Annotated in this window: 51 protein-coding genes, 1 tRNA gene and 1 riboswitch (1 of these 53 running past the window's edge); of the genes, 10 read left to right on the forward strand and 42 right to left on the reverse strand. The window is 35.2% G+C overall.

Translation table 11 applies throughout. The annotated features are described in order from the left end of the window. Positions 1 to 327: 327 nt before the first annotated feature. The 7 genes from J2S19_RS10285 to J2S19_RS10315 form a co-directional block, all read right to left on the reverse strand. Entirely contained in the window at positions 328 to 609 is a 282-nt protein-coding gene (locus tag J2S19_RS10285; RefSeq protein WP_307341082.1) for a hypothetical protein, read from the reverse strand. A 109-nt stretch (positions 610 to 718) separates the two neighbouring features. Next, positions 719 to 3079 carry an AAA family ATPase gene (locus J2S19_RS10290; protein ID WP_307341084.1) on the reverse strand — a complete coding sequence of 787 codons (2361 nt, stop codon included), beginning with the start codon at positions 3077 to 3079 and terminating at the stop codon, positions 719 to 721. Then, positions 3072 to 3782, reverse strand: coding sequence for an ABC-three component system middle component 1 (locus J2S19_RS10295; protein WP_307341086.1), 711 nt, complete (start codon positions 3780 to 3782; stop codon positions 3072 to 3074). Before J2S19_RS10295 ends, J2S19_RS10290 begins: the two co-directional genes overlap by 8 nt. Next, a complete protein-coding gene (locus J2S19_RS10300) occupies positions 3751 to 5172 on the reverse strand; it encodes an ABC-three component system protein (protein WP_307341089.1) in 1422 nt (473 codons plus the stop codon). Before J2S19_RS10300 ends, J2S19_RS10295 begins: the two co-directional genes overlap by 32 nt. 221 nt (positions 5173 to 5393) lie before the next feature. Further along, positions 5394 to 8798: a DEAD/DEAH box helicase family protein gene (locus J2S19_RS10305; RefSeq protein WP_307341091.1), complete on the reverse strand. Its 3405-nt coding sequence runs from the start codon at positions 8796 to 8798 to the stop codon at positions 5394 to 5396. Between the two features lie 17 nt (positions 8799 to 8815). After that, complete coding sequence (locus J2S19_RS10310; RefSeq protein WP_307341093.1) at positions 8816 to 9988, reverse strand: restriction endonuclease subunit S; 1173 nt, start codon at positions 9986 to 9988, stop codon at positions 8816 to 8818. A gap of 4 nt (positions 9989 to 9992) precedes the next feature. Continuing rightward, entirely contained in the window at positions 9993 to 11471 is a 1479-nt protein-coding gene (locus tag J2S19_RS10315) for a type I restriction-modification system subunit M (protein ID WP_307341095.1), read from the reverse strand. Positions 11472 to 11673: 202 nt separating this feature from the next. Between J2S19_RS10315 and J2S19_RS10320 the strand changes: the two genes are divergently transcribed. Together J2S19_RS10320 and mcrC are read left to right on the forward strand one after the other, a co-directional pair. Further along, positions 11674 to 14154, forward strand: coding sequence for a DUF8426 domain-containing protein (locus J2S19_RS10320; RefSeq protein ID WP_307341097.1), 2481 nt, complete (start codon positions 11674 to 11676; stop codon positions 14152 to 14154). Then, positions 14147 to 15181 (forward strand): 5-methylcytosine-specific restriction endonuclease system specificity protein McrC, encoded by a 1035-nt coding sequence (gene mcrC, locus J2S19_RS10325; protein ID WP_307341099.1) that lies wholly within the window; start codon positions 14147 to 14149, stop codon positions 15179 to 15181. The genes J2S19_RS10320 and mcrC overlap by 8 nt, the downstream gene beginning before the upstream one ends. A gap of 500 nt (positions 15182 to 15681) precedes the next feature. Here the strand turns inward: mcrC and J2S19_RS10330 are convergent, their stop codons facing one another. From J2S19_RS10330 to J2S19_RS10345, 4 genes are all read right to left on the reverse strand, one after another. After that, positions 15682 to 16011, reverse strand: a complete 330-nt coding sequence (locus J2S19_RS10330; RefSeq protein WP_307341101.1) for a YolD-like family protein — start codon at positions 16009 to 16011, stop codon at positions 15682 to 15684. A 524-nt stretch (positions 16012 to 16535) separates the two neighbouring features. Further along, the gene (locus J2S19_RS10335; RefSeq protein WP_307341104.1) at positions 16536 to 17483 is read right to left on the reverse strand and encodes a CBASS cGAMP-activated phospholipase; all 948 of its coding nucleotides are present in this window, start codon (positions 17481 to 17483) and stop codon (positions 16536 to 16538) included. A gap of 17 nt (positions 17484 to 17500) precedes the next feature. Then, positions 17501 to 17917 (reverse strand): type II CBASS E2 protein, encoded by a 417-nt coding sequence (locus J2S19_RS10340; protein ID WP_307341106.1) that lies wholly within the window; start codon positions 17915 to 17917, stop codon positions 17501 to 17503. After that, positions 17910 to 18941 (reverse strand): SMODS domain-containing nucleotidyltransferase, encoded by a 1032-nt coding sequence (locus J2S19_RS10345; RefSeq protein WP_307341107.1) that lies wholly within the window; start codon positions 18939 to 18941, stop codon positions 17910 to 17912. The genes J2S19_RS10340 and J2S19_RS10345 overlap by 8 nt, the downstream gene beginning before the upstream one ends. Before the next feature lie 248 nt (positions 18942 to 19189). Here J2S19_RS10345 and J2S19_RS10350 point away from each other — a divergent pair, with 248 nt between their 5' ends. Beyond that, positions 19190 to 19738, forward strand: a complete 549-nt coding sequence (locus J2S19_RS10350; protein ID WP_307341108.1) for a cyclin family protein — start codon at positions 19190 to 19192, stop codon at positions 19736 to 19738. Further along, positions 19732 to 20304: an LAGLIDADG family homing endonuclease gene (locus J2S19_RS10355; RefSeq protein ID WP_307341110.1), complete on the forward strand. Its 573-nt coding sequence runs from the start codon at positions 19732 to 19734 to the stop codon at positions 20302 to 20304. The genes J2S19_RS10350 and J2S19_RS10355 overlap by 7 nt, the downstream gene beginning before the upstream one ends. Positions 20305 to 20951: 647 nt before the next feature. Here the strand turns inward: J2S19_RS10355 and J2S19_RS10360 are convergent. Then, positions 20952 to 22061: a hypothetical protein gene (locus tag J2S19_RS10360; protein ID WP_307341112.1), complete on the reverse strand. Its 1110-nt coding sequence runs from the start codon at positions 22059 to 22061 to the stop codon at positions 20952 to 20954. A gap of 110 nt (positions 22062 to 22171) precedes the next feature. Next, positions 22172 to 23164 carry a replication-relaxation family protein gene (locus J2S19_RS10365; RefSeq protein ID WP_307341113.1) on the reverse strand — a complete coding sequence of 331 codons (993 nt, stop codon included), beginning with the start codon at positions 23162 to 23164 and terminating at the stop codon, positions 22172 to 22174. 1296 nt (positions 23165 to 24460) lie between these two features. On the opposite strand from J2S19_RS10365, the gene J2S19_RS10370 reads away from it, so the two are divergent. Continuing rightward, complete coding sequence (locus J2S19_RS10370) at positions 24461 to 24853, forward strand: DUF771 domain-containing protein (protein WP_307341115.1); 393 nt, start codon at positions 24461 to 24463, stop codon at positions 24851 to 24853. 327 nt (positions 24854 to 25180) lie between these two features. Here J2S19_RS10370 and J2S19_RS10375 read toward each other — a convergent pair whose 3' ends face one another. From J2S19_RS10375 to J2S19_RS10395, 5 genes are all read right to left on the reverse strand, one after another. After that, entirely contained in the window at positions 25181 to 25909 is a 729-nt protein-coding gene (locus tag J2S19_RS10375; RefSeq protein WP_307341117.1) for a DUF4405 domain-containing protein, read from the reverse strand. Between the two features lie 82 nt (positions 25910 to 25991). Further along, on the reverse strand, positions 25992 to 26771 hold the full coding sequence (locus J2S19_RS10380; protein WP_307341119.1) for a cytochrome P460 family protein: 780 nt from the start codon (positions 26769 to 26771) through the stop codon (positions 25992 to 25994). Positions 26772 to 27020: 249 nt separating this feature from the next. Then, on the reverse strand, positions 27021 to 27545 hold the full coding sequence (locus tag J2S19_RS10385) for a cyclophilin-like fold protein (RefSeq protein ID WP_307341121.1): 525 nt from the start codon (positions 27543 to 27545) through the stop codon (positions 27021 to 27023). A 138-nt stretch (positions 27546 to 27683) separates the two neighbouring features. After that, the gene (locus tag J2S19_RS10390; protein WP_307341123.1) at positions 27684 to 28262 is read right to left on the reverse strand and encodes a sugar O-acetyltransferase; all 579 of its coding nucleotides are present in this window, start codon (positions 28260 to 28262) and stop codon (positions 27684 to 27686) included. A 135-nt stretch (positions 28263 to 28397) separates the two neighbouring features. Next, complete coding sequence (locus tag J2S19_RS10395) at positions 28398 to 29246, reverse strand: aldo/keto reductase (RefSeq protein ID WP_307341124.1); 849 nt, start codon at positions 29244 to 29246, stop codon at positions 28398 to 28400. Positions 29247 to 29535: 289 nt separating this feature from the next. On the opposite strand from J2S19_RS10395, the gene J2S19_RS10400 reads away from it, so the two are divergent. The 3 genes from J2S19_RS10400 to J2S19_RS10410 all read left to right on the forward strand — a co-directional run bounded on the left by J2S19_RS10400 (position 29536) and on the right by J2S19_RS10410 (position 31886). Further along, complete coding sequence (locus J2S19_RS10400) at positions 29536 to 29952, forward strand: MerR family transcriptional regulator (RefSeq protein WP_307341127.1); 417 nt, start codon at positions 29536 to 29538, stop codon at positions 29950 to 29952. A gap of 347 nt (positions 29953 to 30299) precedes the next feature. Beyond that, positions 30300 to 31271, forward strand: coding sequence for an alpha/beta hydrolase (locus J2S19_RS10405; RefSeq protein ID WP_307341130.1), 972 nt, complete (start codon positions 30300 to 30302; stop codon positions 31269 to 31271). Positions 31272 to 31475: 204 nt separating this feature from the next. Further along, positions 31476 to 31886 (forward strand): cupin domain-containing protein, encoded by a 411-nt coding sequence (locus tag J2S19_RS10410; RefSeq protein ID WP_307341133.1) that lies wholly within the window; start codon positions 31476 to 31478, stop codon positions 31884 to 31886. Positions 31887 to 32499: 613 nt separating this feature from the next. On the opposite strand, the gene J2S19_RS10415 is transcribed toward J2S19_RS10410, so the two are convergent. From J2S19_RS10415 to J2S19_RS10425, 3 genes are all read right to left on the reverse strand, one after another. After that, on the reverse strand, positions 32500 to 32718 hold the full coding sequence (locus tag J2S19_RS10415; protein WP_307341136.1) for a hypothetical protein: 219 nt from the start codon (positions 32716 to 32718) through the stop codon (positions 32500 to 32502). A gap of 79 nt (positions 32719 to 32797) precedes the next feature. Beyond that, on the reverse strand, positions 32798 to 32938 hold the full coding sequence (locus tag J2S19_RS10420) for a hypothetical protein (protein ID WP_307341140.1): 141 nt from the start codon (positions 32936 to 32938) through the stop codon (positions 32798 to 32800). Positions 32939 to 33054: 116 nt separating this feature from the next. Continuing rightward, the gene (locus J2S19_RS10425; protein ID WP_307341143.1) at positions 33055 to 33666 is read right to left on the reverse strand and encodes a hypothetical protein; all 612 of its coding nucleotides are present in this window, start codon (positions 33664 to 33666) and stop codon (positions 33055 to 33057) included. A gap of 680 nt (positions 33667 to 34346) precedes the next feature. Between J2S19_RS10425 and J2S19_RS10430 the strand changes: the two genes are divergently transcribed. Continuing rightward, entirely contained in the window at positions 34347 to 35477 is a 1131-nt protein-coding gene (locus tag J2S19_RS10430) for a site-specific integrase (protein WP_307341146.1), read from the forward strand. A 205-nt stretch (positions 35478 to 35682) separates the two neighbouring features. Here J2S19_RS10430 and J2S19_RS10435 read toward each other — a convergent pair. From J2S19_RS10435 to J2S19_RS10485, 11 genes are all read right to left on the reverse strand, one after another. Next, positions 35683 to 35756: transfer RNA gene (locus J2S19_RS10435), tRNA-Arg, on the reverse strand. Positions 35757 to 36060: 304 nt separating this feature from the next. Further along, the gene (locus J2S19_RS10440; RefSeq protein ID WP_307341442.1) at positions 36061 to 36570 is read right to left on the reverse strand and encodes a metallophosphoesterase family protein; all 510 of its coding nucleotides are present in this window, start codon (positions 36568 to 36570) and stop codon (positions 36061 to 36063) included. Between the two features lie 26 nt (positions 36571 to 36596). Then, positions 36597 to 37184, reverse strand: coding sequence for an XTP/dITP diphosphatase (locus J2S19_RS10445; protein ID WP_307341149.1), 588 nt, complete (start codon positions 37182 to 37184; stop codon positions 36597 to 36599). A gap of 6 nt (positions 37185 to 37190) precedes the next feature. Then, a complete protein-coding gene (gene rph / locus J2S19_RS10450; protein WP_307341152.1) occupies positions 37191 to 37946 on the reverse strand; it encodes a ribonuclease PH in 756 nt (251 codons plus the stop codon). Between the two features lie 111 nt (positions 37947 to 38057). Beyond that, a complete protein-coding gene (locus J2S19_RS10455; RefSeq protein WP_307341154.1) occupies positions 38058 to 39128 on the reverse strand; it encodes a GerMN domain-containing protein in 1071 nt (356 codons plus the stop codon). A 290-nt stretch (positions 39129 to 39418) separates the two neighbouring features. After that, positions 39419 to 40234: a glutamate racemase gene (gene racE, locus J2S19_RS10460; RefSeq protein WP_307341157.1), complete on the reverse strand. Its 816-nt coding sequence runs from the start codon at positions 40232 to 40234 to the stop codon at positions 39419 to 39421. Positions 40235 to 40243: 9 nt separating this feature from the next. Next, positions 40244 to 40696, reverse strand: a complete 453-nt coding sequence (locus tag J2S19_RS10465; RefSeq protein ID WP_307341159.1) for a MarR family winged helix-turn-helix transcriptional regulator — start codon at positions 40694 to 40696, stop codon at positions 40244 to 40246. 182 nt (positions 40697 to 40878) lie between these two features. Further along, the gene (gerE, locus tag J2S19_RS10470; RefSeq protein ID WP_003184172.1) at positions 40879 to 41103 is read right to left on the reverse strand and encodes a spore germination transcription factor GerE; all 225 of its coding nucleotides are present in this window, start codon (positions 41101 to 41103) and stop codon (positions 40879 to 40881) included. 329 nt (positions 41104 to 41432) lie between these two features. Further along, complete coding sequence (gene sdhB, locus J2S19_RS10475) at positions 41433 to 42194, reverse strand: succinate dehydrogenase iron-sulfur subunit (protein ID WP_307341162.1); 762 nt, start codon at positions 42192 to 42194, stop codon at positions 41433 to 41435. Beyond that, positions 42194 to 43957: a succinate dehydrogenase flavoprotein subunit gene (gene sdhA, locus J2S19_RS10480; RefSeq protein WP_307341165.1), complete on the reverse strand. Its 1764-nt coding sequence runs from the start codon at positions 43955 to 43957 to the stop codon at positions 42194 to 42196. The genes sdhB and sdhA overlap by 1 nt, the downstream gene beginning before the upstream one ends. 38 nt (positions 43958 to 43995) lie before the next feature. Then, complete coding sequence (locus J2S19_RS10485) at positions 43996 to 44604, reverse strand: succinate dehydrogenase cytochrome b558 subunit (RefSeq protein ID WP_307341168.1); 609 nt, start codon at positions 44602 to 44604, stop codon at positions 43996 to 43998. Between the two features lie 344 nt (positions 44605 to 44948). On the opposite strand from J2S19_RS10485, the gene J2S19_RS10490 reads away from it, so the two are divergent. Then, positions 44949 to 45443, forward strand: a complete 495-nt coding sequence (locus J2S19_RS10490; protein WP_307341171.1) for a YslB family protein — start codon at positions 44949 to 44951, stop codon at positions 45441 to 45443. Between the two features lie 135 nt (positions 45444 to 45578). On the opposite strand, the gene J2S19_RS10495 is transcribed toward J2S19_RS10490, so the two are convergent. The 10 genes from J2S19_RS10495 to polX all read right to left on the reverse strand — a co-directional run. Further along, a complete protein-coding gene (locus tag J2S19_RS10495) occupies positions 45579 to 46808 on the reverse strand; it encodes an aspartate kinase (RefSeq protein WP_307341174.1) in 1230 nt (409 codons plus the stop codon). Positions 46809 to 46956: 148 nt separating this feature from the next. Next, positions 46957 to 47138, reverse strand: a riboswitch (Lysine riboswitch). Between the two features lie 66 nt (positions 47139 to 47204). Further along, on the reverse strand, positions 47205 to 48980 hold the full coding sequence (gene uvrC / locus J2S19_RS10500; protein ID WP_307341177.1) for an excinuclease ABC subunit UvrC: 1776 nt from the start codon (positions 48978 to 48980) through the stop codon (positions 47205 to 47207). Positions 48981 to 49314: 334 nt separating this feature from the next. Continuing rightward, positions 49315 to 49629: a thioredoxin gene (gene trxA, locus J2S19_RS10505; protein WP_307341180.1), complete on the reverse strand. Its 315-nt coding sequence runs from the start codon at positions 49627 to 49629 to the stop codon at positions 49315 to 49317. Positions 49630 to 49750: 121 nt separating this feature from the next. Beyond that, entirely contained in the window at positions 49751 to 50731 is a 981-nt protein-coding gene (locus J2S19_RS10510; protein ID WP_307341183.1) for an electron transfer flavoprotein subunit alpha/FixB family protein, read from the reverse strand. 42 nt (positions 50732 to 50773) lie between these two features. Next, on the reverse strand, positions 50774 to 51547 hold the full coding sequence (locus J2S19_RS10515) for an electron transfer flavoprotein subunit beta/FixA family protein (RefSeq protein WP_307341186.1): 774 nt from the start codon (positions 51545 to 51547) through the stop codon (positions 50774 to 50776). Between the two features lie 285 nt (positions 51548 to 51832). Further along, entirely contained in the window at positions 51833 to 52423 is a 591-nt protein-coding gene (fadR, locus tag J2S19_RS10520; RefSeq protein WP_307341189.1) for a fatty acid metabolism transcriptional regulator FadR, read from the reverse strand. Between the two features lie 226 nt (positions 52424 to 52649). Continuing rightward, positions 52650 to 54338, reverse strand: coding sequence for an AMP-binding protein (locus J2S19_RS10525; protein WP_307341191.1), 1689 nt, complete (start codon positions 54336 to 54338; stop codon positions 52650 to 52652). Between the two features lie 474 nt (positions 54339 to 54812). Further along, a complete protein-coding gene (locus tag J2S19_RS10530; RefSeq protein WP_307341194.1) occupies positions 54813 to 55217 on the reverse strand; it encodes a DUF350 domain-containing protein in 405 nt (134 codons plus the stop codon). 17 nt (positions 55218 to 55234) lie between these two features. Next, positions 55235 to 57598, reverse strand: coding sequence for an endonuclease MutS2 (locus tag J2S19_RS10535; RefSeq protein ID WP_307341196.1), 2364 nt, complete (start codon positions 57596 to 57598; stop codon positions 55235 to 55237). A gap of 63 nt (positions 57599 to 57661) precedes the next feature. Then, positions 57662 to 57671 carry the final stretch of a DNA polymerase/3'-5' exonuclease PolX gene (polX, locus tag J2S19_RS10540; protein ID WP_307341200.1) on the reverse strand. Its footprint extends 1718 nt past the window's final position, so only the last 10 of its 1728 coding nucleotides appear in the window; its start codon lies off the right edge, out of view; it ends in the stop codon at positions 57662 to 57664.

Below are 57671 nucleotides of genomic sequence, written 5' to 3' on the forward strand. Positions count from 1 at the left end.
ATGAACACCCTTGCTTTCAGCTATGTACTTACCGCTACCAGGTTGTACTCGGGACTTTCACCCGTTAGAGTTCGCCCATGCTGGGCGAACAAAAAACCTACCATAAAATTTATGATAGGTTTGAGTATGTATTGTATGGCGTCCCAGGAGGACGTGTATATATAGGTAGAAACTCTTGAGAATACATGGTTTTAGGATGAGCTTGTGTAAAATATGTGTAAAAATATTTTATGTATAAAGTTTGTTAATGTTAATACCATTATTAATTATGGCATATTTTTGGAGAAAATCAAAATAATAAGGAGTACAATCTTTAGTAATTTTTTATTATCTAGTATAACTCTTTATAAGAGCATTTAATTTATCATTAGCATGAATATTCACGTCAACTCTCAGCCACTCATGTACTTTAAATTCAACTGCTTGTTTTTTATTTAAAATAGTTAAGATTGCAACGAACGAATCGTCATTTTTATTAATATATGACTGCCATTCATTATCAATAATACCCTTCCCCACAACATCCGATTTATCCGATTCATTAATTAGACGAATACATGTGTTGATTGCACCTACCAACCGGTCTATAAATACTTTTTCTTTAATCATTGGCATCCCCCAGATTTCGCTTATTGATTCAATATATATTTAGATAGCAAAAGAAAAATACATAAAAAAAGAACCTACTAACAGATTTTAGTAGATCCCTTTTTAAAAATTATGAATATAATGCTTGTTTTACATTAATATTCCCAACAATTAATTCATACTTTAGGAATTTATAACGAAGGTAGAGAGATATATCATCTTCGTGTGTGGAAATAATTAATTGCCTATCCTTAAAATCATTCCGTAGCAGTTCGACAAAAGAAACCATGTTCATTTCATCCATTGTTTGTACAGAGTCGTCAATCAAAAGTGTCTTAATTCCAGAATTCCCATATACCTTGTTCAGAGCCAGCGTAAGGGCTATTACTGTTGACGAAAGCTGCCCGGAACTGAATGAATGGACAATGTCATGGTCTGTTTCAACCGGTGGTACAAAATTTAATGTTTTTAATTTTAATTCCCCTGTTGCTTCTGTCTCTTTTTCTTCCTTAATAAAAACACCAATTCCTCTTTGATGATTTTGTATGATTTTACCGCTATAAATATAAAATGGTATTTCAATATCACTAATCATCTTAGCTCGATGCTTGTTTATTTTATCATTATAATTATCAATAAGTCTGTTAATAGAAGAAAGTACTTCATCGATTTTTCTGAGTTTTTCCCTTATGGCTTTTGCACGTCTAAAATTTAAGCTTGCTTGGAGAAAATACTGATACTCTAGATATTCCTTTTTCTCTTCTATTGATTCAAGGTTAATCTGTTCCAGCAACTCATGCTCATTATTTAGTCGTTCATTAAAAACCCTCTTTAGATGCTCCATGTTCTCCCTACAAAATTCATTTACCATTAATTTTTTATTTATTATTTCCTGTTGCAAGGCTTGAACTCTTTCTTCTAAATCTGTAACAATATTCATTTCATGGTTGATATAAATGTCGATGTTAATCTGTAATTCTCTAAACCAATTTTTTGCTTTTTCCATATCAGGGATAGTATTTTTGTACTCAATCAATTGGAAAATAAAATCCTTTTCCAATTTACTTTCTAGCAACCATTTTTCAATTCGTTCTATTATAATACTAATATGATTACTATAAAGAGTTTCTAACTCATTATGAAAGGTCTTAGCACTTACGTCTAAGGAAGCTCTTAAATTATCCGTTTTTTCATTAATCTGAGAAATGAGGACTGCTAAACTTTCTTTGGAATGTCCACACAGAGGACATTCTTTATCAAATTCAGGCTTAACTTCGATGTATGTATTAAAATCCTTTTCTAATTTACTACGCGTTTGTATCATCTGGCTAACGATCGAGGACATGTTATTAGAATTAGCCTTATACGATTTAATCAGTTCAAGTCTTTGCTCTACAATTTCTTTTTCGAAAGGTATGTCTATGTTTTCAAAAATAAAATTCCAATCCACTTTTCTTTGTAGAATTTCCCTATTCTTTAATGTTGTTAGTATAACATTAAAATTTTCCTGATTATTATACTGTTTTTCCAGTTTTTCAAGATTTGTATAAAAGTGGCCAAGAATAATGATTCCCTTTAACTTGTTTTCTGCTTTTATTACATTATCTAGCTTTTCATTACTTAAACCTTTTTGAAAATCTTCTTTGTTTAAGAGAAGATTTTTTAGTAAATCAAGTTCTTTAATGTATTCCTGTTTTAGTTCTTGGTCTAGCGGTCGAATGTTTTCTTTATCCCAAGGAACATTTAAAATTTTCTCTTCGCTTATAAGAGGTTTATAAGGAAACTCTTCAATTTCCGATTTACTATCTTTACCAAGTACATCCTCTAGATTACTCAAATCCTTTACAGACTGGCTTTTATATTGGATTAATTTATTTCTTGTTCTTTCAAGGAATAGTTTTTGATTAGTTTCTTCTTCAATATTAAATAGTTTCGAAATTATGTCCATTCTATCCTTGTCGGTCTTTTTAAATAGATGTGCGCTTTCTTCTTGTTCAATATAATGATACAAATTAAACCTAACATTTAAGTCCTTCATGCCAAACAATTCATTGAGCTGATTATCGGTTATAGCCTCTTTATTTTCCTCATCCTCAAAACTAGTTAATTTATATAGCTTATATCGAGAAAAATCCTGGGGTTTTTTTTGACTAGCTAGTAAATTGGAAGGAGGCGTAAGTACCCTTTGTAAAACTAATTTATTTTCTGAGGAATGTTTATCAGTAAATTCAATTGTTATTATAGTTGGGAGACTTTGATCCTTACTAAACAAATGATCTTGAAACCCCTTATTCCCCGCAACAATCTTGTTGGATTCTATTCGCCTAACAGAACCAGTTATCAACAATTGAATGGCATCAAAGATGGTTGTCTTCCCAAAACCATTTGGACCATCAAGGACATTCAAATTAACTCCTTCAAGTTCAATTGTTGCTTCATCAATTGATTTGAAGTTTTTTAAAGATATTCTGGTGATTATATAATTATTCATCATCAGTAACCCCCACTAACTTCAATACTTCCTGAATAGAGGGATCACTATCATTAGTTTCTCTCAACCCCATCAGTGCCTCCCAGATACTTCTATCACTATCGTCAATTGCCCCAATGATATCATTCAATATCAAATCCATTTCTTTATGTTGGTTTTTTATGCTAAGATACGGAAGCTTAATAAACAGTTTTGAAATAAGATCGTACACCAAGGAGTCTTCATTTATTTCTCGATGTTTAAAAACTGAAAATTTCTCTGTATCATAAAGAATATTATTTAAAAATGATGTCACATCTTGGTGTGATTCTTTGAATAAAGAAGTGAGCATTGCTTCCTGTTCACTCGTGTATGTAAGTATATATTTCTTAAAAGTATATGGATCCTCTTCAATATCAAAAATTAAAGATTGAATAGCGGAAGTATATTCTAAAGAATCAACTTTTAACATAATAAGTAAGGAAAGATTTTTGTCCATCCCTACAATTGCGCCTCTTTCCACAGACAAATCTGAATGGAATTGTTCTATAATTTCTGTTAATAAATCTATTGAAATTTCTTCTTGGCTAATAAAAAAAACTGTGAGGAAATCGAATCCGTTTCCATCCATACGATCAGCTTGGAAAGCCCTGGTATCCGTTAAACAATTCTCATCAATACTAAACCCATTCTCAAGTAAGATTCTTTTCATTAATTCTCTCACGCTTAAACAACTCCATTGCAGATTCTACATTCACAAATTGCATTTTTTTATGTTTTGTTATAGTGTCTTTTTCTTTAAATCCAGGAATAACATTTACATAATCATTTCCTGTATCAACAATTTTACCTTCAAAGGGACCCTCTAGTTCATTTGTAATAACTTTATGTACATCAAATAGCAAATAAGCCAATTGATTATCGTTTTTTAATGCCTTAAATATCTTCTTCCCTTGATTTTCAGCCTCATTCTTCCCCCAGGTTTCTGCTATAGTGGTAATCAAGTGATGGACCCCTTCCGCATTCAATACAAACATTTCTTTTACACCCTCGATTTTAAGTGCGAAATGTCCCGCATTCATTACCATTGGGAAAAGGGTTTTATGAACTCCTGCCTTTACAATTAGTTCTCTTAAATTAATAGGTTCTAGTTTCCTTGTGTCCACATTGACAGTGGGTGTTAACTTTTTGCATAATAACAAAAAGTCATGGTCGCTTAGTCTACATATCCATTCCCAATTTTCCTTCCATGCTGAACATTTCTCAGGATCTAGGTCAAATTTTTCACAAAATTCTATGAAGTAGGTAGATAGGATGTTCTTGAGCATACTCGCAGCGGTTTTTTCTGTAAAACCAAACACATACTCATTGGTAAGAATATCTACAAATATTGAATAGGAGATTCTAATATCTTTTTCCTTATTTGCATGACCTTTAGCTACAGACTGATTGATTTCATTAATAAAATTTAAATAAAGAAAGTTAATATTTTCATTCCATTCAACCAGCTCGTATTTGCATAATTCCTTATTCTTTTCTAAAAACCTTTTAATTTCTCTTTTTATTTCATCTTCAATTTCTAACCTACCAATGACACACCTAAATTCATTGTCTTCTTCTTGGTTCAATACTAATTTTCTAATTGTTTCGTCAAACTTTCCTTCATTAAACAGTAAATTACTATACTCTAAAAGTGTCTGCTTATTCTTTTCGGATTCTATACCTTCAAGTTCCGATTTAAACTTTTCTCCTTCTGGAATTTTAAATTGATGACATGTGTGTAGAAAACATTGAGTAATCGCTGGATATTTAGCACACTTCCCCAATAAATCATGTATTGCTCTTTTATATTTTCCAAATGTTGTTTTATCTTGGTACGCTTTAACTTGATGGATTGTCAAAGGAAATCCTTTATAATTAACACTAAAATCCTCTATTGATTCTATCTGCAATTCATATTCTTCTAATTGAACTCTAGATAAATCCATCTGATTCAATTGTTTCATCACCCAATAAATAGAAACCTGTCCTTGATAATCAAAACCACTCCATGTAGATGCTGCACTGTGAGTATCAGACTCTTCTATAGTTAATTCTTCTACTTTAGTATCCATTTTTTCACCCCCAATATTAAATGTTATCTTATGACTACTATATTGATGATATCAAAATACGACAAAATATCCCAGAAAAGTCAAAATAATTTTATATTTCATGTTTATTTAACGAATTTTATTGATAATGGTAATCAGCAATTACTAAACACTTATAACAATACAAAATATAAAAAAGTCCTAGATCCTTAAAAAACTGAATCTAGGACTACATAATTAAATTAACTTATCGTTTTAGTTGCATTCTCTTTAACCTGATTGATTATATGAACAAGTTTCTTCTGTTTGCCTGCATCAAATAATTTGATAAAGCTCTGAGGTTTATCGAATGGTGGTTTGGTAAGTTCAGCAGCATTTTCAAAATAACCGTTATGCTCTATATAATCAATGACTTTGTTTACGAAAGCAATTTGATTAGCATTAAGATTCTCCTCGTTTATGAATGCGGAGAAAGCTTTTAATGCTGCTTCTCTTTCCATCTTTGCAATTCTCCGGACAAGTAGACCAAACGGGGTGTCTTTAAAATTTTGTTCATAGTCTTCTTTCGTCCCAAGTTCTCCGGTAAAGATTTTTTCTAGCGTCTTATAATCAGACTCATTGAGAGGGATATTATTTCGTAATTTATGAATAGCTATATTGTTCTTGTTTTCTTCTATATACTTATTAACCTTTAGCTTATAGTCCTCAAAATCATAGGATAATTCAAATTCTTTTCCTATTGTTCGCTCTAATTCAACATCATCAAGATTTGTATAAACAAACTTAGGCGCATCTTCTACTGCAAATTTCATCAAATCACGAAGCTCTTGCCTAATTCTTTCGAAATTTAGGATATCTGCTCCATCCCAAAACTCATCTTCTGTAACTTCTTTTAAGATAGGAATCTTCTCTTTAACCGCTGGAATCGTTGCTTTCTTTAAAAGGATGGAGGCTTTTGCAATTGTAGCATTTTTGAATCTTGTTAACATCTTCGTTCCCTCTATTTGAGACAACATCAACCCATAGATTAAGTTATCAAATTCAACTGCCTTTTCATCATTGTCATTCAATGAAACTAGGTCAGCGATATTTCCGATTAGATCAGATTTATCTTGTTCAGTAAGACAGATAAAAGCTTCTTTTGAATTAAATTTATCGACATATTTTCTTTTCATTTTTACATCAATTCTATCAACAGAAAGCATAGCAATTTGCTGAAAAACTTCTTTTATCATTGAATTCCTTAGCTTTTGAAAATCTTCCTCCACAAAAGCTGAGTCCTGCATATGGAATATGAGCTTTATTTTCTTAGCAAAAATCCCAGCTTGTGTTGACACACTAGCTCCTGCGTCAATCCCATTCTTTTTCTCTCTAAAGAACTCAAAATTCCCTAGATAATCAAATATATAAAAATATTCCTTATCCTTTCCCTTTCCAAAAAGGTCAGGTCGAATTCTCGTTCCCCTACCAATCATTTGCCAAAATTTAATTTTCGAACGAACACGTTTAAAGAAAACTAGGTTTACGATCTCTCTAACATCAATTCCAGTATCAAGCATATCAACTGAAACTGCTATATGTGGTTCTTTGACTGGGTTTTTAAACTGTAAAATTAAATCCTGGGCATAGTCATCCGAGCTTACAATACGCTTGCAAAATCCGCCTTTGTATTCTGGGTATAGCTCATTAAAACGGTCCACAATAAACTGGGCGTGTCTCTTATTAGTAGCAAAAATGATTGTTTTCCCTAATCGAGTGCCACTCGCATCTTTAAAGCCATTCGTCATAAGATCATTGATTACATGATCAACCGTATTCTGGTTAAATATAAATTTATTGATTTCAGGAGCAGGAATTTCATCTGGCATCTCACCGTTTTCATCCGTAAAGTCTTCTTCATATCTTTCTCTTTCTTCCTTTGAAAGATCCTGATAGGTAATTCCTTCAGATAAAAACTTTGTAGTAACCTCAATATTATGGAACGGGACCAATACATGGTCCTTATACACTGCCGTGTCATAATCATAGGCAAAAGTTGGCACATTCTTTTGGACTTGAAAAAAGTCATAAGTACTACTATGGACGTCTTCCCTTGGTGTTGCCGTTAAACCAACTACATATGCATCAAAATAATCAAATATAGCCTTATATTTCTTGAAAATACTTCTATGACTCTCATCAACGATGATAAGGTCAAAATGTGCAGGGGTAAATAAGCGACTACCATCAGGATTTCTAGCACTATCTATAGAATTTAGCATCGTTGGATAGGTAGAGAATACTACCCGTGCATTTTTATCATCTTTATTCGATATAAGATTACATAAGGACATATCCGGGAGATAAATTTTAAAATCACTCTTAGCTTGAGTTACTAATGCCGTTCTATCAGCTAAAAACAATATATTCGTAATATAACCGCCTCTTGAAAGGACATCTGTTAAACTAGCAGCAGTTCTTGTCTTCCCCGTCCCAGTCGCCATAACTAAAAGAGACCGCATATGTCCTTTTTCAATATTATCAGCAACTGCTCTTATCGCTTCTTTTTGATAATATCGGTCTGTAATCTTATCATCTATTTTAATTTCACTAAGATTCTTTCTCGAAAACCGCCGGTTATAAATTTTATGTAAATCATCTCTTGAAAATACACTACTAACCGCCCTTTGTGGACTGGTCTTATCGTCCCATATAAAGTAATCATACCCGTTCGTATTAAAGATGATAGGCCGATGTCCCGTCATTTGTTCAATGCAGTTAGCGTATAACCATGCTTGATGAGTACCCTTTTTTGGATCCTTGATTGTTCTTTTTGCCTCAATGATAGCAATAGGTGTTCCATCTTTCCCCCAAAGTACATAATCAACAAAGCCTTGGCCAGAACCTAATTCCTTAGGCATACCACAAACTTCCATTTCTACTTCTACACAATCTTTTTTGGCAGATTGAGAGAAGCTCCAACCAAGTGTTTTTAGGTCTACATCGATATACCTTTTTCTTGTTGTAAATTCAGAGATATCTTTACTCGTGAATCTCCTTTCTGCTTTATGCTCATCCTTATTTGCAGTATATTCCTTGCTCTTTTTCTCAAGCTCTGCCACAAGTCTGGCAATTTCCTTATCCTTTTCATTAATAAGCTTATCCGTTTTCTTTTTAAAGCTCTTAAGTTCATTAGACAATTGATTCTCAATATTCTTAGCTAATTCCGCATTGTCATCTGCTTTAGGTATAAGCTTCTCATCAAACTTTCTATCTTCATAATCAGTTCCATAGCAATAATCAATCCATTGGATAAATTCAAATAAAATTGAAAGTGATAGAATTGCATCATTTTGAGAAATTGATTTTTCCGTATGTACAGCCATGTTTCCAACCTTAACAATATACTGAAGTTTCCCCCAGGTAGTCGGATCAACGGCATAACGAAATGATTCCTCGTGCACTAGAGCCTGCAGGTTGTCTTTATATGGCATCTTCATGGTAGTATCTGCAGAATAAACCCATTTAACTGCTAACTCGAATGCCTTTCTACTTCCAACTGCAGACATAGCAGGAGAAGTTATTAATACATTTTCGGCATCCAAGCAAGCTTTGGAAAATAGCTTATATTCAGAATAATCTTTTAAAAATTGAAAATTGGTTGCCACATAATCACCTGCTTTCGCTAATCGAAATATTTACTCATAAGACTATTGAAAAGATTTTGGCTTTCTGTGATGGACTGTTTTACGATTGTTTTTTGTTCCTCAATCTTTGATACTATATCGGCAAATTTGTTTTGTAACTCTAGTGGTGGGAGAATAATTTCCAAAGATTCGATTTGTTGCTTTGTAATTGCTTCTCTCGTTGCACCACTTCCTGTTGCTACCTTCCACAACTTTTGTTGATAGCTCTTATTGGTAAATAAGCAATTTAAAAATAAAGAGTTTATATAATCTTTGATTGGTCTTATTATAGCAACATGTTGATTAACTCTAGCTGGTAGAATATCATTTGGGACAATACAACTTCTTGCTACTGAAGCACCCGTAATATTTAACAAAACATCGTTTTTTTCTACGATTACATTTTTCAGCTTATCTGCTTGTTCTTCGTCTATATGAGCTAAATCCTCATATTTGAAGAATCCATTATAAACATTTAGACTCCTAATTAAACTAATTCCAAACTCTTTATAACTTTGATTTCCACCTTTAGGGGTAGCACCTGAACCAATTTTAGTTGCAGCTTCTTTGCAAAGTTTTATCTCCCATCCTTTTTCATTAGTAACAGGGTCACCAAACATTTCATGAAAAGTTGCTTCGATTAAGTAATCTAGTTCTTTAAGCTGTGTTTTATGAACATCGATGATTTCTTGGGTTTCATCTAAGATTTCAGCAATATTGTTTTGAACATCCAGCGTTGGTAAAGGAATTTCAATATCTTTAAGCTGTTTTAAATAAATACCTTTCTGTGCAACTCCCCTTGACTGTTGTTGTAACTTTGGCGTTATATTTATAAGAGAGTACATTAAGTACTTTGAATTTACAATTTCATGAATAGGTTTTAATACAGCCACACTTCTTTGTAAAACAAATTTCCTCATTGTATCAGATACAACAGCAGTTCTTCCGACAGTACCAACGATCGTTAATAGAACATCTCCACCCTCTACATTAGTTCGTTTATTTTCTTTAAAAAAGTCAGCTTCTTGCAAATATCTAGGCTCATCGAACGTAATCTTCCCATTGTAAATATTCTTAGAACTCAACATCAAAAAGTCACTGTATTCGATACCTGCAGGTGGATTATGACTTCCATCAGTAATTAATTTACATACATATTCTAGTCTTTGCATCCTTCTAAAACTCATTTTTTAATAGCCCTCTCAATTCTTCCATCTTATTGCCTAATTTTAAGGATAATTCATCGAGACGGGCCATTATTACTTCTGGCTTTTCATATTCTACTTTTTCATATTCGATTTCTTTGTATCGATTTATCGATAAATCATATCCATTGTTCTCAATCTCTTCTTTATCAACTAGGAAGCTTTGCTCTGTTTTCTTCCTATCTGTTTCGTTTTCGAGATTATGAAACCTGTTAATAATATCAGGGATATCACCCTCAGTCCCTAATTTATTCCGCTTATCATCTAGTGAATAGCCATCAAATTTCATATCATAAAACCATACTTTATTTGTTCCACCTGCATTAGTCTTTGTAAAAATAAGAATAGCTGTTGAAACACCTGCATATGGTTTGAATACTCCACTTGGCATAGAAATAACTGCCTGTAGGTTTTGGTTTTCCACCAATTCCTCTCTAAGTGATTTATGAGCCTTTGTTGTACCGAATAGTACTCCATCTGGAACAATGCATGCACATCTTCCTCCCAAATTCAGCATTCGAATAAACAAGGCAATAAAGAGTAACTCTGTCTTTTTTGTATTGGTGATTGCTTTTAAGTTGTCGTGAATACTTTCAGCATCTATTGTCCCTGTAAAGGGTGGATTTGCTAAAATCACATCATATGTATCTGTTACATCGTTTTCCTTAGATACACTATCAGCATAATTGATTTGTGGGTTTGAAATAGAATGTAGCATTAAGTTCATTGCAGATAAACGAAGCATCGTACGGTCCGTATCAAATCCACTAAAGGCCTCACCTTCAAACTTCTCCCACTGTTCTGTTGTCATTTCACTTTCGTATTTATTTCTTACATATTCAGCAGCAGAAACTAGAAAACCAGCTGTTCCACATGCCGGGTCACAAACTTTGTCATCCGGTGTAGGTTGGAGTAACTTAACCATCATATCTCGTATGTGCTTCGGTGTTCTGAATTGCCCATTTTGACCCGCAACAGACAGTTTGCCGAGCATATACTCGTATAAATCCCCCTGCATATCGAGATCTTTAATGTCATGTTCGTATAATTCATCTAATCCTGTTATGATTTTCTGTAAAACTTGTGGTGTAGGAATTAGGAACATCGCGTCTTCCATATATCTTGAAAATGCAGATGTTTTATTGCTATTTATCGATTTAATAAAAGGGAACACCCTTTGACCAATTATTTCATAAATTTCTCTTGCATCCTTATCCTTGAATTTTGACCACCGCATTGCTTGACCTTCATTGGTCTGTGGGAAAATTTTGTTTTTTACTTCTACACCCAGTGCCTCTAGGCTTTCATTTTCTGTTTCTTTTTCATCTAAAGAACGGATGAACATCAAATAAGTCAATTGTTCAATAACTGTTAGAGGTTGTGTAATTCCCCCAGCCCAAATATCCGTCCATATTTTATCAATTTTATGTTTTATTTCTCCCGTAATCATCTTGGTTCACCTAATGCTTTCTGTTATTATTTAGAACTTATTTACTATTATGATACCATATTTATCAAGAAAACTCCCATGCATATCATGGAATTGTATTGTCTCTGATTAGTTTTTATTATTTTCATAAAAGTCTATAATACTAATTAGTTATAGATAAAATGTCATTATCATGAAAATTTAGAGATTTGAGGTGTAAGAAATGGAAGAAAACAGCTCCTCTACAAATGCATTTACTTGGACTTCTTTTTACATGGAATTTGCAGATAAGCTTTTAAGTTATAAAGATCGACGAAAGGAGCTTTTAAGCTTACTAGAAGAGGTATATAGTGGTTTGAATATGCGCTTCCCGTTCACAGAAAATAACGAACCTATTGATGATATATGCCCCTTCACTGTTATTGGAAGTTTTAATAAACGAATTACAAATGAAAATCGGATTGCTATAGCAAAAGCAATAAGTAATAAAATTGGTATTAAAGCTGAGGTACCAACTCAATTTGATGGTATTCCTGTTTTAAACAATATGAAGGCTTGGTTTTTTGCATATAAAGAAGATAGAAATTTAGATGATATTCCAAACCTTTGGAACATGTTTGAAAAAGCGATAGAATATGCAGACCATCCATCGGAGGATCTGGTATCAGGATTTATCGATAGTTATGACAAGGTGAGTAAGCAACTAGGTATCAAGTGGAATCTGACGATGGGACTATATTGGATTCGTCCCTTTTTCTACATAAACCTAGATGAAAGAAATAGATCATACCTATTAAATAGTCCAATTTCAGAAGGCGTTTCTAAAATTTCAAGTTTAAAGCAACTTCCTAGCGCCCAAGATTACTTAAAACTGATTAAGTACATTCATGATCATTTTAATTCGGAAAATTTCCCATATGGTAGTTTTCCCGAATTATCTTTCGCAGCATGGAAAGCACCAACTCCTAAGGAAGTAAAACAAACTAAATCCACTGCTAGTTTTCTTAAGTGGTTTGCACCACTTATTAATGCATTAAAAAAGATTGGTGGTTCTGGATCACCAGAAGAGGTTCGGAAACAAATCATTTCTGACTTAAATCTATCAGATGAAATCATCAATGAAACCCGAGGAAAAAGTGGCGTTAATAAATTTGAGAATGAAGTAGCGTTTGCAAGAAATTATTTGGTTTACGACGGGTACATAGACAATTCTGTTCGTGGCACATGGTCTCTTACCGAAAAAGGAAGAACAGCACACATCGATGATGAAATTGCCAGCCAAATATTCATTAAATGGGTAGATATATTAAAGAAACGTCGTGAGGAAGATTCGACACCTCAATCAGACGTGGTAAACAAAAACGAAAAAAAGTACTGGATTTATGCCCCTGGACATAAAGCTGCCAAATGGGATGAATTTTACTCTCAAGGAATTATGGGAATTGGCTGGGATGAAATGGGAGATTTAAAGCAATTCCCTTCAAAGGAAGCAATGAGAACTAAAATGAAAGAATTATATGGAGTAGAATATACTTATAGAAATGATGCTCATGCAACATGGCAATTTGCCAATGAACTATTACCAGGAGATATAATTTATGTAAAAAAAGGTACCTCTAAATTAATTGGCCGTGGAATTGTCGACTCAGAATACATATATGATAAAGACCGCGATGAATATAAACATATCCATAAAGTGAAATGGAAAAATTATGGCGAATGGGAACATCCTGGACAAGCGGTTAATAAAACACTTACTGAAATTACTTCTTATACAGATTACATCCGAAAACTTGAAGAAATCTTCATGGATGAAAATGAAGAACTGGAAGAGGAAGTAGAAGTTGATTATGATCCATATTCAGAAACTGACTTTCTAAGTGAAGTTTTCATGGATGACGAAAGATATAACACACTAGTGAGCCTACTTAAATCTAAGAAAAATATTATTTTACAGGGAGCACCTGGTGTCGGAAAAACTTTTTCAGCCAAGAGACTTGCCTATTCAATTATGGGTGAAAAAGACGTTAGCCGTATCATGATGGTTCAATTTCATCAAAGTTATAGTTATGAAGATTTTATCATGGGTTATCGTCCTACTAAAAATGGATTCGAACTTTCAGAAGGACCTTTTTATGAGTTTTGTAAAAAGGCGGAAGAAGATGATCGTGATTACTTTTTTATCATCGATGAGATTAATCGAGGTAATTTGAGTAAAATTTTCGGTGAACTACTGATGCTCATTGAAAAAGACAAGCGTGGTCAAAAACTACGCCTACTCTATTCGAATGAATTATTTTCAGTTCCTAAGAATGTATATATTATTGGCATGATGAATACTGCAGATCGCAGCCTTGCTATGATCGATTATGCACTTAGAAGAAGATTTGCATTTTACAAATTAGAACCTGCTTTTGATTCTGATGGTTTCCAAGCAATAATGAGTGAGGCAAACAATCTGAAGTTCTATGCACTTGTTAATCAAGTAGAAGCATTAAATGAAGCTATTAGCAAGGATGAATCATTAGGGGATGGATTCCGTATTGGCCACAGCTATTTATGTGCAGATGAAGAAATAACAGATGAATGGTTATCTTCAGTTGTCGAGTATGAATTGTTGCCTCTATTAGATGAATACTGGTTTGACGAACCATCCAAGATTGAACATTGGACAAATAAACTTCGTGGTGCCTTAAATGATTAGAATTAAGAACATTTACCATATGCTAGCTTATGCTTTTCAAGTTTTAAGAAAAGATAACTACGCAAAGTTAGCAACAGAAGAATTCGAATATGCTTCTGATTTATTTGCTGCAATTCTAGCTAAGGGAATCGGCAATCAAATTAAAAGAGGATTAGGCAGGGATTATGTTGACCAAACAGAGTCCCTCAGGTCTCCAATTGGTAAAATCAATATATCACTCTCAGTAAAACAACAAACTCTGTTAAAAAAGCAATTGGTATGTACATTCGATGAATATACGGAAAACTCCTATATGAATCAGATACTTAAAACGACTGCTCTTTTATTAATTAGGACTCCAGAAGTGTCATTTCAGCATAAGAAAGCGTTGAAGAAAGTACTGCTATATTTTTCTAATGTAGAAGAAATTGACTATCGCAGAGTTCAGTGGTCCAGCATTAAGTATCATCGTCACAATGCTACCTATAAAATGCTGATTAACATATGCTACTTAGTTATTGAGGGTTTGCTACTTACTGAGCAAGAAGGCTCTCATAAGTTGGCAAAGTTTATAGACGACCAGAAGATGCATCGACTATTTGAGAAGTTCGTTCTAGAGTATTATCGGAAACACTTTCCACAATTCAACGCTTCTGCCTCACACATTGATTGGGATGTGGATGATGGAATGATAGAATTTTTACCTACTATGAAATCGGATATTACACTCTATTATGAAGATAAAGTTCTTATAATAGATACTAAATACTATGGACGCACTATGCAAACAAACAATTATTATAATAGCCGTAGCTTACACTCTCATAACATGTATCAGATATTTACTTACGTAAAGAACAAAGATTACTCAAATTCAAGTAATGTTAGTGGCATTTTACTTTATGCAAAAACAGAGGAAGAGATTGTACCTGACAGTGATTTCTTAATGAGCGGAAATAGAATAGCTGTAAAAACACTGGATATGAATAGGGATTTCTCCAATATTGCAAAGCAACTGAACATGCTGACTGAAAAGTATCTTCTCTAATAACCAAAAATGGTATCAGCAGTTTATTATGTTACTACCATTTGATGATCTTTTCTTAATATACAGACCTTTTACAGCCATACTAAATAACTGATTAAAAAAGCTATAGACTGAAAAAAGTTGTTTTCAGTTTATAGCTAAATTTTTATTCTAGATATTCTTTCCTTTGGTTTCCTTTCAACATAAATGTTTAATCACCTTTCCTTAATTAACGAAAGCTCACAGTAACAATAACCCTCTTAAAATTTCTATCTTGAAAAACAACAAATAAATTTGTTCCGGGTATATCCCAACGATTTAAATTATTCTTTACTTCGTCATAAGGAATATTAAGCAGTTGTCGTCGTAACCGGGATGTATCGATATTACGTTGTATACATCGTTTTTTTGCATGATCACTGAATTCAAAAGTATATCGAACCATATAGACTTCCCCTTTTTCTACGATGGTCAATTTATAAATATTCTTTATAAATTAAATTGCTTTCTGGTGAGATCTTTTATAGTGCCTCAACCCCTACTATTTCAGTAATACTAACCTTTTCTAGACAATTATCTTCATTTATTATTTCGATTCGTTTCTGAACGGGGTCAATTTTGTCTACAATCCCTCCTTGATATTTAATGCTACCCTTTTTATAGAGTTTAAAAATAATAGGAACTTGCGCTTCAAGGCTTTTGCCAATCTGCCTACTTACTTCTTCCCATTCATACTCATCTAATATTGGCTTTTCAACCTTTTCAGAGTTCATATATCTCTCCTTTAGCATCCGAAGGTGCTCAGGCATCATGAATGAGGTCCACTTCTTTGTTCCTCTATCCCTCAACAAGTCTTTTCTCTCCTTAAGCTTTTCATCAAATACTGTCATTTCCCAAGTTCTAATGTCATAGAAACCTGAATTTATCATTTCTTTCTGACTATCTAAATAGCTTATTAGATCCTTGGGGTAATGAGAGGTATTGTGATTAATTCTAACCCTTTCATCTGGACTATATAATAAGACTGAAAATAAGGAGCCCGAATTGAAGTCTACTCCAACACAAGTCAAATATGATAATTCCCGCGCGAAACGCACCACAAACATTAACCGAAATCTATCAGACACGTTTACCTCTCCTCTCAAATCATAAAGTAATATGCTAATTTTAGCAGAACATACGTTCTTTCCACAACAACATATTTGATTTATTAAAAAGAAATGTAATCGTGAAAAACGTTGCTTTCGGCATGGAGACAATCACTGTCCGATCATCATTATCAACAATCCTTACCTCTCGAACTCTATCTTTCACTATCGCCCTTTTTGTTAAAAAGAAAACTTTTTAAATTTCAAAAAAGCACTCCTACGAGTGCTCAACAAAAAAACTTATCCCTTACCCCTTCTTTTATGAAGGTCTTCTCATACAATTGATTGGCTTCAATCACCATAAAATCTATATCTTCTTTTTCAGTGGAATCTAAAGAAATCTTTCTACCAAAAGTCGGTGAGATTCGGCACAAGTTTTCTCCTAAAAGATAGCTTGCCGTGTAGGTCGCTGACTTTGATTGGACTTGGAAAGTTAAGTCTACCAAATTGGTTCCCCAACTTTTTAGACCACTCTTTTTTGCCACCGCATTACTTACCTGGTATATACTATCTCCTGTTCCAAGCGAGAGAATTTTCACTTGTTCTAATCCGAACCCTAGCTTTTTTGCCTCTGCGATAGCAACTAATATCGGATTATTGGCCCAAAGTCCTCCATCAATCTTACACTCCGCTTCCCCTATTTCTGCTGCTGGAAAGAATAATGGAGCTGCAGATGTGGCTAAAGCTACCTCCCACATAAAACGACAACCGTCTAAAATATAGTCCTTATGGTGTGGTGTTTTAAATACCTTTGGCTCTGCTTTATGATGTTCTATCGAAGGAATACACAGCATCGTAAGAGCATCTTCTAACCTTTTCTCTCCTAATACGTCTTTCAATAATTCTAGGAGTTGCTTATTAGAATATTTGGCCGACAGTAATGGGTTTGTTAAAAGATTTTTGGGGAAAATCTTTTCTCCCTTTTTTATGTAAATGTCTGATATGTTACCCGCTCTGATTCCTTTAGCTAGTCCTAAAGCGATAATCCCACCTGTGCTTGTACCACAAATCATGTCAAAAAACTGATAGATGGGTTTTCCAAGTTGCTCCTCAATTCTTTTTAAATAAACTGCTGGCAATATCCCCTTCATTCCCCCTCCATCAATGGAGAGAATCCTTAATTCACCAGGATGCTTCGTAGGGATATTTCCTTCTTTATGCTTTGTCCAGTCCAAATCATCGACTCCTACTCTTACGGGCCATGAGGGGCTTCTTTGCCCCACCATACCCCGTCTTTTAACCAACCTTCATAGAAAAACAACCATTCACACGTCCAAGGAATAATCGTGTCAGCTATTAACGTCTCCCCATTAAAACTCTTATCGTTTGGATGATACAAGCACAACGATTGATCACTATACCTATGCGGAGCACGTTCAAGCAATTCAGGTTCTAATACAAATACCTTTGTGTTTTTATATGGATGAAGCACAATATTTACTTTGTATTTTTCAGAATGTGGGGTAGGTTGTAAGTACCCCACCCAAACCCACTTCTTTCCTTCTTTTTTCAATTCGAAACCTGTAAATTTCATTTGGGTATGAAAATTTTGTAAAGCTATATTTAAATTCCGCTCGTTTGAAGGGGGTCTCGGACGAAACTTACTCATGTTCCCCTTCTCCATAGAAACGATGTTCTTTAATCGTCGTTCCTTCTTCCCTATTCAAATGTCCCTTTGAGTTAACCATAACCGTCCCTATTGCGATGTTTCTCGCCATGTTTTCAGTTTCTCCTAAAGATGAAGGGAAGTCAGCACTACCAAAGATGGCTTGCCATTTTTCTATGGATTTATCTTTGTCTTTTTCATCCAGTGCATCCTGACAATCGTCTCGAAGAGTAGTCAATTTCTTTAAAAAGCGCTGAGCTTTTAATTTCGACCAGGTTCGTGCAAGGTTTTCATCCTCTAGCGAAGGATTATCCACCCATGGTACATCTTCGTCGTTTTCCAACTCACTAACTAGTGAATTCACATCAACCACCATCACTTTTAGTGTTTCTACTAATGTTTCAGCAATGGATGGCTTTTTTATATGAGCATTGCCGACTAAGGTAGTTAGAAGAATCGACTTTGGAGCCGTATCTTCTCCTACCTTTTCATCGCGCCAATGTTTTAGTATTTTTACAGTTTGGGAGAAATACTTGTCCGATTCATCGTTGATGTTATTGCACCATTCCGTAAAGCCTTCTGGATTGGTCTCTACCCATTCTCCTTCCTTACGCGAAGGAATCTTGATGTGATTTTCATACTGAAAAGCAGGAACGACGTCTACGTGAAACTCTTTTGCATATTCAATTCTCACGCAACGGTCCTTAACTTTTACTCTATTTTCAAAACCACTATAACTCTTTATTCGATCTTTGATCCAATGAAGGTTTTCTTTTGGATCATCATTTTCTACTATATCCAACACCAAGACCACATCTACATCAAATTCTTCACGTGATTTTGGTCGCACTCCCGTGTCTGTACTGTATGAGCCCTGGGTAAAGTACGAAATAAAGTGGTCCTTTATTTCTTCATCTCCCTTAAACTTTTTCTCCCAGTTCCGTACGGCACGATCAATCTGTTCTACTCTCGTAGGGTTCAATGAGATATTTCCAACAAACTTCTTAAAATGGTCATTTAACTTCAAACACACAACTCCCTTTTCCAAGTCTATGTAATTTCTACATAGATTAGTATATTATGTTATTTCGAATAAATCAACATATAGTTGCGAATGTTTGTTCTTTAATACTATATATAGTTATCAAGACGATTTGCAAACTAAAAGTTACCCCTTACCTAATTCGACTCTCCTGTCCATCCCTATTAATCTTTATTTATGGGAAATGTTTTTTTAAATCAACAAAAAAATAAGACAAACAATGAGGGGCAACTATGAATAGGAAGTTTACAGATGAACAAGAGCAGCAAATCATATCTAGTTACTTAGGTGGCGAGTCACCTAAGAAAATTGCAGAAACACTTGGTACTAGTGACGTAACGATTAGAAATATTTTAACTAGACACTATGTTCCAAGGAGAAGAACACGCAAATTAAGCCATAGCCAAGAGAGCGAGGTTGTAAAGTTATACGTACAAGGGAAATCGTCAGTGGAAATAGCAAAATTATATCCTTTGAGTCAGAAAGCTATTAGAAACCTTTTACAAGCACATAATGTGGATATGAGGGATGGGAAGCTTTTTGATGAAGAAAAGGAAAAATTAATATGTAAGAAATATTTAGAGGATCGAAAATCGACTAACCAATTAGCAGCAGAATTTACCTGTTCTAAGGAAGCTATTCGAAGAGTTCTACTAAATAATAATGTCGAAACTAGGTCAAGGAAATGGGCTTGGATGCATAGAAAACCAAAATACAAAAAAATGACCATTTCTTTTCGAAAATTGATAACGAGAAGGAATCGTACTGGCTTGGAATGCTAGCAGCAGATGGTCACGTAGACAAAACAGGAGGGCGTTTCTACTTAGATTTAAAGGAAAGTGATGCTTATCATGTTAAGCAACTCGCAATCGATTTAGAGAGTGATGCTGAGCCTGCTCCAACAAAGTATAAAAGTGTCAGACTTACCATTATGTCAAGGCAGATTGCAGATGATCTAAGAGCCTTAGGTTTGAACCATGACAAGTCATACACGTTGAAATACCCAGAAATCCCAGAAGATATGCACAGGCACTTTCTCCGTGGTTTGATGGATGGTGATGGTTCTATTGCCGAGAGGAGTAATAACGCCCGATATCACGTCCTAGAGTTTGCTGGAACCAAGGATATTATCGAAAAGGTTAGGTTCATAATCTCTGATACACTCGGTGTTAGAGCACCCAAGATTTTTAAGCGTAAAAACTCCCCCCTCCACACAGTAAAATGGGGAAGCAAAGCTGAGATTTTAGCAATTTTAGATTGGTTCTATGAAGATGCTACCGTTTATTTAAAGCGAAAGCATGATATGTATTTATCGATACCAAGAGAGTATCCGCCTATAGAGAAATAGTTAGGTACCCTAATGTAGTTAACCTGACTCGGATATTGGAAATTAATGAATTTGGCGATGGTCAATGATATAAAAAAACTATTAAGGGGATAATATGTAGCATCATTGTGATGGAATTGCTGAGTTACGCAGACAGAGGTCAACAGCTTGCAATCTTAACAAATAATGTTGGGAGAATGGAAATTGAAATGACCAGAGGCATATATAAGGATACAACATTTAGCAAGTACAGAGCCTGACCAATACGAAACCATTTGCTATGCCGTAGATGACTACTGGTGGAAAACTATCATAGAGTCTTTAACAACTCATTACAGTATGGAAAGATACCGAGTAATTGATGACGAATTTAATATTCTCTATCCTACTGAGTTATAAAATAGAGAATAAGTAACAATCAGCTAAGTCAAAGTATATTGTCTGTAAAGCACAAAACAATGCAATGCTTAAGAAGGTGCCTTTTCAACATTTGATTGCTTTTGTCCACCATAAATTATCAATAACCGAATAAGATGCAATTTTTCATTCATTTGTTGCATAACATTTGGATATTTTACATTTAAAATTGCGTACTAAATTGCATTACAACTATATACACATAAAGAGCCGTAGCATTTAAAACGCTACGGCTCTTTAACACTTGTATTCTATTTAAAGGAGAATAATCTCTTCAATCTATTTATTACCCCTTTTTGAGCTCTTTGTTCTTCAAACGCACGCTCTTGTCTTTCTAGTTCTTCCTTCGCCCACCTAGCGTCTCTTGTAAGCATATCCTCAATCCACGAGGCATATTTACTGGTATATACTTTGCCAGATTCAGCTTTATTGTTGGTATCATCCTTCTCTTCATCTTCTAAATCCCTACCTTCAGATAATAAACTTTGATCCGCACCTACTGAAGAAGGGTCTTGTGCAGTCTTTTCTATTTCCTCGTTTTGTTTTTGATGAAGCATGTTGTCGTGCTTTAATAGGCTTTTATTATACAACTCTTTTAAACTAGGCTTATTAAGTCCTGTGAATTCAATGGTTAAACTATAAGGACCTAATCCTTCTAATGCTGCATTGATAATCGTCTGCCAAACAGAATCTCCATGATAGGGTATATTTTGTTGTACATCTGTTAAAATATATATTCCGGAAATTAGTATAGGCTTTCCTTGCTCACTAAGATAGTTAAAATAGTCATGATAGCCTTTGAACTTTTCAATCAGCTCAGATTTTTCTTCATTACTGCTTATAATTTCAAGAACATAGGGTTTATTACCCAGCTTAGAAGTAAATTCACCATATGGCTGTATCTTCTTTGCGATAGATACATTGTTTTCGATAGTTTGATAATGTTTGACACAATAAAATTTGTTTCGAACAAAGTATTCTGCATTTATTACCTTAATTGCGAATTCAACAAAAATCATATGTTTGCTGAGATCAGATTCTTTCAGCCTTAGCACGCTTTCTTTAAAATTCCCTTGAACCTTATCAAAGCCAGAGTAAGGATGTCTAGGATTAATATCAAAGTTATTATTAATAAAATTAATTCCTTCTTGTGTAAGAGAATGAATTTTCCCCCCATAGGGTAACCATACGTCTGAAGTAATCAAACCCTCATTTCTAAGAGTAACAATCTGTTTAGAGATCTTTGCTCTTAGTTTATTAGAATTATCATCCTCTGAACTATAGATTAACCGACACAGGTGGTCATTGGTTAAAGCTTGTAACTTGAAAATATAAAATAGTATTAGCTCTTTAGTTGCCATGTGTACCACACCTTTCTAATAGGAAATATTTAGGAACACCACAGTTTTTTTACTTGATGTTCCAGATAAGCTGACTTTAATTTAATTCCAACTAAACCCCTTTTTCTTATTTACTTCTGATTCGCCTCTTTTCTTCTCTCTTCTTCAAAACGCTTAGTAAGAAAATCAGTTTCTTCCTCTTTTTCTTTTCTCAGCGATTCAGTATTTTGGATGTTGTTTGAAGAAGAAACTAAATCTGGAATAGGAATATTTAGTTTTTGTACAAGTTCAATTCGATTAGATAATAGAGATTTAAAATCTGTGGTAACATTCTCACCACCTCGATGAAGTATTCTTACTGGAACAGACCAGCAATACCCTTTCAAGCCTTCTGCGGCGGCTTTAAATATAGTCTGTATTCGTTGGTCATTTTCTACTGTTAAATTGGATACTTTACAAACAAATAAAATTCCACCCCATGGTAACGGCTTATTCTTTTCTTTACAGTAATCAAAGAATCTTCTGTAGTTCTCAAACTTTGAAACTAATGATCCTTTTCGCTCAGTACCGGTATCTATTTCTATAGCAAACTTTGTCTTTTCCTTTGACAAAAATTCACCGTCTGGCCTAACTTTCCCCTGCTTTAAAATTGAAGAATGCTGGTCATTAGATAAAAATTCATACTCTTGAACAGCATATAGATTATGACGTACATTTCGGGGATGTTTTACTGCAAAATCCAAAAACATCATAGTGTGCTCTATATTTTTTAGAGGCGGTTTAAGAATTCTAGCATCAAAGTCACCATGATATTCACCATACCCAGCCATTTCGTTATTGGGATCTATAACGATATGTTCTTTGACGAATTCAACACCTTTTGATGCTAAATAAAATATCTTCTCTCTAGAATATGGGTAACAACTTTCTGAACGGATGAGTTTCTTCTTAGTCAACGACGAAGTAATTTTGGAGATATTGTCTCTTTGTCCCTTTGGATCCGAAGTCAAATGACTAAAATTTAGTTTTCTTATATGTTCAATCGTTGCACCACGATTTTCATATATGCGAATTGATACTTCTAATTCTTGTTTAGAAATACCGATCTTTTTCCAATAAATCATAATATTTTCTAGTCCTTTCTTTTTAGTATTTGTAATTGGTAGTTTTCAAAGAGAAGTAAGTGGAAAGTAGACTATATAGTTGCGGTGCTATAACTATCCAAAAACCTTTGTATAACAAGGGTTTAGCTTCTAAAACAACCCACAGCAACTCTGTAAGACAATTCTGTATAGAAAATTAGTCACTTTCTTTTCTTATTGAGCATCTTAGACTGTAGATTTACGGCACACATTGACTGTATACATTACATCCGACATACTTCTCCTAAATACTAGCTTGGTTATCGGCAGTACTTTGATTAATTCACACCCTCAAATTTTTCCAATTCAATAATTTCTGAAGCCGACAAAAAACAAAGAGATGTATTAACAACTGTAGAAATATTTAATAGTTGTACAAAAAATCCATAAATATAGACCACGCTTAATGGTCTATATTTATGGATTCAACTAATCATGATATTAACAGCCTAATGGTTTGCTTCTAGAACATTTACCCCATGTGTGAATTTTTTTACCATCAATCTATTAGGTCTTAAACCTTAAACCAAACTTTTGCACCAGAGTCTCTGACATTCGAATAGAACTCCTGGCCATCTTTACTAAATCGATTTGGCAGGAAGGTCATGGATGGCTGTTAGAACTTCGGAAATGAATTCAATCCAATTTACTCCAGGTTTACCTGCTTGTTCTGCCCTTATCACAATTCTCGCCGCATATTGATAGAATCGAGCAGGTACAGTTGACCCTGGTATTCTCCATTAAAACCGGATTCTATTATTAATCATTACTTGGTACAGGTAGTGTGAAAATCACTGTTTTACTGCTTGTGCAGCAATCAGACGATACTAGAAAGTCAGCTAAGTCGGTTATTGATAGTGTTCAGCAAAGATAAAACCTGTATATTGCCAGCTGCATTTACTTTGGGGAGTGGATGTACTTGGACATGCAGTTTTTTATTTTTATATATCAATTCTACAATAGAAACCGTTTTATCTCCCCTATACTCCCGCCTAATTTTTCATTATTCTCTATCGATTAGAGATTTATTATTCTATGAAGCGTTCTTCTTGGTACTATTTTGACGTCTATTTTTTACACTAAAATTCCAAAATTTGGCCCTTCCAGAATCGATAAAGATTTCCGATAACCAAGTATCTTTGATATTAGAAATCAAGGACAACCACATGCATGCTGTAGCAATCATTGTTTAATTGACTTTTCTAAGTACTTTTAAATAGATAAATACAAATTAATTCAATGGGTAAAACAACCCATCAACCAGGAGGTGAAGAAAATATGGCAACATCTTTAGCATTTCAAAATAAAAACAGTAGCAGCATAAGTGAATTCTTATATGACCCAACACCTGCGGCACAATTACTTTCAGTGAATATCAATATACCTATTCCTGCTGATAAAGTCATTATTTCAAAGGTAGAGTTGGAGGAATTAAAAAAGTTGCAGCTATCAGGAGTCTATTGGTCAATGAAAGACCTTGAAATAAAGGTTAATAGAAAAAGCGAATGGATCAAAGAAAACATTCTCTATCCTACTCGATTTAGAAATGTACTTGACGCAGACAATGGTGGCTTTGTTTACTATCCAAAATCAAAAGGGCAAACTTGGAGTTTTCAAGCGTCAAAGATGGCTAAGTTTCTAGATGAGAATTTTGACCGAATCTTTTCTTAATAGTTCCTTAGTGTTCAATATTCACCGTATAACCAAGCACGTATAAAGTTTTAAAATGTATAGGCTCAGAGGCTTAGCTCTGAGCTTTCGTATTTTTACTACTCAATTAAATTATCCATTTTATTGAATAGTATGGTTGTACTACGCAGCAAAATAAAGTTAGTTGTTCTTCTACATCCCCAGTTTAAAATTAACAAATATTATAATTTTTAAATTTCCTTGTCATTTATTCTTCAAACGATTTTTCTCCACGATGAATCATTGATGGCTATTTTAGAATTTACAGAGCAGTCAAAATGTAAAACACTGCTAAACGGATTCTGTTACCTAACCCTTCACTTTTATGTTTGCTTGCAACAGGTTTTCTGACTTGTTCTTTCTGCCCTCTTGCTTCTCCTGATTTTGAACAACTTTCAGGGCATAATGTGTCCCGGAAATATAGATTCCCATGATAGATAGGTGATCAATTAAAAACCTTACTGTTGAATTATCATAGGACCAACCAAATGGGTTGTAAAAAAACAATTTAGAACCCATATCTCTTTCAAAAGAAGATTGGACCCCGTAAGCAACAATTAATACTGCCAAAACACGCAACATAATGGTTCGGATACGACTAGTACCTGTGATTCCTGTCATCCTCCGTACTGAACCCATAATCATTGCCCAAGATAAACCTATATGTATTGACATTATGATAAATCCCCAATAGGCAGTCTGAACGTGTATTTGCCGTAGTGTCATATCGTTATCTATAGGTATAAAGGGGAATAAGTCACTGGAAATCAACACAGCACTTATTATCATCAATGCCATAGTTACAAGAAATAATAGATTTATTACTATTTGAATAACGCGCCGTACATGAAACTTTCCTTTAAAAATCGCTTTATACCAACGTCGATTCAAAAAGTTATGGATAATAAATAATGAAAGTACGACAACTCCAACGACTTCATGGACCATATTTCCAGTAATATAGTAAGCCATCCCTACTAACATAAGAATTGTCATAACTAGGTCATTTACCAGTTTGAATAATGTCTTTCGATTCAACCCACTCACCTCTTTTACTTCTTTTAGTTGGATTGCAATTCCATTGTAAATATGTATCTATACATGAATGGAAATATATTCATTAGCTTTTATATCTCTGTAAATACATCGTCAAAAGAACGTCCTGAATGATTTTTGCTTTTTCTTCATTACCTATTAATCTACTTTCTTTTTTATTTACATTTATAGAATCATTCGTATGATTAGATATCAAGCTTATATGCCAGTCCTCTGTATCGATACTCGCGATTTGGCTATCTCTATTACGTTGTACATTCTCCTCTAAATTAAACTCTTTCATCTGGTCCATCGAATTCATATATTGATCCCTTTCCTGATTTGCATGGCAGGTATAACATCGTCCAATAGCTGGGCCACCAATACCGTCTTCCATCACTTCTCTGTCAGGCGTAAATGCCTGAAATTCCCATTCGCCAGTACGCTCTTCTGGCGAGTACTGGGAACCCCAACCGGTCCGCTTTTCCATTACTAAATAATGCTCAAGCTCTCCACCTCGAAATCCTTCGAGAGTGATAACGGTGCCGCTCGGAAGCTCCTCTCCATTCTGTACAGCTTCAATTGCTTCCCTACTATTTACATAGATGTTTTCATGAATATCACCCCGATCATATGTTGCAAACACAATTCCTTCCTCAAGGTCCTCAGGGAATTCAACAAGGTGAGCTCCAGAACCAATCTCTGCGTATTCTTGATTCTGTCCGGTCGTTTCCTCTTGCATCTGTTGAGAAGTATCATCCTGATTCTGTTGAGAAGTTTCAATAGTTACATTATCATTGTTGCTGCATGCAGTAAGGGTAAGGGATAGCAGTAATCCAAGTGCCTTAATGAATCGTTTATTCATCCTGTAGTTCCCTCCAATTTTTTATTTATTATCATGTTTTTTATCTTATATCTGTCCATCTTTCTGGCTGTTTCACTCCTGAATTTTTTCTAAATATTTGTATGATGTAAGTAAATTTACCTTTTATAGTTAACTCTAAGGCAAGAAAAATTGTTTTTTTTAAGGAAAGAAGAAATAAGCCCTAAAAGCATGCTTTGAGGGTAGTTTAAAATTATCCCAGTAATATATAGAGTCTTTTATTCTTATTTACTAATTATTTTCTGCCAAATCAAAAGCGACATTTATATCACCGTCTCCGACAGCTAGAGCAAAGCTTACTGCCTCTTCAAAATAGCCTAGACGAGTGTAGCTATAAGTACTTGAGAAGGTTTCATAAAACAATACCAGACCATTATCCCCATACAACATGATATCTCCCGCATTAATCTCCCCGGGTCTCTCGGAATTTGTTGGGAGTGTATCTGGTAAACTATAGAATTTTTCATTACTATTAACATCGCTCATATTTATGTCTAAAGGTAGTTTTTCAATGAAAGCCTGAGTGGTTTGGTTATTGTAAAGCTTGGCAGAAAATACCTGATCGCCTATAGTTATGTTTAAATCTATCATCGTTGATGGATTTGACATATCAATATCCCTCGTTTCTTGAATGGAGTCACTGGTTGGCAATTCCTCTTGATTCGTTTCTTCACTTTCATTTGTTTCACTAATAGTACAGGCAGTCAGACCAAAGCTAAAAATAAACAAACAAAGGATAGAAAAGTATTTTTTCATTCTATGTAATCCTTTCTACATGCTTTTTACTAGTATTCATATATATATTTTCTGTGAAAAATGGTTCTATCTATTTAAATAAAATTAAATCTGTTTACCATAAAGAGCTGCACCGTCAACATTAGGAATCACAAAGAATTATTCCTGACTGGCTTCAATTTTTTTTAACATTTTCGCAGGCACCCCTCCTACGATAACATTAGGAGGGACATCTTCTGTAACAACTGCACCAGCTGCAATAATAGCGCCATCACCAATGTTTACACCGGGAACGACTGTGGCATTTGCTCCAATCCAGACATCATTACCAATCGTAATGGGTGCAGGATGCATTGTACCACGCTTTTTAGGATCAATGTCGTGATTAAGAGTAGCCAAAACTACATTGTGTCCAATGAGAACACCATCGCCAATTGTAATTCCACCTTGATCCTGAAAGCGACAACCTGAGTTGATAAAGACATTCTTGCCCACATTAATGTTTTTCCCACAATCCGTATAAAAAGGAGGGAACATAGCAAATGTTTTATCTACCGATTTGCCAATCAACCGGGAAAATAGTTCCTGAACTTCTTGGGGCGTATGATAATGTCCGTTCAACTCAGCGGTTAACTTCAATGCTTCTTGCGAGACTTTGTGCATCACCTGATGCATCTCCGAACCTCCCTCAACCGCTTCACCTCGGTTCAAGTGCGCTAAAAAGTCATTAATATCCATTAAAATCCTCCTTGTCAATATGATTTATCAAGTATAATTTATTAAAATCGGATGGGAGACAGACAATTTTATCTTTTAGTGAGTAATGTCATATTAGGTGATGCATTATATATATAATTATTCATGTAGGCATTCTTACCATAAGGCAAGAGGCTGTTTCATGCTAGGTTTTGGATAGATTGAGTCTAATTGTTGCAAATCTTGCTGTGTTAATTGAATCTCAACTGCTTTCACATTATCGATCATATGAGTGGTATTACTAGATTGTGGAATAGCAATTGTTTTACCATTTCGAATACACCATGCTAATAAAATTTGAAAAATATCTGATTGGTGTCTTTCAGCAAGTTCCTTTAAAACTTTTTGTTTAGTTAGGTTGGTGCCAAAACTATCCCCCCGAGCAACTGGAGAATAGGCGATTAGTGGCATTTCAAGTTTGTTCATCATTGGTACTAAATCGAATTCAATTCCTCGATCTCCCAAATTATAACGTACTTGATTTGTTGCACACTTCATCCCATCAGGCAGTGTCATTATTTTTTCTATGTCATCAACATCTAAATTAGAAACACCCCATGACTTAATTTTACCCTGACTTTTTGCATTCTCTAAGGCTTCAATCGTTTCTTTAATAGGAATATTCCCTTTCCAATGGAGTAAGTATAGGTCTAAATAATCTGTATTTAATCTTTTTAAGCTATTTTCTAAACTGATCGGTAATTGCTTTTTCGAGGCATTTGAAGGAAGAACTTTTGAAATCAGAAATAATTCTTCACGGTTATAAGGTTTAATAGTGTGAGCAACTAATTTCTCTGCATTTCCATCACCATACATTTCAGCAGTATCAATAACTTGAACGCCATTATCTAGACCAACTCTTATTGCTTCTACTTCTTGATCAAATCTATCTACCTGATCTCCCATATTCGAAGTACCTATACCTATAGGGAAAACCTTTCTTCCTGCAATTTTTACTTTTTTCAATTTCTTCACTCCTAAAATGAATCAATAGCCAAAATATATTTTCATTTATCTCTTTAAATTAACTTTACATGTTCTCTTCAAAAAACATGTTAATACTTATAGTTAACTCTAGGTCAAGTATTAAATTCATTAAATTGGTGTTTTGCAAAAAATATATAGAGGTAACCTTCACTATTAAATACCATCCACCTCTTGAAACTTTGACACAAAAAAATGTCCATGATAATATTCATTCCATAAACATAAAGTTAACTAGAGCTTAAGATTTTTCAAGAAAGGAAGATACATTATGAACACATATTCAATTGGGGAAGTTGCAAACGAATTGAATCTTACAGTGTATACTTTGCGTTACTATGACAAAGAGGGTCTTATGCCTTTTGTAGATCGTACACCAAGCGGTACAAGAGTGTTTAAGGATTCAGATATCGAGGCTTTAAAAATTGTTGAATGTCTGAAGTCTACTGGAATGCCTATAAAGGAGATTAAAACTTTCTTTGAATGGTGTTCTGAGGGAGACTCTACGTTAAAACAAAGATATGAAATGTTTATGGAACGTAAAGCCATTGTAGAGGCTCAAATGGAGGAACTAAAAAAGACAATGGAACTAATTGAGCATAAATGCTGGTATTACAATACTGCAATAGTAGCAGGAACAGAGGATGTTCATAAAGAGGATAAAATAGAGCTTCCTGTTAAGGACTAAAAGAAAACTACCTGTATTTCATTTTTGTGTGAATGAAATATAAGTAGTTTTTCATTTTATTATTCAACGAGTTTCAAACTCTCTCCACCACTTTCCATAATCATAAGTTTCTTGAACATCACTTCATTAATTCCACAGTATGCTCCTATTATGACTACGTTTTCCATGAAACAATTTTGTAAAAATTTATCAAAAGAATTATATACTTTATAGTTAGCTAAATATTAATAAAAATAAATTTTTAATTTACCCCTTGCGTTAGAGTTAACTCGAGCCTCTATACTATCCCGTGTACCCTAAATGTATTCAAAAATAAATGTCAATTAGACAAAAGGAGATAGACCATTATGAAAAATGATTTAACTATTACTCAAGTGTGGGATAAAGTTTTCCAAAAAAGTGATGAGGTCAATCATCGTAAGGTAACTTTCCCTAACCGCTACGGCATAACATTAGTTGCTGATTTATATGAGCCAAAAAACATAGGTGGGAAGCTTTCAGCTATTGCTGTATCTGGACCATTTGGGGCTGTTAAAGAGCAATCATCTGGACTATATGCACAAACAATGGCAGAAAGAGGATTTTTAGCCATTGCCTTTGACCCGTCATTTACTGGTGAAAGTGGAGGAAATCCTCGATATGTTGCATCACCTGATATCAATACAGAAGATTTCCAGGCAGCTGTAGATTTCTTATCAACTCAGGATAATGTCGATCCTGAAAAAATAGGGATTATTGGAATATGTGGCTGGGGTGGAATGGCTATAAATGCTGCAGCTATTGATACAAGAATCAAAGCTACAGTCACATCTACAATGTATGATATGTCTCGTGTGAATGCGGAAGGATATTTTAACGCAATGGACGAGGATGCGCGATATGAAGCGCGAAAAAGCTTAAATGCACAAAGAATTGTGGATTATAAAAATGGAGATTACGCAAGAGCTGGAGGAGTTCCTGATCCACTTCCAGCAGATGCACCATACTTCGTAAAAGACTATTATGATTACTATAAAACAGATCGCGGGTATCACAATAGATCATTAAATTCAAATGAAGGATGGAATATTACTTCATCATTATCATTTATGAATATGCCAATTTTACAATACAGTAACGAAATTCGTAATGCCGTTTTAATGGTCCATGGTGAAAAAGCACATTCTTTATATTTTACTCAGGATGCGTTTGAAAAATTAACTGGAGATAATAAGGAATTACTGGTTGTTCCTGGCGCTTCTCATACTGATTTGTATGATCAAACTGATATTATCCCTTTTGATAAAATAACTCAATTTTTTCAAACAAATTTAATCTAAATTAGATAAACATAGGAATATAAAAAGTTTTTACTCAATGAAACGTATACCTCCATATCATTTTAATTGCAAAAGATATGGAGGATTTGTTTTCTTCTTTTATTGAAACCAATACACTACTGATTGAACTTATACATACTCCTATCAACACTAGCCGACTGTTCAAGTCGGTTAATAATCATGAAATTTATTGGAGGAATTAAAATGGCAAAACATGAAGATGTAAAAAATGGCGTTATTTTCCCGGTTGGCGAGAAAAATGAAGCATATGCACAATACTTTGTGGGACAAAGTTATCTTCAAGGATTAGTTGCTGACCCTAAAGTAAATGTTGGTGTCGGAAATGTAACTTTTGAACCTGGATGCAGAAATAACTGGCATATCCATCGTGATGGATTTCAGATTTTATTGGTAACTGGTGGCGAAGGATGGTATCAAGAAGAAGGAAAACCTGCTCAATTCTTAAAAGTTGGCGATGTTATCGTCACTCACGATGGTGTGAAACACTGGCATGGTGCCTCAAAAGATAGTTGGTTTGAACACATTGCAATCACTGCTGGTACTCCTGAATGGTTGGAACCAGTATCAGATGAGGTATATAACAAAGTAAAATAATTACTAAGATCTAATACAAAATTAGCCGATTCTCCCTAATTGGAAGAATCGGTTTTTGCGTTACTTTGTGAAGAAATCCGTTAGTTTAAGTGAAAACCTTCACAATATCAGGAATTTTCATACTAAAACCATACTAAAAAATACCAGATTACGGTTCTAATTCCCCAAAAATTATTCCAATAGTTATTGCGCAGTAAAAGTCTACTACGCAATATACAACAAATCCCCCGCAATTTTACCCTATTGTTAAAGAATCACAAAAAAAGCAGAGACCCTTATTTAGTCTCTGCATCATTACTATTTAAAACTATTTGAACCATCTCACAATGGCTTGAGAGGATAGAATGAATGTCATTTGAGTATGTCCGTTCTCGGAAACATATCCACTATTTCCGTAACAAACACATAAGGCTCATAAATTCATCGGCAAATTGGAATTTATCTCACTCATATTATTTACAAATCAGCCCAGACATCTACTTAAAAAGAAGTGTAATGTGAAATACGTTCATATGCTCATCCGATAAATCCTGTTTTCCTTTTAAAGAAATATAAATAGATAAAATCCATCTTCATAATCCCACGATTTCATATCGTCATATTATCACATTCCTTATATATACTGTTTCAGCCAGTCTGGCATGTTAGGGTCATCAATTGCCCAAGATTCTTCAAAACGCTCGTCTTGGTCCCAGTTGTTTTCATCACCGTCAAAGAACTTCTGCCTGTGACACTTGTACTTAACAACTTCGTTTCCTTCAAGTCTATACTCGTTCCAATAATAATTCTGCTTACCATAACCCTTCCATTCGTTAGTAGTGTAAATTACCATATACATCATCCTTTCGTTATTTACAAATTCCTATTTATCAGTATTAAACAGGTAACTTTCATTTCGCAATTTAATACATCTACACATATGGATTTAAAAGGAATTTCTTTGTCCCTTTTTTATTTTTATCATCAATTATTAAATCACAAATCAATTTATCTATATCACTAAAATCCATGTCTGGTTTAAACCCTTTATCTGGTTTTAACCAATGATTCATCATCAATCTGTCAAACTGATGTAGATGGTCTTGAAGTACTTTGTACTGTTATTCTTCTTATATACTCGCACTTGTCAAAATTGGTTATGAATCTCATAATCCCCTAATATGGTTGTTTACTCATCTTCGTATTCTTGCGATAAGGTGCGATTTTTTAATGTAACTACAATTTTTGAAAGAATCTTTGTTGGATCCATATCCTTGTGATCACTTGAAAGTTGTCCCTTTTCAGGTTTTATAAAGAACTGTACTTTATCCTTACTTCCTTTGTATCCTATATAAAGCACTACTATAGTATTTCCATCCTTATCCGTTTTGACATTGGTATTTATCCAATAGTCAGGATCCGGTTTGATTTTTTCCTTTACTTCTGGAATATACCAATCATCTAACCTAATAAGCTTTGCATCCTTAAACAGTTCAATATTCAGTAACTTTTGGCAACGTGAATAAACTGATTTTAGGCTATCAATTTCTATTCTTTTTTGGCACTTTGGACAGACAAGTCCTACTTCGCTGTATTCATTATTAATATTCAATTCAATTTCGGGATGCTTAGAACAATGTAAATGAATACCATCTTGATTACAAAAATAATAATCCTTCCAGCTGATTTCTTTCGTATAATAATTTGTACAATCTCCACGTATTACCTTTGACTCCTCATGTAAACTGCATTTACGAAAGGAAATATCATCGTCTAATCGATATATAATTTTATCTTCCATAGCTTTTGGCCCCCTATACTATTCTTTTTTTAAAGCTGGCAAGACTACCCCTAAATACTCCTGCCAATAATCATTATCACTAGCAATAAATAATAAAATCTCTTATTAAATCATACCAGAATATATGTAAACCTTGTTACTATTTTCCATATTTATGCCATCAGTTATTGCACAGTAAAAGTCTACTACGTAATAAGATTTACCCATAAGCAAAAAGCAAAATATTCATTCCCTATTCATGTCCATAACTTAATCCTGAAGTGAAAACTGCTTTATTAAAGTGCAAATACTCTTAGAGTAGATGTACTTTATATGCGGTTTTTTATTATATTTTTTCTAGGAAATCCATCTAATCTTCTACCCCCTAGCAAATTTCCCATTCTTCTAATTCGCTATTACTATATGAACTGATAGTTTTGCTTAAATGAATCCTTTTAATATAGCTCTTATTTACCCAGATTATTTTTCCATATTTTGGCCCAACGAAAATATTATTCACCTGCCGATAACCAAGTATCTCAAGTAAATAGGAGGTGAGTAACACGGAAGCAGATATAAATTAAGAAAAAATTTAAATCAAGGAATATATCAATTCATTTTTTATCCAAGGAAGTACTACCAAGGTAGAGTCTACTTAATAGCTTGGTAGATTTCTTAACTAAACAACAGGAGAGAACAAGATGGCCAGTATTCAAAAAAGAGGCAAAACTTATCAATACACTGTAAGTCATGTTGTAAATGGCAAACAAAAGCCTATTAGGAAAGGAGGTTTCCGGACTAAAAAGGAAGCGCAAATAGCCGCCACGGAAGTTGAGGCAGAATTACTAAAAGGTACCACACCTAATTTGAAACCAGTTCCTTTTGATGAGTATTTAGAAAACTGGTTAAAGCTATACAAGACCGATATAAATTCCAATACCCTTGCACGTTATAATGACACCCTACGGACCGTTAAAGATAGATTCGGGGGTATTCCTATTCAAAATATAAATAAACGCTCCTATCAAGCTTTTTTAAACGAATACGGACAGACCCACGCAAAGGAATCAACAAGAAAATTAAATACACATATTAGAGCATGTGTAAAGGAAGCAATTGATGAGGGATTAATTAGAGTGGATTTTACACGTGGTGCTACGTTAACAGGCAAAACTGGGAAAAAGTCAGAGGACAAGCATTTAGGTTATCAAGAAAGTCAATTGCTCCTAAAAGCAATACATGATTTAGATAATAAGACATTAACTCACGAATTATTATTGCTAGGTCTTACATCTGGAATACGTTTTGCAGAAATAGTTGGCTTGACAAGGAATGACTTTAATTTTGCTAATAATACAATAAATATCAACAAGTCCTGGGGATATACAAAAAAGATGCATGAAGGTTTTGGGCCAACCAAAAATGAGCAATCTGTTCGTGTAATTAAAATGGATAAGGAAACTATGGATGTATTCAAAAACCTATTTGATACCACACTAGACAATATACACGGACTTGTGTTCTTTTCGCCTTCATCGAAATATAAAGTTATTAGTAATGGTAATGCAAATAAGGTTTTGGAGAATCTTTTAAAGAAACTTAATATAGACCCTATCTCCGTTCACGGATTACGCCACACCCACGCCAGTGTACTTCTTTATGAAGGGGTTTCTGTCTATTACGTATCTAAACGGTTAGGTCATGGTGACATTGAAACAACATTAAATACGTATTCACATGTAGTTAAAGAATTGGAAGAAAGAGATCAGATGAAAAGTGTAAGTGTTTTCGAAAGGATGCTTGAAAAAACCGTGAAGGTAATGAAAATTTAAAAATTAATGTCCCTTATTAAAATTCTACTATGTACGTTCATGTTATTCTGGGTTAATACTTGTGTAAAAAATGTGTAAAGCGGTTTGATAACATACCTTTTTCTATCGTATCTCTAGAAAAATAAAAAACACGCTAACCGCTTGAAATATCAGCGTTTTAGCGTGTTTTCCGGATATCTTATCGTATCCTAAATTAACTTGGTAGCGTCCCAGGAGAGATTCGAACTCCCGACCGACGGCTTAGAAGGCCGTTGCTCTATCCAGCTGAGCTACTGGGACATTAGCTAAATATGTAGTTTGTAACGACTTTTTTATTATATATGTGTGTAATATGAAAGTCAATATATTTTTCGAAAAAAATGAACAATCTGTAAATCTAAAGATTTATTAGGGCTGTTTCTCCATATTGCTTATAGTTAGTTTTCGATATAGGTGCATCCCACTTACTTATATGTGGTAGGTGGTGGACTTCCCATGACGTACGCCATGTGAGTTCCACCTACACGTATCTAGGGCAGTGTTCACTTCCCATCACAATTTTCAGGCTTATTATAGTCCCTACGGAAATCTTAAGAATTAGCCCTTACAGATTGAATTGATTTGATAATTCATTTACTTTCTCACCAGTCACTTCAAAAAAATTGACATTGACATGATCCTTTTCCACTTCAAGAATTGCATAAGTTTTTTTCCTGCTTAAGACAGGTAAGCGAATGCTTCCCGGGTTAATAAAAAGCCTGTTATCATTTTTTTCTACTGCAGCGATGTGAGAATGTCCGTAACAAATAATGTCGGCTCCTATTTCTTCCGCTCGGTATTTTAAATTCATTAAGGTAGCTTTCACATTGTATAAATGCCCATGTGTCATATACAATTTATATCCATTCATATCATGGATTATTTCATTAGGAAAGTCTTCGCCAAAATCACAATTGCCTTTGACGATGGAATAAGGAGCTAAATGCTCACTATCTTTAGCTAACTCGGAATCTCCACAATGCAATAACAAATCAACTTCATCCTTATGACGCTTTGTAATTTCATCTATTTCATTCGTTAAACCGTGACTGTCACTTATAATCAATACGTTCATCATATGCGCCGTCCCTTTGTTTTTGGTTATTTAATTAGCTCAATTAATTTTTTTAACGCCATTGCACGATGACTAATATTATTTTTTTCTTCGCTTGATAAGCTTGCCATCGTCTTCATCTTCTCTTTTACGATAAATATCGGGTCATATCCAAAACCATTTTCTCCGCTAGGCTGTTCGGCGATATACCCTTCACAAGTTCCTAGTACCGTTTTAGTTGCCTCACCTGGGGAAGAAATTGCTAATGCACAAACGAAGCGAGCTGTTCGATCCTGTTGGTTGTGAACAGTTGATAATTTTTCAAGTACCTTATTCAAATTATCTTTGTCATCCTTATGTAAGCCGGCATAACGTGCAGAATATACTCCTGGTTCACCATTTAGATAATCTATCTCTAAACCTGAATCATCTGCGATTGTTCGTTTATGATATGCATTTGCAATAGCTTCAGCTTTTAATATAGCATTTTCCACAAATGTTGCTCCTGTTTCTTCCACATCTATTGAGTCAGTAAAATCTAACAATGAAATCACGTTGTAGCCAAGTGGCTCTAACAATGCTTTAAATTCACGAACTTTTCCAGTATTTTTCGTTGCAATAATAATCTCTGTCAAATTATATCATCCTGTTTTTATATTTTTATCAATTATGTGTGCTAAATTTCCTAGCGCAATCTTTTGTATTTCGATTAACGATTGTACACCTTCCTCGGCTAAGTCGAGAAGTTCGTTAAGTTGGCTTCTTGTGAAAGTTGATTCTTCACCAGTCCCTTGTACTTCAACTAAATTGCCTTGAGATGTCATAATGACATTCATGTCAACTTGTGCTGAAGAATCTTCCTTATAATTTAAATCTAGTATCTCACCGTGTTGTTTGTCAACTCCTACTGATACTGCAGCTAAATAATCTGTAATGGGTAATGTCTTTAACTTTCCTTGATCGATTAGCTTTCCAAGAGCGATCGTCATAGCAACAAAGGCTCCAGTAATTGAAGCTGTACGAGTTCCTCCGTCAGCCTGGATGACGTCACAATCAACCCAGATTGTTTTTTCGCCTAGCGCTTTTAAATCAACTACTGCTCTTAATGCTCTCCCAATTAAACGCTGAATTTCCATCGTACGCCCAGTAATTTTCCCTTTTGAGGATTCTCTAATCGTTCGTTGTTCTGTAGCTCGCGGGAGCATCGAATATTCTGCTGTAATCCATCCTTTGCCTTCCCCGCGCATAAATGGGGGAACTCTGTCTTCAATGCTTGCATTACAAATAACTTTCGTATTTCCTACAGTTATTAAGACGGAGCCTTCAGGGTGAATAATGAAATCTTTTATCATTTCAACTTTTCTTAATTGATTTACTTCGCGTCCATCATGTCTCATATCCGTACCTCCACTAAACAAACTCTTTTATGTATTTCCAAATGAAGAAAGAGGTAGCTTTATTTAAGCATACCTCTCATTACCCATCTTTAGTATATCAAAAACATCTAATTAAAAACTACCTGTGTTTACTTTTGCTGGTCTTGTTACAGCTTCTGATAGCTTTTCACCGTTTTCATTTAGCAAGTCAGCCTTACCATTTACAGTTATGGCAACACTGTCGACACCTTCTTGCTCTGTTAATGTTAATACTAGTGATTCTAGAACTTGAGATGAAACGATTTTTTGTTCTTCATCAAAGCTACCGTAAATTGCTTCATTGAAGTCTAGCGTTACTTTTCCATCTTCAAGTTTTGGCGCGCTTAACAACTCCACTCCATTTTGGAATTCTGTTAACAGCCCTGTTGCTAAAGCTGGTCCATTCACTAATTCTTCAACTGCAGATACGATTGGATCTGTCTCCGTGTTGCTTACCCTTTTCGTGACTGGAACAAAATACTCCTGCCCGTCGGTTTCGGCACTATAATAAACTGTTAATGGGTGAGTATTTGTAAAATCTACGACATCTGAAGAATCATGATTAATGCCATCTTCTCTACTTACACCATCATGAATTGGCGTACCAGCTACAGGCATCTCTTTTTGCTCATGTCCGTTAACCCATATTTTAACCTTTTCAACTGAATCAAATTGCGTTAACGTCCAAGTAATTGCTTGAAGTATTTTCTCTTCATCTTCTTTATTGTATGAAGTGAATTCTTTTGAAAAATCTGCAGTAGCAACCCCATCTTTAATATTAACACCAATTACCTCCGTATCTTGAGGGAGCACTGCTCTAAAACCATTTGGCAGCATTTCTGAAATTGGTCCACCTTCTACTAAATGTTCTAAGGCTAATTTTGCAACACTTTTCGTTTCTGGTAAGTTTACTGTATACGGAACAACAAAGCCATTTTTATCAATTAAATATAATTGACTTGCCATTTTTTCAGCTGCTTCTTCACCTGCAACATCCTCTACTTTTCCTTGTTCATTAATTTGCTCGCCATCTTTCGTGAATGTTACATCTTGTGGTGGGTCAATCTCCTTTGTTGCTTTCTCAGCATCAAATAGTCCACAGCCTGAGAGTAACATCGATGATGCAATAACCGTAATCGCAATCTGTTTGTTGTATTTAGACATTCAAATCCCTCCAAAGGCAGTTTGTACTAATATGTATACGAGCTATCCTCAGTTTTAGACCGATTTTTTGTACAAAATGTCTTTTCAAGAGAATGAAAGATTAAGTGAAACTCAATCAGTGGGATTCAAACTTACTAAACATCTCTAATGATCTCTTTATGATTTGAAGTGGAAATCTTCTTACGGACGGTTGCACCGAGAAAAAAAGGACAATTAAGAAGTAGCTTTAGCACTTCCATTCATACATCGAACGTGAAGGCAAGCCTTTCTTCTATCATGTCCTTTTTTTATCAAATATGTTTTGCATTTTCAAGTGAGATTGATTTGACATTTTCAATAGGCTGTTCAAACCATTTTGATGCAATTTTCTCAAAAAGTTGTTTTGGTCCTGTTGTTAAGAATTGATGTTCCTTTTTACCGGCTGTTTGATTAAGTGCTTTTTTAAACGATAAGATTGTACTAACTTCCCTTGCTGTTTCATCACCGGAGCAAATTATTTTAACTGCTTGTCCCATATATTTCTCAATTTGGGGCTGTAATATAGGGTAATGTGTACAGCCGAGGATAAGTGTGTCAATTTTCGTCCCCTTAAATGACTGTAAAGATTGTTCGACTATTTCAGTAGCTTCATCACCTTCGTATTCCCCGCTTTCGACTAGCGGGACAAACTTTGGGCAGGCAAGACTATCTATTTTCAGTTGATTATTTAAAGTTTTTAACGCTGATTCATACGCTGCGCTTTTAATTGTATTCACTGTGCCAATAACACCGATATGATCATTCTTTGTTACTTTCACTGCAGTTCTAGCGCCAGGGAAGATTACTCCGATGACAGGAATTTGGATCGTTTCCTGGATTTCTTGAAGCGCGATTGCTGTTGCAGTATTACAAGCAATGACTAACATTTTTATATGGTGATTATCCAGAAGATAATTCGTCATTTCCCATGTGAATTTACGTACTTCTTCTGCAGGCCTAGGTCCATATGGACATCTAGCTGTATCTCCTAAATATATGATTTCTTCTTTTGGTAGTTGTCTCATGATTTCTTTTGCGACAGTTAAACCACCGACACCAGAATCAATGACTCCGATTGGACTTTTCAAAACATCGCCTCATTTTTCTTTCATTTCTTGTTGTAATTTCATTATCGATTTTGCAAGAACCTTCAGTTCCTCGTCTTCAAAGTTAGTTAGAATCGTATTAAGGTATTGCTGTCTTTTTTCTACGACTTCCTCAATCACACGTTCTCCCTCTTCTAATAGATGGATTCGTACAACTCTCCGATCTTTTGGGTTTCTAACTCTCAATACTAGTTTATTCTTTTCCATTCGATCGATTAAATCTGTTGTCGTACTGCAAGCCAGGAATAATTTGTTTGATAGTTCACCGATCGTTAAGTCTCCATCCTCCCACAACCATTGCAAAGCGGCAAATTGAGGTGGGGTTATTCCGTAATCACTTAGTATCCCTCGACCCTTTTGCTTAAGTATACCTGTTATATGACGCAGCGACTTTTCCAAGCTTACTACGGTTTGGTCTTTACTTATTTCAAGTTTATTTTTCAACTTTATACCCTCGCTAATAAGTAGTCAATCGTTGTTTTTATATTGTTATGTATCAACATTATAATTGTCTACGTTTTATATAAAAAAAGCAAGATTCAATTGCCCGTCACTTATCTATATACATCCTAATATGTTGGAACAGATAATAACCGGCTAACATTTTAACAGTTAGCCGGTATAGGTTAGAGCTCTAGTTCACCCATTCGAAGGAGCTCGACAACCGCTTGAGAACGTCCCTTTACACCAAGCTTTTGCATCGCATTCGAGATATGGTTCCGAACCGTTTTTTCACTAATGAAGAGCTCGCTAGCTATTTCTTTTGTTGTCTTATCTTGAACTAACAGTTCGAAAACTTCTCTCTCTCTTTTCGTGAGTAATGGCTTTGATTGAAACTCTTTCTCTTTCAAGTATTGTAACCCTCCTTGCTAAGGTGAGAGCTGATCTAACGGATGGGTATATATTTAGTCAACATATACTATGTGTATAAGATTCTTACTGTGACTGAATTACATCGGAAAAGGTTATTTATCTAAGTCCAATTTCATCCAGCCGTTTTTTATGACCAATTCTAGTTCATTCAATGTTACTAACCCACATATAAAATGATCATTGCTTATGATAGCGTATGTAAATATCATCTTTTTGTTCGTATTTAAAGGGTCTTTTCATAATGATAGTTATGTCATTTCTTTTGGCAATGAAAAAGGACTGACATATGTCAGTCCCCCTTACACTATTACCCTTGGTCACTACCAAAGAAGTTACGGAATGATTGGATTGCCGTGTCTCTATTTAACGCGGCAATTGAAGTTGTTAACGGAATGCCTTTCGGGCAGGATTGAACACAGTTCTGTGAATTACCACAGTTGGCTAAACCACCATCACCCATAATAGCTTCAAGTCGTTCAGCTTTGTTCATTTCTCCAGTTGGATGGGCATTAAATAAACGTACTTGTGATAATGGAGCCGGTCCAATGAAATTTGATTTACTGTTTACGTTTGGACATGCTTCTAAACAAACGCCACAAGTCATACATTTCGATAACTCATATGCCCATTGACGCTTCTTCTCAGGCATACGTGGCCCAGGCCCTAAATCGTATGTTCCATCAACAGGTATCCAAGCTTTCACTTTTTTTAGAGAGTCAAACATCCGTTTCCGGTCAACTTGTAAATCACGAATGACTGGGAATGTTCTCATCGGCTCTAATCTAATTGGTTGCTCTAATTTATCGACAAGAGCAGAACAAGATTGTTGCGGCTTGCCGTTAATAACCATCGAGCACGCACCACAAACTTCCTCTAAGCAGTTCATATCCCAATTTATCGGTGTTGTTTTCTTACCGTCAACATTTACAGGATTACGACGAATTTCCATTAATGCTGAAATAACGTTCATATTTGGACGATATGGTACCTCGAACGTTTCCTCATAAGAGTTTGCCTCAGGTGATTCTTGGCGAGTAATAATAAATCGAACTACTTTTTTCTCGCTCATTATTTATCCCCCTTTTTGCTTTTTGAGTAATCGCGTTTACGTGGCTTAATTAATGATACATCAACATCTTCATATTTGAATTCAGGTGCTGAATTTTCGCCAGTAAATGTCGCCATTGTTGTTTTTAAGAATTCCTCGTCATTTCGTTCAGGGAATTCTGGTTTATAATGCGCACCGCGACTTTCATTACGGTTATATGCACCTAGTGTAATAACGCGTGCTAGATGAAGCATGTTTTTCAATTGTCTTGTAAATGTCGCACCTTGATTACTCCATTTAGCAGTATCGTTGATGTTAATTTTTTCAAAGCGTTCCATCAGCTCTTGAATCTTCTCATCTGTTTTAAGGAGTTTATCGTTGTAACGAACAACTGTAACATTGTCTGTCATCCATTCCCCTAATTCTTTATGAAGCACATATGCATTTTCATTGCCATCTAGATTCATAATATGATTCCATTTATCTTCTTCTTTCTTGATGTAACCATCGTATAAAGTTGAAGATAGGTCTTCCGCACTCTTCTCAAGACCTTGAATATATTTAACAGCGTTAGGTCCAGCAACCATTCCTCCATACACTGCTGAAAGCAATGAGTTTGCACCAAGTCGGTTTGCACCGTGCATTGAATAGTCACATTCTCCTGCAGCAAATAATCCAGGTATATTTGTCATTTGGTCATAATCAATCCAAAGTCCACCCATCGAATAGTGAACAGCTGGGAAGATTTTCATTGGAACTTTACGAGGATCATCACCCATAAATTTTTCATAAATTTCAATGATACCACCTAGTTTGATGTCTAACTCTTTCGGGTCTTTATGCGAAAGGTCTAGATAAACCATGTTTTCGCCATTAATTCCTAGCTTTTGCTCAACACATACATCGAATATTTCACGTGTAGCAATATCACGTGGCACTAGGTTACCGTAAGCAGGATATTTTTCTTCTAGGAAGTACCAAGGTTTACCATCCTTATATGTCCATACTCGTCCACCTTCACCACGAGCAGATTCACTCATTAGTCGCAGCTTATCATCACCAGGAATCGCAGTCGGATGAATTTGAATAAATTCACCATTTGCATATGTAACCCCTTGCTGATAAACAATTGATGCTGCTGAACCAGTATTAATAATTGAGTTTGTAGATTTACCAAAAATAATTCCAGGTCCGCCTGTTGCCATAATTACTGCATCTGAACGGAATGATTCAATTTGCATCGAAGTAAGGTTTTGGGCTGTGATACCACGACAGACGCCGTCGTCATCAATAACAGCACCCAAAAACTCCCAGCCTTCATATTTCGTTACAAGTCCTGCGACTTCATAACGGCGTACTTGTTCATCTAACGCATAAAGCAACTGCTGCCCTGTTGTTGCTCCTGCAAAAGCAGTACGGTGGTATTGTGTACCGCCGAAACGTCTAAAATCTAAAAGTCCTTCCGGGGTACGGTTGAACATAACACCCATGCGGTCAAATAGGTGGATAATTGCTGGCGCAGCTTCTGCTAACGCCTTAACAGGTGGCTGATTTGCTAAGAAATCCCCTCCATAAACCGTATCATCAAAATGCTCCCAAGGAGAATCTCCTTCTCCTTTTGTATTAACTGCCCCGTTTATTCCACCCTGTGCACAAACTGAGTGAGAACGTTTTACAGGTACTAAAGAAAATAAATCTACTTGAACGCCAGCTTCAGCGGCCTTCATAGTTGCCATAAGACCAGCTAGCCCGCCTCCGACAACGATAATTTTATTATTACTCATTAACCCCACTCCTTTTAATCACTATTACTGGATCTGGATTAGACGAATGCAAAGATTGCGCGAACACCAACAATTGAAAGCGCTACAAATATTGCTAGCGTTACATATGTGGAAATCTGTTGTGAGCGTGGAGTAACCGTAATTCCCCAGCTTACTGCAAATGACCATAACCCATTCGCAAAATGGAAGATTGTTGAAATAACCCCTACTAAATAGATTACTAGCATAACAGGACTACTTAAAATAGATGCCATCATATCGAAATTCACTTCTTGACCGAAGGCAGCTGCTATTCTTGTTTCCCATACATGCCATACGATAAAAATAAATGCAATAATACCTGTAACACGTTGTAGCATGAACAACCAGTTTCTTAAGAAACTGTAATTGTTGACGTTGTTTTTTGCTGTAAATGCAATATAAACACCGTAAATTGCATGGTATAAAAGTGGAACGAAAATCACAAAGATTTCCAATAGATACCGAAAAGGTAACATTTCCATAAAGTGTGCTGCTTGATTAAATGCTTCCGCACCTCTTGTTGCAAAATGATTGACGACAAGATGCTGCACTAAAAACAGCCCTACAGGAATGACACCTAATAACGAGTGAAGCCTACGATTGACAAACTCTCTGTTTCCAGCCATTACACATACCCCCTAGTTCGATAGTACACACACATTTTTAATCGTTATAAAAAGATTTACCCTTTATTTCCTTATAAACTCATTTTCTATGAATATATGGAAATATTAATGGGTAATGACAAAAAAAGTACATATATGCCACATAATTGTGACAAATCCATTTTACTCTCATAAAAGTATAGCGTCAAGAAAACGCGTTCATAAATTTAAATTTTTCGACAAATCGGTTTTATTTATAAATTTATTTTATCACAATTATTTAATTCCACTTATTTTTAGTTAATATTACATGTTTTTCAGTATTGTACTTGTTATATAATAAACGTTAGAAAGAGGGGAATACCGTGAATAAACATTCGATACAATTGAACAGTGAAGAACTAAAGGAATTTCAAATTCCAGCTTTTGGCTATGAATTACTTAGAGAAGTATTGCTACCTAGTATATTAGGTAAAGAACATGCACAAATGCTTTACTGGGCAGGAAAAGATTTAGCCAGGAAATATCCGTTAAATTCTGTTGAAGACTTAATATTATTTTTTAATACCGCAGGGTGGGGAAGCTTACAATTACTGAAACAAACGAAACATGATTTAGAGTTCGAACTAAGCAGTGAACTTATTTCTCAAAGAATCGCACAGGCAAAGGACTGTAGCTTCCAGTTAGAAGCTGGTTTTATAGCTGAACAACTCCAAACAATCAACGGCTTTATTACTGAGACACATGAACAAGTAAAAAGACGTGCAAGAAAAGTTGTGTTCACAGCAAAATGGGATCAAAAGGATAAACTCGAACCTTCTACCGATTTAGGTAGTAGGAAGGAAAAAACTCGTTTTTAATTAATGCATATGGTGACACCTTAAGATAAGTATTTGTTAATAGCAAATGCGATTATGTCAGACCCTCAAACATAATCTTCAATGACTGAATGTTGGAGAGGTCTGACATGTATTAATTACTCTCTTTATGACTATTTACACATTTAAAGGTTCTTTAGAAAGTTCAAATGAACTATGCAGTGCTTCTACAGCAGTTACCATTTGTTCACCAGAAATGACTGTAGAAACTTTTATTTCTGACGTACTCACCATCTTTACGTCAATACCTTGTTCAGCCAAGACCTCAAACATGTTAGCTGCTACCCCTGGATTTGATACCATTCCGGAACCGACGATTGAAACTTTTGCTAAGCCTGTTTCGTATTCAATATGTTCATAGCCCAAACTTGATTTATGCTGTTCAAGTATCTTCAATGTATCGTCTAAATCACTTGTTTTGATTGAAAAAGAGATAGAGATTTTCTTATCATTCGTTGTACTTTGGATGATAATATCGACGTTTAAATTGTGATTAGCGAGCGTAGTGAAAATTGTCGAAAGTGTTGTTAATTCATTTGGCAATCCTAAAACTGACACCTTCGTTACCTGATCCTCAAATGCAATTCCTTTAACGACTAAGTTTTGCTCCATGCTTGTTTCCTCCTCAACTATGGTTCCTCTTTCATCTTCCATGCTTGAACGTACTTCTAACGGAATTTGATAATTTTTTGCAAATTCAACAGCCCTTGGGTGAAGCACACCTGCTCCTAAGTTTGCCAATTCCAACATTTCATCGTATGAAATAGCTTCAAGCTTTCTGGCTTCTTTTACAACTCGCGGGTCTGTTGTAAATACTCCTGTAACGTCTGTATATATATCGCACTTATCAGCGTTTAAACTAGCAGCAATTGCAACTGCGGTAGTGTCTGAACCTCCACGACCTAACGTCGTAATTTGTCCTGCTGATGAAGCACCTTGGAAACCAGCTACAACAACAATTCGTCCCTTATCTAATTCTGCTTTGATTTTAGCAGGATTAATATTTGTAATTCTTGCATTACTATGCTGCTCTTCCGTTTCGATACCAGCTTGCCAACCAGTAAAAGAAATTGCATCATAGCCTTTGTTCTGAAGTGCCATTGTTAATAATGAAATGGTTACTTGCTCACCAGTTGCTAGCAGCATATCCATCTCTCGTTTGCTCGGTTTAGAAGTAATTTGATTTGCTAATTCTACTAGCTGGTCCGTTGATTTCCCCATTGCCGATACAACGACAACGACTTGATTACCATTTTCCATTTCTTGAATGACCCTGTCTGCTACATGTAAAATTCTTTCTGCAGATCCGACTGATGTACCACCAAATTTTTGAACAATAATGCCCAATTTTTATCTCTCCCTTCTTATTTAACTCAAATGATCGAACTTGTATGATAGAAGGCTAGAGCTTAGAGTGCTTTCATTTAGACAAATAAAAAAGCAATGGGACATGTATATCCCATTGCTTCACCACGAAATAAAATTTCGTTTCATACAATGAGATAGCTCTCCAAGAAAACAATTCGTTTCTTGACAATTTTACACCTATTAAATGTAAAACCAGCAAATACAGCAATGGCTCTGTATCGCTTCGGCAAATTCCCCTTTCATCAGTTGTCATTAGAGTCCATTCTCCTCTAACTGATTACTATTGAAATTCGCACCTCTACCATCATTTAACAAAATAACGATCAATATGAAGTTATTAATACAGTATCAGAGTTTTTATAAAAGCACAAGCATTTATTCATTGTTTAAATGTTCAAAAATCGTCTTTGCTATCGTCTCAGGCATACCTGCTTCTTGAATTTGGTCGATAGTTGCTTCTTTCATTTTCTTTAAAGAACCAAAATGTTTAAGCAACATTTTCTTCCGCTGTGAACCAACTCCAGGAATATCGTCTAAAATTGACTGAAATGCATTTTTGCCTCGTAATTGGCGGTGAAAGGTAATCGCAAATCGATGGACTTCATCTTGTATTCTTTGAAGAAGATAAAATTCTTGACTATTGCGCTCTAAAGGAATGAATTCAGGCGGAGTACCGATAATTAATTCAGATGTTCGATGCTTATCATCTTTGACAAGACCTGCAATTGGAATTTCAAGCGCCAATTCATTTTCAAGTACATCTTGGGCAGCTGCTAAATGCCCCTTCCCGCCATCGATTACAATCAAATCTGGGAGTGGAAGTTCTTCCTTCAGTGCCCTGCTATACCTTCTTCTTACTACTTCTCTCATTGATTCGTAATCATCTGGACCTTGAACACTTTTTATTTTATATTTTCGGTAATGTTTTTTTGCTGGCTTTCCATCCTCAAACACAACCATTGCCGAAACAGGGTCTGTCCCTTGGATATTTGAGTTATCAAAAGCTTCAATCCGATGTGGTGTGTGTATCCCTAACTTTTCACCTAGGTTTTCGACTGCCTTAATTGTTCGTTCTTCATCACGTTCGATTAATTGAAACTTTTCTTGTAGGGCAATTTTTGCATTTTTATGAGCTAAAAGAATTAAGTCTTTCTTTTTGCCACGTTTAGGCTGCAATGTCGTCACATCTAATAACTTTTCTACTAACTCGATCTCAATACTATCTGGCAGAAGAATTTCTTTTGGTAAGAAGTGATTTGTTTTAGTATAAAACTGACCTAAATAAGTAAGAAACTCCTGCTCTGCACTGTCATAAATCGGGAACATTGAAACATCGCGTTCGATTAATTTCCCTTGTCTTATAAAAAATACTTGAACACACATCCAGCCTTTATCAAACGCATACCCAAATACATCACGGTCTACGTAATCATTCATCGTCATTTTTTGCTTTTCCATTGTTGCTTCAATATGAATGATTTGATCCCGGTATTCTTGGGCACGCTCAAATTCTAATTGCTCAGCCGCTTTCTCCATTTTATCCGACAATTCGGCTTTTACTTTTTTATATCCACCGTTTAAAAATTTTGTGATTTCATCGACCATTTCCCGATTCGTTTCTTCCGATATATCATTTACACATGGCGCTAGGCATTGCCCCATATGATAATATAGACAAACGCGATCAGGCATTGTCGAACATTTACGTAATGGGTATAAACGGTCAAGTAGTTTAATCGTTTCCCGTGCAGATTGTACATTTGGATACGGACCAAAATATTTCCCTTTATCTTTCTTGACTTGTCTCGTTGCGATTAAACGCGGATGACGTTCAGCTGTAATTTTTATAAATGGATACGTCTTATCGTCTTTGAGCATGACGTTGTATTTTGGGTCATATTTTTTTATTAAGTTTAATTCTAAAATTAACGCTTCTAAATTAGAAGATGTCACAATGTATTCAAAGTCGACAATTTCATTTACTAGACGTAATGTTTTCCCATCATGAGACCCAGTAAAATAGGATCTTACACGATTTTTTAATATTTTTGCCTTCCCTACATAGATCACTGTACCTTGTCTATCTTTCATAATGTAGCATCCCGGTTGATCAGGGAGAAGTGCAAGCTTTTCTTTAATATGGTCACTCATTTTAGCCAACACTCCTTTAATTGTACTTAAATATAGACAGTCATCCCCAACTCTAATGAATATTAGTTGCGCGGATTACTGTCTATTAAATATGTCTTTATATTCTACCATGGAATAACAATTTTCCACTATGTAAACTATTCGTAAACGAAGAAATGTTTTCCTCTATAAGTAGTGTAAATAGATTTCACTAAAAAGGTTGTCTTTATTTTGGATTATTTTTTAAGTGGAATGATTGTACCAAGGAAAAGCGAGCGACATCGAAAGTAAAAATCAATACATGTTTACGAAAAATAACAAAAAGAAAAGGACTGACAAAAGTCAATCCAACGTTTTAAACATGTTTATTTAATACTTCTGCTAATGCTTCTTTTGGTTGATAGCCAACTGCTTTGTCAACTACTTCTCCGTCTTTTAGTACAAGTAAAGTCGGAATGCTCATTACTCCGTATTTCCCAGCTGTTTCTTGGTTTTCATCAACATCCACTTTTACGATTTTCACTTTGTCACCCATGTCAGTATCTAAGTCTTCTAATACTGGAGCGATCATTTTACAAGGTCCACACCAAGGTGCCCAAAAGTCTACAAGAACGACACCTTCGTTTGTTTCATTTGTAAATGTTTCATCTGTTACATGTGTAATTGCCATTATGATTCCTCCTATATTGTGGGGTAAATTATGTTTAAAGTATAGCATCCAGTGAAAAAGTTAGCTATCATTTTGCTTCAATCGTTAATTTTCCCTGTTGTTACTCATTCAAAACATGCATTTATTTAACATTTAATTTTAATTTTTTTATTTCTTCAGTTAGCATTGGAACAACTTCAAATAAATCTCCGACTATTCCGTAGTCAGCTACCTGGAATATATTTGCTTCAGGGTCTTTATTTATCGCAACAATTACTTTTGAGTTCGACATTCCTGCCAAGTGTTGGATAGCTCCAGAAATTCCGCAGGCAATATATAAATCAGGTGTTACGACTTTTCCTGTTTGACCAATTTGCAATGAGTAATCACAATAGTCTGCATCACACGCTCCGCGCGATGCTCCAACAGCACCTCCTAATACTTCCGCAAGCTCTTTTAGTGGTTCAAACCCTTCTGGACTCTTTACCCCACGACCGCCTGCAACAACAACTTTCGCTTCTGATAAGTCTACTCCTTCAGTTGTTTTTCTGACTACTTCTTTGATGACTGTCCGTAAATCTTTTACTTGGGTCTGTAATGATTCAATTTCACCTGTTCGATTTTCATCCTTTTGTAAGGGGTTAATATTATTAGGGCGGATAGTTGCAAATATTGGATTAGCGGTACAAATTTTTTTCTCAAATGCTTTTCCTGAGTATATAGGTCTAGTAAAGATAACATTGCCACCTACAAGTTCAATTTCTGTTACATCTGAAATTAACCCAACATCTAATTTTGCAGCAATTCTAGGTGCAATATCTTTTCCTAGAGCAGTATGTCCGATGATGATACTTTGAGGATTTTCCTTTTCAATAATTGAATGTAATGCTTGGGTATATCCGTCTGATGAATAATTACGGAGAAGGGGGTCTTCAATTGTAATAACTCGGTCAGCTCCGTAATGAAATAATTCATTGGCAAGAGGTGTGATTGATTCGCCGATTAAAACCGCAACAACTTCGCCACCTTCGGAAATATATTTTCCAGCAGCAATTGATTCAAATGATATATTCCGTAATGTTTGTTCACGTGTCTCAGCTAATACAACTACTTTTCTCGTCATTGTCTTTCCCCCATTCATGTTTTTCCTCACCCTTACGTTTCCTCATATAATCTTTTTATCGCGATGAAGGTATGTTACTAGCTCTGCCACCTGTTCTTTCAGTTCACCTTGTAGTACTTTTCCTGCTTCTTTTTTAGCAGGTAGATATATTTCCAATGTCTTTGTTTTTGAACTTACATCATCTTCATCTATATCAAGGTCATCTAATTCCAATTCTGTTAATGGCTTCTTCTTCGCCTTCATAATTCCTGGTAATGAAGGATAGCGCGGCTCGTTCAATCCTTGTTGCGCTGTGATAAGTAGTGGTAAGGCAGCTTCAATGTGAGCTTCATCTCCCTCGATATCACGAACAATCGAAACTTTATTGTTGTTTAGTTGAAGTCCAGTGACCGTTGTAACATATGGGATGTTCATTAGCTCTGCTAAACGAGGGCCTACCTGTCCTGAGCCTCCATCAATCGTTACATTTCCAGTTAAAATTAAATCAACTTGTTTATCTTTGAAAAATTGAGTAAGCACTTTGGATGTTGAATATTCATCATATTCCTCTAAATCCTCTTCAATATTTATAAGTACAGCCTTGTCACATCCCATTGCTAATGCTGTTCGAAGCTGTTTTTCTGAATCCTCATTTCCAACCGTTACAACCGTTACTTCCCCGCCGTGTTCATCACGTAATGTGATTGCCTCTTCTATTGCGTATTCATCATATGGATTAATAATAAACTCGGCTTCTTCCTCACTAATTTGACCGTCTTTGATGAAGATTTTTTCCTCAGTATCAAACGTTCTTTTCATTAAGACATAAATATTCATCTTCGCTTCCCCCATTTTCATTTGATAAGAAATGATGAAACTGACGATGCATTAATGTTTAGCTTTTGGGTTTGTTATTACTTCTGGAAATTCCACTAATGTTCTAGAGTTTCTTATCTGAACTGATAGTGAAACTCTAGAAGGATGCAGGTGGCGTTTATATTAAGGAGGTTCTATTTCACTTCTCAGTAAAAGGATTATCGAAGTGGAAATGACACAAAATCTAACAACTATAAAAATAATACAATTTGATTGTGAAAATGATAATCCTCGACTGAATAATGTTTACTTGTTTTTATTTGCAAAACCATTAACAATTAAAGCATGGACTGGGTCTACTTGTTTTTCTAATTCATATTTCTGTTCGTTCATGACCCAAGTTGTTACAACTTCATCAATTGTTCCAAAGATCATTTGTCTCGCGATGCGATGATTAATAATGGGATTAAATTCACCTGAATCCATTCCTGTTTTAATAATATGGTCTATAACATTGAAATATCCTTTTAGCACTTCATTTATCCGTAGTCTAAGTTCCTTATTCGATTGTCTTAGCTCTAGCTGTGTTACGATTGCCATATGATGATCTGCAGCTAGTAATGAAAAATGTGTCTTGATAAGAGCGTAAAGTTTATTTGATGCTGTTGTTTCTGACTTAATCTCAGCTTCAATTTTCTCAATAAACTCTCCCATTTTTTCACGGAACATTGAGACTAAAATGTCTTCCTTATTTTTAAAGTATAAATAAATTGTCCCATCTGCGACACCGGCTTGTTTTGCTATTTTGGATACTTGTGCTTGATGATACCCATTTTCTGCTATTACGATAACTGCTGCATCAATAATTTGCATATATTTCGGTTTCGTTTGCTTCATTTTGTACTCCCCTTTTCTTCTTGTAAGACTTCTATTATCTGACGGGAAGCCATATTCAAATACTTTAGTTAGAAATTACAACCCGTGATGATGAATGAATAGTCATTCATAAATTAATCATAAGTTTCTCCTTTAAGTCTGTCAAGTTCTTTATGTAGCCTGTTTTAAAAATGCCGTAATATAAAGCAAGATGGAAAGAAGTATATCCCTTCCATCTTGCATATATTTACTTCGCGTCTTTTAGCTTTTCTTTTTCCTCTTCTATTAAAGCACGTCTAAGAATTTTCCCTACGGCTGTTTTCGGTAATTCTTTTCTAAATTCGTAATATCGCGGGACTTTATATGCTGCAAGATGCTGTCTTGCATATTCGTTGAATTCCTCTGATGTAGCACTGACACCTTCTTTTAACACAATATACGCTTTGACAGTTTCACCTCGATATGGGTCGGGTATGCCTGCTACAACTACTTCTTGAACTTTCTCATGTTCGTATAAGACTTCCTCAATTTCGCGTGGATAAACATTATATCCACTGGCAATAATCGTATCTTTTTTACGGTCTACGATATAGAAATACCCATCTTCATCCATGTATCCTATGTCACCAGTAAATAACCAGCCATTTTTTAACGTTGCTTCTGTTTCTTCTTTTCGGTTCCAATATCCTTTCATCACTTGTGGACCTCTAACAAGAATTTCCCCAAGCTCGTTTGGCTCTGCCTTTCGTCCTGTTTCCATTGACAAGATAAATGCTTCTGTATTAGGCCATGGGACACCAACGCTTCCTGGCTTACGTTTCTCCCAAAAGAAGTTTGCGTGAGTAACAGGAGATGCCTCTGATAGTCCATACCCTTCAACAAGCTTGCCTCCTGTTATTGCCTCGAATTGCTCCTGCACTTCAACAGGCAGAGCCGCAGAACCGCTAATACAGGAATCTATTGAAGATAAATCATACTCCTTAATATCGGGTTGATTTAATAACGAAATATATATCGTTGGTGCTCCTGGGAACAGCGTCGGCTTTAATTTATGAATTGTCTTTAACGTTTCAGTCGGATCAAACTTTGGCAAGAGAATCATTTTATAGGCTTGCATAACAGTGAGATTCAATACAGTAGTCATACCATATACATGAAAAAAAGGAATGATTCCAAGTATTGATTCTTCTCCTTTTTTACAATTGTACATCCATGCTGCACACATTTGTGTATTTGCTGCAATGTTATTATGAGTGAGCATAACACCTTTCGGAAAACCGGTTGTTCCGCCTGTATATTGCAATAATGCTACGTCTTCTCCTGGGTTTATTTTCGGTTCGTCAACTTCCGGCAAAGCATTTAGCATAATCTTTTTGAATAAATGTGTATCATCATGATGTTCTACCTTTACTACAACTTGATTTTGTCTTTTTTGTACAAATGGGTACAGGAGATTCTTAGGAAACGGCAAGTAATCTTTGATTCCAGTAACAATAATATGCTGTATTTTTGTTAACGCTTTCATTTTAGAAACCCTCGGGTATAATAAATCTAACGTTACAATGTACGTTGACCCACTATCATTTAACTGAAATTCCAATTCCCTCTCCATATACAATGGATTTGTTTGAACAACGATCCCTCCAGATAATAACACACCGAAATACGCGATTACAGCCTGCGGACAATTTGGTAGCATAATTGAAACACGGTCGCCTTTTTGAATACCTAATGATTGTAAATAGTTTGCGAATTTCAGTGATTGCATATAAAGTTCTGTATAACTTAACTCTTTACCTAGAAAGTGGATTGCTGTTTTTGATGGGTGTTCATTTGCGGCTTGTTTTAAATAGTCAAAGAGTGGTCGTTCTTCCAAGGTTATCAAATGAGGAATTTGTTCAGGATAATGACGTAACCAAGGTTTTTGATTTTCCATAAAATCTCCTCCTATAAATATTATTCTCTTTGAACCAACTAACTTACTATTATAATGCTAGCTGGTGGATAGGAGATTGTATAATTTGTCGTGAAGGTGCTGTTATGAATATTGGATATATTCTGTTTCCCCCTACCTTCTTATAGAAAGTATAGCAGATCTTTTTATTTTCAGAAATATGAAAAATGTTTAGTTTGATTATTAATGTCAATATACAGATATCTTTTCGTTCAATTTTAAGCCAAGATTCTTGTTATTGTTGCAAAATGCGTAACTCTCCATAACTTGGTTATTTTGAATATCTATAGAAAATGGGTGACTCAGGAAATCTGAGTCACCCATTTCGTCCCCGAAACTTTTAAAGAATGCCGTGAGTAATATTAAAAAAATGTTAAGTAAATAATTCCGATAATGATGAACAATCCACATAGTGCGAACATCACTTTTGCTAATGTTTCCATTTTTTATTCTCCCCTAAATACCTGCCCCGACTACGAATGAGAGGCCTACTGATATGACAAGCGATACAAAGCCAACAGCACGATTATCATTTTTAATCTCTTCATCTATTTTGAACTTCGGAGTCATAAACTCGAATATGAAATAGCCGAGTAGTAGTAATAGAAAACCAAAGAAGCCTGACCCCATCATTTGTAATAAGCTATCATGTTGTTCTATTGAATATTTAAAAACGTTTGCTATTCCGAATATTTTCCCGCCAGTTGCCATTGCTACTGACAAATTTCCGTTCTGAATTTCTTCCCAATTCTTATACTTGGTCACAAGTTCAAAGATGCTTAGAAACACGATAATGCATAGTACAGCTACACTATAGTAAGCTGTCGTCTCTACAATTTCATTCTCCCAGAAACCACTCATTTTATCTCTTCTCCCCGCTATTTGAGTTCGACGATTGTCACACCGTTCCCACCTTCGCTCGCTTCACCGAATCTAGTTTGCTTCACACTGCGATGGTTTTTCAATAGTTCTCTTACACCTGTTCGTAACGCACCTGTCCCTTTCCCATGAATAATTGACACTCGTGGATATCCGGCAAGAACTGCATCATCTAAATACTTTTCTGTTTTCATCAAGGCGTTATCATATCGTTCCCCACGTAAATCTAATTCTAATGATACATGATAATCTTTTCCCTTTACAGTTGCTAGTGGTTTATCTTGCACTGGTTGTTGTGGTCGCTTTATATACTGGAGATCTTTCTCCTTTACTTTCATTTTCATTATACCAATTTGAACTTGCCATTCGTTATCATTTATTTTCTCAATTAAATGACCCTTTTGATCAAAGCTAATCACTTTTACTTCATCACCAGGTAGAAAACTTTGTTTCGTATTAGCTTCATTAGCTGCTTGCTTTTTGCTTTTGTTAAAGACTGGTACGGCCTCTTCTAATCGTTTACGTGCCTCAATTAGTTCATGCTCTTTCACTTGAGCATGTTGTTCTTTACGCATTTTTCTTAACTCTTGAATAATCTTCTCCGCTTCCTTTTGTGCGTCTTCCACTTTCTTCGCGGCTTCTTGCTCAGCTTTTTCAAACAATGCATCTCTTTCATTATTTAAGGCAATGATTTGCTGTTGAAGTTCTTTATGGAGTTTTTCTGCTTCCTTGCGAATGTTCTCTGCTTCGCGCATTTCCTGCTCAGCTGACTTTTTACTCGTTTCGAGTGATGCAATCATTGAATCGACTTCATTACGTTCATCACTCATTTGCGCTCGAGCCGTCTTGATAACCCGCTCTTGCAAGCCCAGCCGTTTGGAAATTTCAAAGGCATTACTACGACCCGGTACCCCAATTAACAGTTTGTACGTTGGGCTTAATGTAGCAATATCAAACTCCACACTTGCGTTAATGACTCCTGGTCGGTTATACCCATACGCTTTTAATTCAGGGTAATGCGTTGTTGCGACTACTCTTGCACCGCGATTATATACTTCATCTAATATTGAAATCGCTAATGCCGCACCTTCCTGAGGGTCTGTCCCTGCTCCAAGTTCGTCAAAAAGCACTAAGCTGTTCGCATCTACCTTATCTAAAATATCCACTATATTGACCATATGGGAAGAAAACGTACTTAAGCTTTGCTCGATCGATTGTTCATCACCAATATCAGCATAGACAGCTTTAAAGACTGCCATTTCTGACTCTTCTAATGCAGGAATTTGAAGACCTGCTTGTGCCATTAACGTACATAAACCTAGAGTTTTTAAAGCAACTGTTTTACCACCAGTATTTGGACCTGTAATGACAATGGTTGTAAAGTCTGTGCCAAGCTCAATATCATTAGGGACAACTTCATTGCTTGGCAACAATGGATGTCTAGCCTTATACAATCTAACTCGTCCTTCTTGATTGACGGACGGTCTGATTCCTTTTATTTGTTTTGCATACTTCGCCTTTGTGAACATAAAATCCATTTCTGTAAGGCAATAGACATTTTGTAAAATTTCATCACTATGTTCGGCAACTTCTCCTGATAATAGGGTTAAAATCCGGTCAATTTCTACCTTTTCCCGAACCTTCGCTTGCTGTAACGTATTATTTAGTTCTACTATTACTTGTGGTTCTATAAAGAGCGTCGCTCCTGAGCTTGATTGATCGTGGACAATTCCGCCATATGAAGCGCGGTATTCCTGTTTAACCGGTAGTACGAAACGGTCATTACGAATTGTAATAATGGCATCTGATAACATTTTCGTTGCAGATGATGATCGGATCATAGATTCTAATTTATCTCTCACTCTAGCTTCAGTTGTTCGCAGCTGTTGTCTAATTCCTTTTAACGTTTCACTCGCACTGTCAAGTATATGTCCATTATCATCTATACATTGTGAAATGCTTCGTTCTAGTTCCTGACATATGACCATTTTATTTGATAGTTCTGGCAGGTGTTTTAAATCAACACCTTCGTCCACCATCTTTTCGATAAAGCGTTTCATGTTACGAGCTGCATACAATGTTCCAGCAACTTCAATTAATTCAGTTGCACTTAACATACCACCTATTTTTGCTCTTTTAACAGTTTGTCTTACATCTACTAACCCACCAAGCGGAATATTACCTTTTAATCGTAAAACTGTAGCTGCCTCGTCTGTTTGTTCTTGAGCAACTAAAACAGCTTCAAACTCATTTAACGGTATTAATGCTTTAACCTTCTCTTTACCTAATGATGATGAAGTATGTTTTATTAATTGTTCCTTCACTTTATCAAATTCTAATACGTGCATTACTTTCTCTTGCAAATCGGTAAACCTCCTATATAGAGAAGCTAAGTTCTGTACTTAGCCAATTTATAGACAAATGTCTCACTCTTTT

The organism is Metabacillus malikii, assembly GCF_030813355.1.
Lineage (GTDB): Bacteria > Bacillota > Bacilli > Bacillales > Bacillaceae > Metabacillus > Metabacillus malikii.

Excerpts from the sequence above, each read along its gene's own strand:
- J2S19_RS10340 (WP_307341106.1), bottom strand. The coding sequence starts at position 17,917 with ATGAGTAAGTTTCGTCCGAGACCCCCTTCAAACGAGCGGAATTTAAAT.
- J2S19_RS10430 (WP_307341146.1), top strand. The coding sequence starts at position 34,347 with ATGGCCAGTATTCAAAAAAGAGGCAAAACTTATCAATACACTGTAAGT.
- J2S19_RS10310 (WP_307341093.1), bottom strand. The coding sequence starts at position 9,988 with ATGCAAAGACTAGAATATGTATGTAAATTAATTACTGATGGAAGTCAT.
- J2S19_RS10455 (WP_307341154.1), bottom strand. The coding sequence starts at position 39,128 with ATGTCTAAATACAACAAACAGATTGCGATTACGGTTATTGCATCATCG.
- J2S19_RS10525 (WP_307341191.1), bottom strand. The coding sequence starts at position 54,338 with ATGGAAAATCAAAAACCTTGGTTACGTCATTATCCTGAACAAATTCCT.
- J2S19_RS10290 (WP_307341084.1), bottom strand. The coding sequence starts at position 3,079 with ATGAATAATTATATAATCACCAGAATATCTTTAAAAAACTTCAAATCA.
- J2S19_RS10385 (WP_307341121.1), bottom strand. The coding sequence starts at position 27,545 with ATGAAAAAATACTTTTCTATCCTTTGTTTGTTTATTTTTAGCTTTGGT.
- J2S19_RS10510 (WP_307341183.1), bottom strand. The coding sequence starts at position 50,731 with ATGACGAGAAAAGTAGTTGTATTAGCTGAGACACGTGAACAAACATTA.
- J2S19_RS10415 (WP_307341136.1), bottom strand. The coding sequence starts at position 32,718 with ATGGTAATTTACACTACTAACGAATGGAAGGGTTATGGTAAGCAGAAT.
- J2S19_RS10370 (WP_307341115.1), top strand. The coding sequence starts at position 24,461 with ATGGCAACATCTTTAGCATTTCAAAATAAAAACAGTAGCAGCATAAGT.
- J2S19_RS10515 (WP_307341186.1), bottom strand. The coding sequence starts at position 51,547 with ATGAATATTTATGTCTTAATGAAAAGAACGTTTGATACTGAGGAAAAA.
- J2S19_RS10405 (WP_307341130.1), top strand. The coding sequence starts at position 30,300 with ATGAAAAATGATTTAACTATTACTCAAGTGTGGGATAAAGTTTTCCAA.
- rph (WP_307341152.1), bottom strand. The coding sequence starts at position 37,946 with ATGAGACATGATGGACGCGAAGTAAATCAATTAAGAAAAGTTGAAATG.
- J2S19_RS10285 (WP_307341082.1), bottom strand. The coding sequence starts at position 609 with ATGATTAAAGAAAAAGTATTTATAGACCGGTTGGTAGGTGCAATCAAC.
- J2S19_RS10380 (WP_307341119.1), bottom strand. The coding sequence starts at position 26,771 with ATGAATAAACGATTCATTAAGGCACTTGGATTACTGCTATCCCTTACC.
- fadR (WP_307341189.1), bottom strand. The coding sequence starts at position 52,423 with ATGAAGCAAACGAAACCGAAATATATGCAAATTATTGATGCAGCAGTT.
- J2S19_RS10440 (WP_307341442.1), bottom strand. The coding sequence starts at position 36,570 with ATGAACGTATTGATTATAAGTGACAGTCACGGTTTAACGAATGAAATA.
- J2S19_RS10320 (WP_307341097.1), top strand. The coding sequence starts at position 11,674 with ATGGAAGAAAACAGCTCCTCTACAAATGCATTTACTTGGACTTCTTTT.
- J2S19_RS10365 (WP_307341113.1), bottom strand. The coding sequence starts at position 23,164 with ATGATTTATTGGAAAAAGATCGGTATTTCTAAACAAGAATTAGAAGTA.
- J2S19_RS10410 (WP_307341133.1), top strand. The coding sequence starts at position 31,476 with ATGGCAAAACATGAAGATGTAAAAAATGGCGTTATTTTCCCGGTTGGC.
- J2S19_RS10360 (WP_307341112.1), bottom strand. The coding sequence starts at position 22,061 with ATGGCAACTAAAGAGCTAATACTATTTTATATTTTCAAGTTACAAGCT.
- J2S19_RS10350 (WP_307341108.1), top strand. The coding sequence starts at position 19,190 with ATGAATAGGAAGTTTACAGATGAACAAGAGCAGCAAATCATATCTAGT.
- J2S19_RS10530 (WP_307341194.1), bottom strand. The coding sequence starts at position 55,217 with ATGAGTGGTTTCTGGGAGAATGAAATTGTAGAGACGACAGCTTACTAT.
- mcrC (WP_307341099.1), top strand. The coding sequence starts at position 14,147 with ATGATTAGAATTAAGAACATTTACCATATGCTAGCTTATGCTTTTCAA.
- J2S19_RS10355 (WP_307341110.1), top strand. The coding sequence starts at position 19,732 with ATGCTAGCAGCAGATGGTCACGTAGACAAAACAGGAGGGCGTTTCTAC.
- J2S19_RS10425 (WP_307341143.1), bottom strand. The coding sequence starts at position 33,666 with ATGGAAGATAAAATTATATATCGATTAGACGATGATATTTCCTTTCGT.
- sdhB (WP_307341162.1), bottom strand. The coding sequence starts at position 42,194 with ATGAGCGAGAAAAAAGTAGTTCGATTTATTATTACTCGCCAAGAATCA.
- J2S19_RS10485 (WP_307341168.1), bottom strand. The coding sequence starts at position 44,604 with ATGGCTGGAAACAGAGAGTTTGTCAATCGTAGGCTTCACTCGTTATTA.
- sdhA (WP_307341165.1), bottom strand. The coding sequence starts at position 43,957 with ATGAGTAATAATAAAATTATCGTTGTCGGAGGCGGGCTAGCTGGTCTT.
- J2S19_RS10420 (WP_307341140.1), bottom strand. The coding sequence starts at position 32,938 with ATGAATCATTGGTTAAAACCAGATAAAGGGTTTAAACCAGACATGGAT.
- J2S19_RS10400 (WP_307341127.1), top strand. The coding sequence starts at position 29,536 with ATGAACACATATTCAATTGGGGAAGTTGCAAACGAATTGAATCTTACA.
- trxA (WP_307341180.1), bottom strand. The coding sequence starts at position 49,629 with ATGGCAATTACACATGTAACAGATGAAACATTTACAAATGAAACAAAC.
- J2S19_RS10300 (WP_307341089.1), bottom strand. The coding sequence starts at position 5,172 with ATGGATACTAAAGTAGAAGAATTAACTATAGAAGAGTCTGATACTCAC.
- J2S19_RS10315 (WP_307341095.1), bottom strand. The coding sequence starts at position 11,471 with ATGATTACGGGAGAAATAAAACATAAAATTGATAAAATATGGACGGAT.
- J2S19_RS10390 (WP_307341123.1), bottom strand. The coding sequence starts at position 28,262 with ATGGATATTAATGACTTTTTAGCGCACTTGAACCGAGGTGAAGCGGTT.
- uvrC (WP_307341177.1), bottom strand. The coding sequence starts at position 48,980 with ATGAGTGACCATATTAAAGAAAAGCTTGCACTTCTCCCTGATCAACCG.